Source organism: Pseudomonas cavernae, from assembly GCF_003595175.1.
GTDB lineage: Bacteria > Pseudomonadota > Gammaproteobacteria > Pseudomonadales > Pseudomonadaceae > Aquipseudomonas > Aquipseudomonas cavernae.
In genome coordinates, this window is the sequence record NZ_CP032419.1 from 338,361 (window position 1) to 394,947 (window position 56,587).

Consider the following 56,587-nt stretch of genomic DNA (forward strand, 5'->3'; position numbering starts at 1 on the left):
AGCGGCCGACCCGGTTGGAGCTGCCCAAGGCGCTGGCCGACACGCCGCTGGTGGCCGGTGCGCCGGCGCGTCAGGTGTGGCTGCTGGCCGCCTCCTTGGGCGGGCCGGTAGCGGTCAAGGCGTTTCTCGATGCCTTGCCCGGCGGCCTGCCGCTCGGTTTCATTTACGCCCAGCATATCGACGCCAGCTTCGAGGCGGCGCTGCCGCAGGCGGTGGGGCGGCACAGCCAGTGGCACGTCAACCCGGTACGCCACGGCGATCCGCTGCGCTGCGGCGAGGTGGTGGTGGTGCCGATCCAGCATGAGTTGGGCTTTGCCGACGACGGCGCGATGCAGGTCGGCGAGCGTGGCTGGCCGGAGCCCTACAGCCCGTCGATCGACCAGATGATGCTCAACCTGGCGCAGCATTTCGGTGCCCAGTGCGGGGTGATCGTGTTCAGCGGAATGGGCAGCGACGGCAGCGCCGCAGCCGCCTATGTGCGCCGCCAGGGCGGGGCGATCTGGACCCAGCGGGCCGACAGCTGCGTCTGTGCGAGCATGCCGGACAGCCTGCGCGAGGGCGGCTACAGCGCCTTCAGCGGCGACCCGCGCGAGCTGGCCGAGGCCCTGGTGAACCATCTGGCCGGGCAATGCGCCTGAGCCGCCTTTGACATGCATATTGCGGAGTTTTCATGAGCCAAGCCGTCGCCACCCCGAACAGCGTCACCAGCCTCACCGGGCTGCTGCTACCGCTGGCCGACCGCACCCTGCTGCTGCCCAACGTGGCGGTGGCCGAGCTGATTCCCTATCGCGCGCCGCAAGTCACCCCGGGCATGCCGGCCTGGTTCCTCGGCCAGGTTGCCTGGCGTGATCTGAACCTGCCGCTGCTGTCCTTCGAGGCCGCCTCCGACGGCCAGGCGCAAATCCGTGCGGGCGTGCGGGTGGTGGTGCTCAATGCGCTGGGCGGCCGCCCGCGGGTCAAGTTCCTCGCCCTGCTGGTGCAAGGCATTCCGCGTGCGCTGAAAGTCGACAGCGGCCTGGTGCGCGCCGACGCGCCGTTGGCGCCGCTGGAACTGGATGCGGTCCGCTTCGGTGAGGCGGTGGTGAAGATTCCCGACTTGCTCGGCCTTGAGCAGAAACTGGCCGATGCCGGCCTGATCTGAGGTCATGGCCCAGCTGCGGCATGCCCGGCTCGGCGCCTTAGAGCTGGCCAGCGCTGGCGGTTCGGGGCACCGGTTCGACAAGCACAGCCATGACGAATTCGTAATCAGCGCCAACTTGCGCGGCGACGAACAGATCTGGCTCGACGGCCGCACTTTCGCGGCCGGTCCTGGCGCGATCACCACCTACAATCCGGGGCAGATTCAGGGCGGTGGCGTGGCCGAGGACCGGCCCTGGCACTTCGTCAGTCTCTATGTGACGGCGGAACAGCTGACCCAGACGTTGGGGCTCGGCGCGCTGGAGTTCGCCCGTCCGCTGCGGCACTTGCCGCGCCTTGCCGAAGCGCTGGCCGCGGCGGTAGAGACCGGGCTGCACGCCGATCCTTTCCTGCGCGAGCGTGGCGAGGAGCGCCTGATCCGGCTGCTCGGCGAGGTCGCCCGGACTGCCGACGTGCGTCTGCCCAGCTGCGCGGCCAGCGGCCGCGGGCCGGTGGTGCGGCTGCAGGAGTGGCTGGCCGCGCACCTGCAGGAGGCGCCGAGCCTGGATGACATGGCCGCCCACCTGGGGCTGTCGAAGTTTCACCTGTTACGCAGCTTCCAGCAGCAGACCGGACTCACTCCGCGGCAATGGGCGATGCAACTGCGCACCTGTCGCGCCCAGGCGCTGCTGCGTGCCGGCCGACCGGCCACGGAGACCGCCCATGCCCTCGGCTTCGCCGACCAGAGCCACCTGAACCGGCACTTTCGCGCCGCCTACGGGCTATCGCCTGGGCGCTTCCAGCGCGCGCTGCGCGGCTGACGCGCAATCCTGTACAAGTTCCCACGCCCCGGCGCGGGCGACACTGGCGCGACCACCGTTGCCGGAGTCGCTGTCCATGTCTGCCGTGTTCTTCGCTGCCCTACTGTTTGGTTTCGTGTTCTGCCTGTCGCCCGGGGCGGTGCTGGCCGAGACTCTGCGGCGTGGGCTCAAGGGGGGCTTCCGGCCGGCGTTGCTGGTGCAGTTCGGCTCGCTGATTGGCGATGCGTTGTGGGCGCTGATTGGTCTTACCGGCTTGGCGCTGTTGCTCGCGCAGGAGGGCCTGCGGCTGCCGCTGACGCTGGCCTCGGCGACCTATCTGGTGTGGCTCGGCGTGCAGAGTTTCGGCGATGCCTGGCGTCCAGTGGCGGCACAAGAGGCGGGCGCGCAGGCGCGTGGCGCCTTCGCCGCCGGTGCCGCGCTGTCGTTGTCCAACCCGAAGAACCTGGTGTACTGGGGTGCGCTGGGCAGCGCCCTGGCGGGAATCGTCGACGGTGTGCCGAGCCAGGCGCAGGCGCTGGTGTTCTTCGCCGGCTTCATGCTGGCGTCCTTGCTCAGCTGCTTTCTCTGCGCCGGATTGGTTGACTGGCTGCGTCGCCACGCCTCGCCATGCTGGCAGCGTGTCAGCCACGCCCTGTGCGGCCTGGTGCTGCTGGTTCTGGCGGGTCTGGCGCTGCGCGGGGTGTAGGGCGCGCGGGCAGCCTACAGGAAATCGCCCCACAGCTGCTGCGCCACGCTCAGCGCCACCACCGGCGCGGTTTCGGTGCGCAGCACTCGCGGGCCGAGGCGGGCAGCGTGGTAGCCGGCGGCCTTGGCCTGTTCGACTTCGGCGTCGGACAGACCACCTTCCGGGCCGATCAGAAAGGCCAGGGACGCCGGTCTGGCGTGACTGGCCAGCGGCTCGGCGACCGGGTGCAACACCAGCTTGAGCACGGCCTCGGCCTGCTGCAGCCAATCGGCCAGCGCCACCGGCGGGTGAATCAGCGGCAGCACCGAGCGCCCGCACTGCTCGCAGGCGCTGATCGCTACCTGGCGCCAGTGGGCCAGGCGCTTGTCGGCGCGTTCGTCCTTGAGGCGCACCTCACAGCGCTCGCTGATGATCGGGGTGATCTCGGTCGCCCCGAGTTCGCAGGCCTTCTGGATCGCCCAGTCCATCCGCTCGCCGCGCGACAGGCCCTGGCCAAGGTGGATGCGCAGCGGTGATTCGGCGAGGCCGGCGAACTGTTCGCGCAGTTCGACGCGCACCACCTTCTTGCCGACTTCGATCAGCTCGCCGCGAAACTCCTGGCCGCTGCCATCGAACAGCTGCACGGTGTCGCCGACGGCCAGGCGCAGCACGCGGCCGATGTAGTGGGCCTGGGCCTCGGGCAGCGCGTGCTGGCCGAGGGCGAGGGGCTGATCGATAAAGAAGCGCGACAGTCTCATCCCGGATCTCGGTGGTTGGGGTGGAAATTGCTCACCGCGACGCTGACCGCGCTGCGGGTGGCGAGGTCGATGCCTTCGGTGGCCACCGTGGCGAGGAAGTCGATCTGCTCGGGAGTGATGACGTAGGGCGGCAGGAAGTACACCACGCTGCCCAGCGGCCGCAGCAGCGCGCCGCGACTCAGGGCATGCTGGAAGACCTGCAGGCCGCGGCGCTCCTGCCAGGGGTAGGCGGTCTTGCTGGCCTTGTCCTGGACCATCTCGATGGCCAGGGCCATGCCGGTCTGGCGCACTTCGGCGACGTGCGGGTGCTCGGCCAGGTGCGCGGTGGCGCTGGCCATCTTGGTCGCCAGCGCCTGGTTGGCCGCGATGACGTTGTCCTCGGCGAAGATGTCCAGGGTCGCCAGCGCGGCCACGCAGGCCAGCGGGTTGCCGGTGTAGGTGTGCGAGTGGAGGAAGGCGCGCAGGGTGTCGTAGTCGTCGTAGAACGCCTGGTAGACGGTGTCGGTGGTGAGCACCGCGGCCATCGGCAGGTAGCCGCCGGTCAGCGCCTTGGACAGCACCAGGAAGTCCGGGGTGATGCCGGCCTGTTCGCAGGCGAACATGGTGCCGGTGCGCCCGAAGCCGACGGCGATCTCGTCGTGGATCAGGTGCACGCCGTAGCGGTCGCAGGCCTCGCGCAACAGCTTGAGGTAGACCGGGTGGTACATGCGCATGCCGCCGGCGCCCTGGATCAGCGGCTCAACGATCACCGCGGCGACTTCCCGGTGGTGCGCGGCCAGGCACTGTTCCATGTGGGCGAACATGTTGCGCGAGTGCTCCTCCCAGCCCATGCCTTCCGGGCGGTAGTAGCAGTCCGGGCTCGGCACCTTGAGGGTGTCGAGCAGCAGCGGTTTGTAGGTCTCGGTGAACAGCGCGACGTCGCCCACCGACATCGCCGCCACGGTCTCGCCGTGGTAACTGTTGCTCAGGGTGACGAAGCGCTTCTTGCCGTCCTGGCCGCAGTTGCGCCAGTAGTGGAAGCTCATCTTCAGCGCCACCTCGATGCCCGACGAGCCGTTGTCGGCGTAGAACACCCGGTCCAGGCCGGCCGGGGTGATCTGCACCAAACGCTCGGACAGCTCGATCACCGGCGGGTGGCTGAAGCCGGCGAGCATCACGTGTTCGAGTTGCTCGAGCTGGTCCTTGAGACGCTGGTTGATCCGTGGATTGGCGTGGCCGAAGACGTTGACCCACCAGGAGCTGACCGCGTCGAGGTAGCGCTTGCCCTCGAAGTCTTCCAGCCACACCCCCTCGCCGCGCTTGATCGGGATCAGCGGCAGGCGCTCGTGGTCTTTCATCTGCGTGCAGGGATGCCAGAGCACCGCGAGGTCGCGCTGCATCCACTGATCGTTCAGGCCCATGGTGATTCTCCTCGAAGATTCGCGGCGGCGCGCGAGGGCAGTTTCGGCTGCCCGGCAAACAGATGCGCAAGCCTATGCAATGGGGCGCCGGGCGACAACCGCGGGATGTCCGACGGAGGTGGCTGGCCCGCCCTCTGACGCTGGCGTATCCTCCTGCGCCACAGCGGACGGGGCGTCTGCGATAACGGAATGCCATGCGTGGGGGTGTCGAATGCTGGCCGGATGGATGCGTGCGGGAACATGGGTGCTGCTCGGGCTGTTCAGCCTGACGGTGGTGGCGAAGGACAAGCAGCCGACGGCCATAGTCGTCGGCGCCGGTCTGGCGGGGCTGACCGCCGCCTATGAGCTGCAGCAGAAGGGCTGGCAGGTCACCGTGCTGGAGGCCAAGGCCAGTGTCGGCGGGCGTTCCGGCCTGGCGACCAGCGAATGGATCGGCAACAGCAAGGCGCAGCCGGTGCTCAATCGCTATCTCGAGCAGTTCAAGCTGAAGACCCTGCCGGCGCCGGAGTTCGTGCGTACGCCGAGTTATCTGATCGGTGGCCAGTACTTCAGCGCCGCCGAGCTCAAGGAGAAACAGCCGGCCACCGCCGAGGCGCTGGCGCGGGTCGACAAGAGTCTCGACGACCTGGCGGCCTCGATCGAGGATCCGCTCAATCCGGCGGCCAACAGCACCCTGTTCGCCCTCGACCAGATTACCGTGGCGAAATGGCTGGACAAGCTGCAGCTGCCGACCACCGCCCGCCAGCTGGTGAACCAGCGCATCCGCACCCGCTATGACGAGCCCTCGCGCCTGTCGCTGCTCTATCTGGCGCAGCAGATGCGCGTCTACCGCAAGATCGACGACCGCGACCTGCGCGCCGCCCGTCTGCCCGGTGGCAGCCCAGTGCTGGCCGATGCCTTCGTCAAGCAACTGAAGACCATCAAGACCAACGCGCGGGTGTCCGCCGTCACCCAGGACAAGGACGGCGTGACCGTCAAGGTCGGCACGGTCGGCTATCAGGCCGATTACGTGGTGCTGGCCGTGCCGCTGCGCGCGCTGGCGAAGATCCAGCTGACCCCGGCGCTGGACGCCAAGCACCTGGCGGCGCTGAAAAGTACCAACTACGGCTGGCGCGACCAGATCATGCTGAAGTTCAAGCACCCGGTGTGGGAGAGCAAGGCACGCCTGTCCGGCGAGATCTACAGCGATCAGGGGCTGGGCATGCTGTGGATCGAGCCGGCGCTGAAGGGCGGCGCCAACGTGGTGATCAACCTGTCCGGCGACAACGCCCGCCTGTTGCAGGCCTTCGGCGACCGGCAGATGGTCGATCAGGTGCTGATCCGCCTGCACGAGTACTACCCGAAGGCGCGCGGTGCCTACAGCGGTTACGAAATCCGCCGCTACAGCACCGATCCGGGCACCGGCGGCGCCTACCTGGCCTTCGGTCCGGGGCAGATCAGCCGTCACTGGCGGCTCTGGGAGCAGCCACTGCAACGCCTGGCCTTCGCCGGCGAGCACACCGACGCGCTCTATCCCGGCACCCTGGAAGGCGCCCTGCGCAGTGGCCGGCGCGCCGCCAGCCAGGTCGAGGACCTGTACGCCGGCAAGCCGGTGGTGGCGCCCGAGCCGGCGCTCGCCAAGGCTAGCGCTGCGCCGGCCAAGGCCAAAGACCGAGACGAGAAAGGCTTCTTCTCCAAACTGTTCGACTGATCGCTGTGGGACGCCTGCCCACGCGGGCGTCCCTCTCCCTCGTCGCGCCATCGTCGCGTTGGCAGCCAGTCCTTGGCGCTCTCTGGAATAAATCGTTTTTCTCGATATTTCATAGCGAAATTTTCCGCTTTAACTCGATAGCTTTACGGCTAGTCTTAACCCATCGTTTTTTCGGGATATTTGCATGCAGTGGCGCAATTCTTCCGCCCGCTATGGCCTGGTCAGCATCCTGCTGCACTGGGGCGTGGCCCTGGCGGTGTTCTTTTTGTTCGGCTTGGGCCTCTGGATGGTCGAGCTGGACTACTACAGCGCCTGGTACAACGCCGCGCCGGCCCTGCATAAAGACATCGGCCTGATCCTCCTGGCGGTCATGCTGTTGCGCCTAGTCTGGCGCTTCGTCAGCCCGCCCCCGCCGGTCCTGAGCAGCTACGACAGCCTCACCCGGCTGAGCGCCAAGTTCGGTCATGCCGTGCTCTATCTCGGCCTGTTCGCGGTGCTGATCTCCGGCTACCTGATCTCCACCGCCGAGGGCCGCGGGATCAGCCTGTTCGGACTGATCGAGGTGCCGGCGCTGATCAGCGGCATTCCCGACCAGGAAGACGTGGCCGGCCTGGTGCACGAGTACGTGGCCTGGGGGCTGGTGATCTTCTCCGGATTGCACGCCCTGGCGGCCCTGAAACACCACTTCATCGACCGTGACGTGACCCTGGCGCGTATGCTCGGGCGCGCGCGCTGATTCTCCTCAACCCCCACAAGGAAAAGATGCTTATGTTGAAGCAAACCCTCGCCGCGCTGGCCCTCGGTAGCGCTCTGTTGAGCGCCGGCCAGGCCATGGCCGCCGATTACGCCATCGACAAGGAAGGCCAGCACGCCTTCGTCACCTTCAAGATCAATCACCTGGGCTACAGCTTCATCTATGGCAGCTTCAAGGACTTCGACGGCGCTTTCAGCTTCGATGCCAAGAACCCCGACGCCAGCAAGGTCAAGGTGAGCATCAACACCGCCAGCGTTGACACCAACCACGCCGAGCGCGACAAGCACCTGCGCAGCGGCGACTTCCTGAATGTCGGCAAGTACCCGACCGCGACCTTCGCATCCACTTCGGTCAAGTCCACCGGTAGCGGCACCGCCGATATCACCGGCAACCTGACCCTCAATGGCGTGACCAAGCCGGTGGTGATCGCCGCCAAGTTCAACGGCGAGGGCAAGGACCCGTGGGGTGGCTACCGCGCCGGCTTCGAGGGCAGCACCACGCTGAAACTGAAGGACTTCCAGATCCAGAAGGACCTCGGCCCGACCTCCCAGGAAGTGCAGATGATCATTTCGTTCGAAGGCGTACGCCAGTAAGCGTCGCTAGCGCCTGCCAGAACGCCGGCCCAGAGCCGGCGTTTTGCTGTCGGACAGGCAGAAAAAAGCCGGCGGGTCCGCCGGCTTTTTTCATTGCTACAGGGCTTAGCGGTTGCGCGTCAGCAGGGCCGGCTTCTCGCCGCGCGGGCGATTGCTCTGCTCGAGTTGCTCCAACTGCTCGGGCGTCGGCAGGCGCTCGCCCTTGCGGATGATCAGCGGCTGCTTACCGCTGCTACGCGGGTCCTGAACCGCTGGCTCATGGCGCTCGCTGCGCAGCGAGTCGTCACGACGACCGCCGCCAGTGCCGCGGCCCTGACCGCTACGGCCCTGGCTCTGGCCCTGTGGGCGTTGGCCGGACTTGCCCGGTTTGTTGCCGCCCTGGGCGCCGCCCGGCCGCTGGCCCTGGCTCTGGTTACGCCCTTGCGCGGCCTGGCCCTGCCCTTGACCCTGGCCACCGCGGCGCGGATTGCGGCCCTGGGGTTTGGGCTGCACCGGTACGTAGTCGGCGCGGTTGCCAAAGTTGTCGATTTCGTCGTCGAGGAACTCCTCCGGGTCGCGATCCGGCGGCAGCGCCGGCGCGGCGGCTGGCTGCGCGCGCTGCGGCTGCTTGGCCTGCGTCTGAGGCTGGGCCTGGGCCTGGCCGGTGGGCTTCTGCCGACCCTTGTCCTTGCCCTTGTCCTTGCGTCCGCCCTGATGCTCGCCGGCGTTGCCGCGGGCCTTCTTCTGCTGCTCGCCGCGCGGTTGGCGCGGTTCGCGTGGCGGACGGGCCTCGGGTTTTTCCACCTCGACGGTGCTGGCGTCGAAGCCGAGCAGGTCGCCGTCGGCGATCTTCTGCTTGGTCATCCGCTCGATGCCTTTGAGCAGCTTCTCTTCGTCCGGCGCCACCAGCGAGATCGCCTCGCCGCTGCGCCCGGCACGGCCGGTGCGGCCGATGCGGTGTACGTAGTCTTCCTCGACGTTCGGCAGCTCGAAGTTGACCACATGCGGCAGCTGGTCGATATCCAGGCCGCGGGCGGCGATATCGGTGGCCACCAGGATGCGCACCTGGTTGGCCTTGAAGTCAGCCAGCGCCTTGGTGCGCGCGTTCTGGCTCTTGTTGCCGTGGATCGCCATCGCCGGCAGGCCGTGCTTGTCGAGGTACTCGGCCAGGCGGTTGGCACCGTGCTTGGTGCGGGTGAACACCAGTACCTGCTCCCAGGCACCCTGGGTGACCAGGTGCGCGAGCAGCGCGCGCTTGTGGCTGGATGGCAGACGGTAGACGCGTTGCTCGATGCGCTCGACCGTGGTGTTCGGCGGCGTGACTTCGATGCGCTCGGGGTTGTGCAGCAGCTTGCTGGCCAACTCGGTGATATCGCGGGAGAAGGTCGCCGAGAACAGCAGGTTCTGGCGCTGCGCCGGCAGGCGGGCGAGGACTTTCTTCACGTCGTGGATGAAGCCCATGTCGAGCATGCGGTCGGCTTCGTCGAGGACCAGGATTTCGACATGGGCGAGGTCGACCTTGCCTTGGCCGGCGAGGTCGAGCAGGCGGCCCGGGCAGGCGACGAGGATGTCGACGCCCTTGGCCAGGGCCTGGGCCTGCGGGTTCATGCCGACGCCACCGAAGACGCAGGTGCTGACCAGCGGCAGATCACGGGCGTAGACCTTGAAGCTGTCATGCACCTGGGCGGCCAGCTCGCGGGTCGGGGTCAGCACCAGCACGCGCGGCTGGCGCGGGCCGTGGCGGTGCGGCTTGTCCGGGTGACCGGCGGGGAACAGACGTTCGAGGATCGGCAGCGCGAAGCCGCCGGTTTTACCCGTACCCGTCTGGGCGGCGACCATCAGGTCGCGACCTTGCAACACGGCGGGAATGGCCCGCTGTTGCACCGGCGTGGGTTGGGTGTAGCCGGCTGCGTGCACGGCACCGACCAAAGCCTCGGAGAGACCGAGGGAGGCAAAGGACATGAGTAATCCTGTCTAGTTAGGGCGTGGCCCGGGGATCTTGGCCAGACTTGAAACACGCTTGGGGCGTGGTCCCGTCCGGTCCTGCTGGGCCTCTGCGGGCCGAGTGTCCGGGCGAAAGCCTGGCGGGGAAGCCGGAGTATAACAAAACCTGGCGGTTGTGCGTTTTTTCACCGGCCGACGGTAAATCTCAGCAGGAAGAAGCAGTTGTCTTGTCTTCAGAATCTGTTCAGGAGTGAGCGAGCTAAGGTCAGGCAAGGCGAAAATGGCCGAGGGAGCGGAGTTTACAATTGTAAATGAGCATCCCGAGGCCATTTTCAACGCCGTATGACCGACGCGCAGCCGCTCCTGAGCAGATTCTCAGCGCGGCAGCTTGAGGTTGTTCCAGATTGCCAGGCTGGGTTCGGCCTGGTTTAGGGTATAGAAGTGCAGCCCCGGCGCACCGCCCTGCAACAGGCGTTCGCACATCTCGCTGATCACCTGCTCGCCGTAGGCCTGAATGCTGGCGATGTCGTCGCCATAGGCCTCCAGCTGCTTGCGGATCCAGCGCGGGATTTCCGCGCCGCAGGCGTCGGAGAAGCGCGCCAGCTTGCTGTAGTTGGTGATCGGCATGATCCCCGGCACCACCGGCATGTCCACGCCGAGCTTCTGCACCCGATCGACGAAGTAGAAGTAGCTGTCGGCGTTGAAGAAGTACTGGGTGATCGCGCTGTCGGCGCCGGCCTTGGCCTTACGCACGAAGTTGCTCAAGTCGTCCTCGAAGCTGCGCGCCTGCGGATGCATCTCCGGATAGGCGGCGATCTCGATGTGGAAATGCTCGCCGGTTTCGGCGCGGATGAACTCGACCAGCTCGTTGGCGTAGCGCAGCTCGCCGCTGGCCATGCCCATGCCCGACGGCAAGTCGCCGCGCAGGGCGACGATGCGCTGGATCCCGGCTTCGCGATATTGGTTCAGCAGGTCGCGCAGGTCGTCCTTGCTGTCACCGACGCAGGACAGGTGCGGCGCGGTCGCCACGCCGACGTCGCCGTTCAGCTGCAACACGGTGTGCAGGGTACGGTCGCGGGTCGAGCCGCCGGCACCATAGGTGCAGGAGAAAAAATCGGGGTTGTAGGCAGCCAGCTGGCGCGCGGTGGCCAGCAGTTTTTCGTGCCCGGCTTCGGTCTTGGCGGGGAAGAACTCGAAGCTGTAGCGGCGTTCTTGGCTCATAGCTTGATTCCGTAGGGTGGGTTAGCCGAAGGCGTAACCCACCGTTTGAGTGGTGGCGCGGGTGGGTTACGCCGCTGCGCGGCTAACCCACCCGACGGGCTTACGGTTCGGCGCTTCCTTAGTAGCGGTAGGCGTCCGGCTTGAATGGGCCGGCCACGGTGACGCCGATGTACTCGGCCTGCTTGCCGGTCAGCTGGGTGACCACGCCACCGAAGCCCTTGACCATCTCCAGCGCCACTTCTTCGTCGAGTTTCTTCGGCAGCACTTCCACGGACAGTTTGGCGGCCTTGGCGGCAGCCGGCAGGTCGGCGAACTTAGCACCGTACAGGTGGATCTGCGCCAGTACCTGGTTGGCGAACGAGCCGTCCATGATTCGGCTCGGGTGGCCGGTGGCGTTGCCCAGGTTCACCAGACGGCCTTCGGCGAGCAGGATCAGGTAGTCGTCGTTGTGCGGATCGAAGCCGTCCTTGCCGGTGCGATGGATCTTGTGCACCTGCGGCTTGACCTCTTCCCAGGCCCAGGTCTTGCGCATGAAGGCGGTATCAATTTCATTGTCGAAGTGACCGATGTTGCACACCACGGCGCGCTTCTTCAGTGCCTTGAGCATGCCGGCGTCGCAGACGTTGACGTTACCGGTGGTGGTGACGATCAGGTCGATCTTGCCGAGCAGGGCGGCGTCGACGCTGGCTTCGCTGCCGTCGTTGAGGCCGTTGTTGTACGGCGAGACGACTTCGAAGCCGTCCATGCACGCCTGCATGGCGCAGATCGGGTCGACTTCGGAAACCTTGACGATCATGCCTTCCTGGCGCAGGGACTGGGCCGAGCCCTTGCCCACGTCGCCGTAGCCGATCACCAGCGCCTGCTTGCCGGACAGCAGGTGGTCGGTGCCGCGCTTGATGGCGTCGTTCAGGCTGTGGCGGCAGCCGTATTTGTTGTCGTTCTTGCTCTTGGTCACCGAGTCGTTGACGTTGACCGCCGGGACTTTCAGGGTGCCGGCCTTGAGCATGTCGAGCAGGCGGTGCACGCCGGTGGTGGTTTCTTCGGTGATGCCGTGGATCTTGTCGAGCATCGCCGGGTATTTCTTGTGCAGGATCTCGGTCAGGTCGCCGCCGTCGTCGAGCACCATGTTGGCATCCCACGGCTGGCCGTCCTTGAGGATGGTCTGCTCGATGCACCACTCGTACTCTTGCTCGGTCTCGCCTTTCCAGGCGAATACCGGGATACCGGCGGCGGCGATGGCGGCGGCGGCCTGGTCCTGAGTCGAGAAGATGTTGCAGGACGACCAGCGCACTTCGGCGCCGAGGGCGATCAGGGTTTCGATCAGCACGCCGGTCTGGATGGTCATGTGGATGCAGCCGAGGATCTTCGCGCCGCGCAAAGGCTGTTCGCCGGCATATTTACGGCGCAGGCCCATCAGGGCGGGCATTTCCGACTCGGCGATGATCAGCTCGCGGCGGCCCCAGGCGGCCAGGGAAATGTCGGCGACCTTGTAGTCGGTGAAACCGCCAGGCGTCAGTACAGCGCTCATGAAATGAGTTCTCCATTCGTTGTCTGCGAATGGGCGCCGTTGATGCGTTTGGTTAACGCCCCATCCGAGCCTGACAAGCCGGATCATCACGGCCTGCTGCAGCGCCCCTCGGATGGGTGGCGGGCGCGACCGGAGCGGAGCCGGTCGCGTGAAGCCTGGCGATTATAGCGAGGCCGGGCGCCTTGCCCAAGGCTTTCCGTCGCGTGCCGGGCTGTCTATCGGGGCGATTGATAAGCCTGCGGCGACAGCAGCGCCACGGCTCTGCGATCATCCCGGCGTCCTAGACCAATGGAGCGCGTATGAACTTCCACACTCGCAAGTGGGTCAAGCCCGAAGACCTCAACCCCAACGGCAGCTTATTTGGCGGCAGTCTGCTGAAGTGGATCGACGAGGAGGCGGCGATCTACGCCATCGTCCAGCTCGGCAACCAGAAGGTGGTGACCAAGTTCATCTCCGAGATCAACTTCGTCAGCTCGGCACGCCAGGGCGACATCATCGAGCTGGGCATTACCGCCAGCGAGTTCGGCCGCACCTCGATCACCCTGACCTGCGAAGTGCGCAACAAGATCACCCGCAAGAGCATCCTCACCATCGACCGCATGGTGTTCGTCAACCTCGGCGTGGATGGTCTGCCGGCGCCGCATGGCAAGACCGAGATCACCTATATCAAGGACCAGTTCAAAGAATAGGCCGCGCACTGGCCCGGGTGCCGGTCGTCCGGGCGAGCCGGGCTTCCGGTACCCGCGGCTCAGCGTTGCAGGTCCTGCTCCGTCGCGCGCAGTTCGGCACGGGCCTCGGCCAGCTTGGCCTGGCGCCTGGCGATCTTCTCCGGGTCGCCCTTGGCCTTGGCTTCGCTGAGGTCGGCCTCGCGTTGGCTGACTTCCGCCCGGTACTTGGCCACCTTGGCCTCGCGGTCTCTTTGCAGGCCGGCATCGCTGCAGTGGGCCGTCACTTCGGCCAGTGCCTTTTCCAGACCCGCCTGTTGGGCGCTGTTGCCAGCGGATCTGGCGACTTCGATGCGCTGCTCCAGGGCCTGGCGCTTGGCTGCGCAACCGCCAGGAGCGTCGTCGGCGGCCAGGGCCGGATTGGCCGGCACGATGCCGGCGAGAAGGGTGGCAAGGGGCAAGGTAAACAGTCTGTTCATCGGTTTTTTCCTCCAGTCTCGATGGCCCTATTGTGTCTGGAAGCGCGAGTTGGCGCGCCGCGGATCGCCCTTTCATTGATCTGCGGCAAACTGTCACCAGGCTTGGTATTTGCCGGACAGGTGGGGATACTGTCGCCCGCCGTTTTGCCGTCGACGTTCCGAGGTTGCCCGTGAAGAGCCGTATTGCCGTCCTGCTGACCTGCCTGCTGCTGAGTGCCTGCGGGAAGATCGACCCGAATTCGCCGCTCGGCCAGCGCAAGGCGATCTTCAAGCAGATGCTTAATACCAGCGAGGATCTCGGCGGCATGCTGCGCGGGCGCATTCCCTTCGACGGCCAGCGCTTCGCCACCGGCGCGGCGCAGCTGGATCAACTGGCGCGCCAGCCCTGGCAGCACTTCCCGCAGATCAAGGACGACGAGCGCAGCACCGCCAAGGATGAGGTTTGGCAGCGCCAGGAGCGCTTCCAGCAGCTGGCGCGCCAGTTGGAGGCGGCGACCGCCACGCTGGTCGCCGCCACCACCCAGCAGCCGCTGGCGCCGGCCGCGGTGGAGGCACCGGTGCAGAAGGTGGAAGACAGCTGCGAAGCCTGCCACCAGGAATTCCGCGCCTTCTGATTTGGAGTCGGCGGACCGGCAAGTTTGCCTCTTGCCGAGCCACCCCTAGTGCCTGTTCAAAGTCTCGCGATTCGAAAGTCGGCGCTGGCCGTCGGTGGAAAATGCTTCGCAGTTTTCCACCCTACGCGGACTGGCAGGCTGGGTAGGGTGGATAACGCTTTGCTTATCCACCATCACGCCGATAGCCAATGCTCACGGGCGAGACCTTGAGCAGTTTCTTAGAGCCTGTCTCGGATCTGCTGCGCGTCGGCCAAACGGTGTTAAAAACGGCTTCGGAATGCTCATTTACAACTCGTAAACTCCGCTTCCTCAGCCGTTTTTGCCTTGTTTGACTCTAGCTCGCGAGATCCGAAACAGGCTCTTAGAAACCGGGCACTGCTGCCGCCTGCAATTGCTTGCGTAGAGCGAGCACCTCGGGATGCTGGAAGAATGCCCGCAACTGTTGCGCTCGTGCCGGGCCGACGCCCGACGCGCTCCGCCATTGTTCGGCCGTGTGCTGGGCCAGAGCGTCCCAGTTGGCGGGTAGCGCCGACGCATCGATGGGCGGCATGCCGAGGGCGCGCAGCCAGGTGGTGAAGGAGCGCTGGCGGGCCTGGGCAAAGCTCTGGGTCAGCGCCGCGGCACTCCGCACGCCGAGGCCGGGAGTTTCGCGCAGTTGCGCTTCAGATAGATTCAGCCAGTCGAGCAAGCCATCCAGGCGTTGCGCCTGCAGCAATTTTTCCCAGGTGCCCGGGCCGACCCCAGGTAGCGCCAGACCCTGCTTGCCGCTGAGCCAGGCGAGGCGGGCACGGAACTGGCCGGTGCAGCCCGGCGTCGGCTGCCAGCAGCTCAAGGCATGATAATCCGCGGCGGTCGGTGCTTGCAACTGCGGGCGTTCGGCGGCGCGCCAGACCACGCTGTCCAGCCGCGGAATGGTCAGCCCGGCGAGGGCGATGGCGACCTGGTCGCCGGGGCGGATGTCCAGCGCTTGCCAGCGGCGCAGTGAGCCGAGGCTGACCCGGCGGACGTTGCGGTCGTCGAGGCGCACCGGCACCAGATTCAGCACCGGAGTGATGCGCCCGCTGCGGCCGATGTTGAACTGCACGCTGCGCACCTGCGCGAGGGTCTGGGCGAGCGGGTGTTTCCACGCCACGGCCCAGGCCGGTGGCGCGGCCTGCCAGCGTGCAGCTGCCGGTCGCTGGCTCTGGCGCAGCACCACGCCATCACTGGCGAAGGGCAGGGCGCTGCGATACCAATGCTCGCGCCAACGCTGCGCCTCCTCGACGCTGTGCAGCGGCTGACTGAAGCGCGCCGTATCGGCAAAGCCTAGGGCGCTCAGGCCGGCGAGGCGGGCACTCATGCTCGCCGGGCCATTCGGCCAATCCCAGACGAACAGGCCGATCTGCGTGGCCTCGCTCGGGCTCAGGTGCTGACGGGCGAGCAGCCCGGCGACCTGGCCGCGCGCGCCGCGGCTGCCGGCTTTGGCTTGCACGTGGTCGGGCAGAAGCCAGTACAGCTCGCCTTGCAGGATCAGCGGGTCCGTCGCGCTCAGCCGTTGCGGGATGGCGGCGATCTGCCGGGCCTGGGCCGTCCAGTCCTGGCCGTGGCGGCCGTCGCCGCGGCTGATCGCCTGGCGGACCAGGGTGACCGCCGCGCCATCGACCTTGGGCTGAATCCATAGGTCGCTGCGCGGCGCCATCCAGGCTTGCACGGCGGCGGTATCGGCGAGTTTGCCCAGCCCGGTCTGCGCCACCGGATGGCGTACCGGCCCTCCGGCGCTGGGTAGTGCCGGCGATGCCGTCGGAGCGGCGGCAGGAAAGCAGCGGTTCCATGCTTCCAGGCGGGCGCGGGCCTGGTCATACAGCTCGTCGGCGACCAGCGACTGGCCGAGACGATGGTAGGCATCGTCCCACGCGGCGATTTGCGCGCTGAGGACGGTCAGCTCCTGAGTCGCGCGGGCGGCTGGCCAGGCGGGGCAGGTGTCGGCGTGGCTAACCAGTGGACATAGGGCGAGGCATAACGCGATCCGGCGTTTCATCGGGAGCAATCCTTGCTCGGCGGGGAGGAGGCCGAAGTCTAGCGGCGTGACTGTTGCAGTTGCCGTGCGCGAGCGCTCAGTTAGCCGCGGAGCGGGCCAACGACTGCACGGATGCAGGAGGCAGGGCGAGACAGCTGTAGGGTGGAAAATCGCGAAGCGTTTTCCACCGCTGGCGCATCGGTGGATGTGAAAAACGACATCCACCCTACAACTTGGGGGAGGCTAATCGTTGACCTGACCGCTCCCCCTCTCCCTAACCCTCTCCCCAGCGGGGCGAGGAGATAAAGCAAAAAGCCCCGCACTGGGCGGGGCTTCTTGTTTTCACTGGGGCCTTACAGACCGGCCGCGCTGCGCAGCGCCTCGGCCTTGTCGGTTTTTTCCCAGGTGAAGGTGGTGAAGGTGTCGTTGCCGACGCTCAGCTCGTACGGGGTGCGGCCGAAGTGGCCGTAGGCCGCGGTCGGCTGGTACATCGGGTGGAGCAGGTCGAGCATCTTGGTGATCGCATACGGACGCAAGTCGAAGTGCTCGCGCACCAGCTGGATGATCTTGCTGTCGGCGATCTTGCCGGTGCCGAAGGTGTTCAGCGAGATCGAGGTCGGCTGGGCCACGCCGATGGCGTAGGAGACCTGGATTTCGCAGCGCTCGGCGAGGCCGGCGGCGACGATGTTCTTCGCCACGTAGCGGCCGGCGTAGGCGGCCGAGCGGTCGACCTTGGACGGGTCCTTGCCGGAGAACGCGCCGCCGCCGTGCCGGGCCATGCCGCCGTAGGAGTCGACGATGATCTTGCGCCCGGTCAGGCCGCAGTCGCCCACCGGGCCGCCGATGATGAACTGGCCGGTCGGGTTGATGTGGAACTGGGTGTCCTTGTGCAGCAGTTCGGCCGGCAGCACGTGCTTGACGATCAGCTCCATCACGCCTTCGCGCAGGTCGGCGTACTTCACATCCGGATTGTGCTGGGTGGACAGCACCACGGCGTCGATACCGACCACCTTGCCGTTCTCGTAGCGGCAGGTGACCTGCGACTTGGCGTCCGGGCGCAGCCACGGCAGCAGGCCGGACTTGCGCGCCTCGGCCTGGCGCTCGACCAGGCGGTGGGAGAAGCAGATCGGCGCCGGCATCAGCACGTCGGTCTCGCTGCTGGCGTAGCCGAACATCAGGCCCTGGTCGCCGGCGCCCTGGTCTTCCGGCTTGGCGCGGTCGACGCCCTGATTGATGTCCGGGGACTGCTTGCCGATGATGTTGATGATGCCGCAGGTGGCGCCGTCGAAGCCGACGTCGGAGCTGGTGTAGCCGATGTCGCAGATGACCTTGCGCACCAGCTCTTCGAGGTCGATCCAGGCGCTGGTGGTGACTTCGCCGGCGACGATGGCCACGCCGGTCTTCACCAGGGTTTCGCAGGCCACGCGGGCTTGCTTGTCTTCGGCGATGATGGCGTCGAGCACCGCATCGGAGATCTGGTCGGCGATCTTGTCCGGATGGCCTTCGGACACGGACTCGGAAGTAAACAGGGAGTAGTCGCTCATCAATCGGTTCCTAATTTTTACCGGTGGGTGAGGTTGCTTCGGGAATCCGGTTTGGCGAAGTGCCGCACCTGAATTTGAAAGCCGTTCTTCAAGCCAATATAGAGGCTCTCGCCGGGCGCAAGCCCCGCGGCGGCGGCCCAGCGGGCCAGGTCGTCCTGTTCGAAGCCCAGCCAGAGATCGCCGCAGGCCTCCCTGGCCCAGCTCTGGTTGTGGCTGCACAGCTCGGTGATCAGCAGGCTGCCGCCGCTTTTCACCAGGCCGGCCAGTTGCTGCAGGGCCTCGGCCGGGGTGGCGAAATGGTGCAGGACCATGTTCAGCACCACGCAGTCGGCGGCCTGTTGCGCATCGTTGAGGGCATCGGCGAGGCGCAGCTCGACATTGCCCAGACCTTCCTGTGCGCAGCGCAGGCGCGCCAGTTCGAGCATCGCCGGGCTGTTGTCCAGGGCGATGACCCGCCTGAAGCGGCGTGCCAGCTCGGGGAGGAAACCGCCGTCGCCGGGGCCGACTTCCAGCGCCGTGGCGGCGGCCGGGAAGCTCAGGGCATCGAGCAGGGCCAGCACGCTGTCGCGGTATTGCGCCAGGCCGGCGATCAGATCCTGCTGGGCGCGGAATTTTTCCACCGTCCTGGCGAAGAAATCCTCGCTGGCCGCGGCGCGCTGGCCGTGCACCGCGGCGATGCGTGCCTGCACCTCGGCCGGCAGGTTCAGCTCATCGACCTCCTCCAGCAGCGCGGCATGCAGGCGGCCACCGAACAGCTCGCCCTGCGGCAGGGCGCGGCGATAGAAGATCGCGTTGCCTTCGCGGCGCGTCGCCACCAGCCCGGCCTGGGCCAGGACCTTGAGGTGGTGGCTCATGCCCGACTGGCCGGTGGCGAAGATCTGCGCCAGTTCCAGCACGCCGAAGGAATCGTTGCTCAGCGCACGCAGCACATTGAGGCGCAGCGGATCGCCACCGGCCTTGCACAGGGCGGCCAGCTCGTCGCAGGCGTCGTGGCGGATCAGGGGCGCGCGCAGGTTCATAGGTGGCGCAGTCTAGTCGGCTATTTTTTATCCAGCAATAGCAATATCAAAAAGTTTTGATATTGGCTGCGAGGCTTGCGCGATGGCGGCGGAGCGGGCCGGTGTTTTGCAGCTTTCGTCGTTCCGTGATTGCCCCGGGCAGCTTGGCTGGGCGAAAATAGCCCCCTTTTTTCTGTTCAGCAGTCCCAGGAGATCAGCGATGCCCAGCCGTCGTGAGCGTGCCAACGCCATTCGTGCCCTCAGCATGGATGCCGTGCAAAAAGCCAACAGCGGTCACCCTGGCGCCCCCATGGGCATGGCCGACATCGCCGAAGTCCTCTGGCGTGACTACCTGCAGCACAACCCGAACAACCCGCAATGGCCCAACCGCGACCGCTTCGTGCTGTCCAACGGCCACGGCTCGATGCTCAACTACTCGCTGCTGCACCTGACCGGCTACGACGTCACCATCGACGACCTCAAGCAGTTCCGCCAGCTCGGCTCGCGCACCCCGGGCCACCCGGAATACGGCTACACCGCCGGCATCGAGACCACCACCGGGCCGCTCGGCCAGGGTCTGGCCAACGCCGTCGGCTTCGCCATCGCCGAGAAGGTGCTGGCCGCCCAGTTCAACCGCGCCGGACACCATATCGTCGACCACAACACCTATGTGTTCCTCGGCGATGGCTGCATGATGGAAGGCATTTCCCATGAAGTCTGCGCGCTGGCCGGCACCCTCGGCCTCGGCAAGCTGATCGCCTTCTACGACGACAACGGCATCTCCATCGACGGCGAAGTGCACGGCTGGTTCACCGACGACACGCCGAAGCGCTTCGAGGCCTACGGCTGGCAGGTGATCCGCAACGTCGACGGGCATGACGCCGACGAGCTGAAGATCGCCATCGACACCGCGCGCAAGAGCGCCGATCAGCCGACCCTGATCTGCTGCAAGACGGTGATCGGCTTCGGCTCACCGAACAAGCAGGGCAAGGAAGAGTGCCACGGCGCGCCGTTGGGGGCCGATGAGATCGCCCTGACCCGCGCCGCGCTGGGCTGGAGCCACGGCCCGTTCGAGGTGCCGGCGGACATCTATGCCGAGTGGGACGCCAAGCAAGCCGGCGTCGCCCGTGAGAGCGAGTGGAACCAGCGCTTCGCCGCCTACCAGGCCGCGCACCCCGAGCTGGCCGCCGAGTTCCAGCGCCGCAGCAAGGGTGAGCTGCCGGCCGATTTCGCCGCCAAGGCCGACGCCTATATCGCCGAAGTCGCCGCCAAGGGCGAAACCATCGCCAGCCGCAAGGCCAGCCAGAACGCGCTGAACGCCTTCGGCCCGCTGCTGCCGGAATTCCTCGGCGGCTCGGCCGACCTGGCCGGCTCCAACCTGACCCTGTGGAAGGGCTGCAAGGGCGTCAGCGCCGACGACGCCAGCGGCAACTACCTGTACTACGGCGTGCGCGAGTTCGGCATGAGCGCGATCATGAACGGCCTCGCCCTGCATGGCGGCTTCGTGCCCTACGGCGCGACCTTCCTGGTGTTCATGGAGTACGCCTGCAACGCCGTGCGCCTGGCCGCGCTGATGAAGAAGCGCGTGCTGTTCGTCTACACCCACGACTCCATCGGCCTCGGCGAAGACGGCCCGACCCACCAGCCGGTCGAGCAGCTGGCCAGCCTGCGCTGCACGCCGAACCTGGACACCTGGCGGCCGTGCGACGCGGTGGAATCGGCGGTGGCCTGGAAGTGCGCGATCGAGCGCAATGACGGCCCCTCGGCGCTGATCTTCTCGCGCCAGAACCTGCCGCATCAGGCCCGCGACAACGCTCAACTGGCCAACATCGCCCGCGGCGGTTACGTGCTGCGCGACTGCGCCGGCGAACCGGAGCTGATCCTGATCGCCACCGGTTCGGAAGTCGGTCTGGCCACTCAGGCCTACGACCAGCTCAGCGAGCAGGGCCGCAAGGTGCGCGTGGTGTCGATGCCGTCGACCAACGTGTTCGATGCCCAGGACGCCGGCTACAAGCAGGCCGTGCTGCCGCTGCAAGTCGGTGCGCGCATCGCCATCGAGGCCGCACATACCGACTTCTGGTACAAGTACGTCGGCCTCGAGGGCCGGGTGATCGGCATGACCAGCTTCGGCGAGTCGGCCCCGGCGCCGGCGCTGTTCGAGCACTTCGGCTTCACCGTCGAGAACATCCTGTCGACTGCCGAAGAGCTGCTCGACGCCTGATTCTGGTCGTTTGCGTAGGATGGGTTGAGCGCAGCGATACCCATCGAGCCTGCACGTGATGGGTATCGCAGGCTCAACCCATCCTACGGTCGCTCCCCATCGAGACCACTCATGCCCAACCGCCCCTATAGAGTCGCCCTCAACGGTTACGGCCGCATCGGTCGCTGTGTGCTGCGCGCGCTGTACGAGCGTGGTGCGCGGGCCGGCATCGAGGTGGTTGCACTCAACGACCTGGCCGACCTCGCCAGCCTCGAATACCTGACCCGCTTCGACTCCACCCACGGCCGCTTTCCCGGTGAGGTGCGAGTCGCCGGCGACGGTCTGCATATCAATGGCGACTGCGTGCAGGTGCTGCGCTGCGCCACGCCCGAGGAGATCGACTGGGCCGGGCTGGGCGTCGACCTGGTGCTGGAATGCTCCGGTGCCTATCACACCCGCGCCGACGGCCAGCGCTTCCTCGCCGCCGGTGCGCCGCGGGTGCTGTTCTCGCAACCGATGGCCAGCGAGGCGGACATCGACGCCACGGTGGTCTACGGGGTCAATCAGCAGTGCCTCAGCGGCCGCGAGCTGCTGGTGTCGAACGCCTCCTGTACCACCAACTGCGGGGTGCCGCTGCTCAAGCTGCTCAACGAGGCGATCGGCCTGGAGTACGTGTCGATCACCACCATCCACTCGGCGATGAACGACCAGCCGGTGATCGACGCCTATCACCACGAGGACCTGCGCCGCACGCGTTCGGCCTTCCAGTCGGTGATTCCGGTGTCCACCGGCCTCGCCCGCGGCATCGAACGCCTGTTGCCGGAACTTGTCGGACGGATTCAGGCCAAAGCGGTGCGGGTGCCGACGGTCAACGTCTCGTGCCTGGACATCACCCTGCAGACCGCCCGTGACACCAGCGCCGCGGAGGTCAACCAGGTGCTGCGCGAAGCTGCCGCCAGCGGCCCGCTCGCCGGCCTGCTGGCTTACACCGAGCTGCCGCATGCCAGTTGCGATTTCAACCACGACCCGCATTCGGCCATCGTCGATGGCAGCCAGACCCGCGTTTCCGGCCCCCGGCTGGTGAACTTGCTGGCCTGGTTCGACAACGAATGGGGCTTCGCCAACCGCATGCTCGACGTCGCCGACCACTATCTGCGCGTCTGTGCCCAACCCACTGTTTAACCAGCCCCCGTGAAGGACTGATGCCATGACCCCGCCTTTTGTAAAAGTAGCGAAGATGACCGACCTCGACCTCCAGGGTAAGCGCGTGCTGATTCGCGAAGACCTCAACGTGCCGGTGAAGGATGGCCAGGTGAAGAGCGACGCGCGCATCCTCGCCTCGCTGCCGACCATCAAGCTGGCGCTGGAGAAGGGCGCGGCGGTGATGGTCTGCTCGCACCTGGGCCGTCCGACCGAGGGCGAATACAGCGAAGAGAACAGCCTCAAGCCGGTCGCCGACTACCTGAGCCAGGCCCTCGGCCGTGCCGTGCCGCTGGTCGCCGACTACCTCGGCGGCGTCGAGGTCAAGCCGGGTGAAGTGGTGCTGTTCGAGAACGTGCGCTTCAACCAGGGCGAGAAGAAGAACGCCGACGAACTGGCGCAGCAATACGCCGCGCTGTGCGACGTGTTCGTCATGGACGCCTTCGGCACCGCCCACCGCGCCGAGGGCTCGACCCACGGCGTGGCCAAGTTCGCCAAGCTCGCCTGCGCCGGCCCGCTGCTGGCCGCCGAGCTGGACGCGCTGGGCAAGGCCCTGGGCAATCCGGCCAAGCCGATGGCGGCGATCGTCGCCGGCTCCAAGGTGTCGACCAAGCTCGACGTGCTCAACTCGTTGAGCCAGATCTGCGACCAGCTGATCGTCGGCGGCGGCATTGCCAACACCTTCCTCGCCGCGGCCGGCTTCCCGGTCGGCAAGTCGCTGTACGAGCCGGACCTGCTGGATACCGCCAAGGCCATCGCGGCCAAGGTCAGCGTGCCGCTGCCGATCGACGTGGTGGTGGCCAAGGCGTTCGCCGAAGATGCCGAAGCGACCGTCAAGGCGATCAGCGAGGTGGCGGATGACGACATGATCCTCGACATCGGCCCGCAGACCGCGGCGCAGTTCGCCGAGCTGCTCAAATCCAGCAAGACCATTCTCTGGAACGGCCCGGTCGGCGTGTTTGAATTCGACCAGTTCGGCAACGGCACCAAGGCCCTGGCCCTGGCCATCGCCGAGAGCCCGGCGTTCTCCATCGCCGGCGGCGGCGACACCCTGGCGGCGATCGACAAGTATGGCGTCGGCGCCCAGATCTCCTACATTTCCACCGGCGGTGGCGCGTTCCTCGAGTTCGTCGAGGGCAAGGTGCTGCCGGCCGTGGCGGTCCTGGAACAGCGTGCCAAGGCTTAAGGCAGCCGTGCGTCGCGCCGCGCTGGGGCTGGTCGTGGCGCTGCTGGGCGCCTGCGCCGACACCCCGCCGGCTGACGAGCAAAGCGGCGGCTGGACGCGTTGGGTCTGCGACAGTCAGACCGAGGTGCTGTGGCGCTTCGCCGACGACAGCCGGGAAAACGTCGACCTGCGCCTCGGCGGCAGCGACATCGTCTATCGCCTGCGCCAGGAACCGGCGGGTTCCGGCACCTTCTACAGCGACAACGTCATCGCCTTTCGCAACAAAGGCGAGGAAGGCCTGGTCTACTGGGTTGGCAACGATTATCTGATCGGGCGCGGCTGCCAGGCGCCCTGAGGGGGCGCTCGGGAGCTTTGCAAGGTGTACGGCAGGCGTAAAGCGAGCCGATAGCGCGGATTGGTCCCCTCTCCCGTTCACGGGAGAGGGTTAGGGAGAGGGCATAGCGGTGGCTCCCTCTCCCCCGGCCCCTCTCCCATAAATGGGCGAGGGGCGCTTTAGGTACAACCCAGGGAGCGGAACCGCTCCTCGCGTAGAACTTGAACAGTACCTGCCCCTGCGGCAGGCTTTGCACGATTAACGAACTCCAACCGGGAGACAGGAAAACCATGGCACTCATCAGCATGCGTCAGATGCTCGACCACGCCGCCGAATTCGGCTACGGCGTGCCGGCCTTCAACGTCAACAACCTCGAGCAGATGCGCGCCATCATGGAAGCGGCCGACAAGACCGACTCGCCGGTGATCGTTCAAGCATCCGCCGGTGCACGCAAATATGCGGGTGCGCCGTTCCTGCGCCACCTGATTCTCGCCGCCATCGAAGAGTTTCCGCACATTCCGGTGTGCATGCACCAGGACCACGGCACCAGTCCGGACGTCTGCCAGCGCTCGATCCAACTGGGCTTCAGCTCGGTGATGATGGACGGCTCGCTGAAAGAAGACGGCAAGACCCCAGCCGACTACGACTACAACGTGCGCGTCACCCAGCAGACCGTGGCCTTCGCCCACGCCTGCGGCGTGTCGGTGGAAGGTGAACTGGGCTGCCTGGGCTCGCTGGAAACCGGCATGGCCGGTGAAGAAGATGGCGTCGGCGCGGAAGGCGTGCTGGACCACAGCCAAATGCTCACCGATCCGGAAGAGGCGGCCGACTTCGTCAGAAGGACTCAGGTCGATGCCCTGGCCATCGCCATCGGCACCAGCCACGGCGCCTACAAGTTCACCAAGCCGCCCACCGGTGACATCCTCGCCATCGACCGCATCAAGGAAATCCACAAGCGCATCCCCAACACCCACCTGGTGATGCATGGTTCTTCCTCGGTGCCGCAAGAGTGGCTGAAGGTCATCAACGAGTTTGGCGGCAACATCAAGGAAACCTACGGCGTGCCGGTCGAAGAAATCGTCGAAGGCATCAAGCACGGCGTGCGCAAGGTCAATATCGACACCGACCTGCGTCTGGCTTCGACGGGTGCGATTCGCCGGATGATGGCCGAAGAGCCGAGCGAGTTCGATCCGCGCAAATTCTTCGCCAAGACCATCGTCGCCATGCGTGACATCTGCATCGCCCGCTACGAAGCCTTCGGCACCGCCGGCAACGCCTCGAAGATCAAGCCGATCTCCCTCGAAGGCATGTTCCAGCGTTACGCCAAGGGCGAGCTGAACGCCAAGGTCAACTGAGTCCTGGTGCTGTAAACAAGAGCCCCGCATTGCGGGGCTCTTGTTTATAAGTAGCCTGGATGTGCGCCAAGGAAGTGCCATGCGCCGGCTGATGCTTCTCGGCCCGCCCTGTTGCCCGCCGCGTGTGCGACCGCCCCACCGCCGGCTTCCGCCGGACCGTCCACCCCGGTGCGGCTGACTGACCCGTAGCGATGCGTGGACCGCTCGGATTGCACCACCAAGGTCTCGCGCACCCTGTGTTCGTCTTCGATTACGTCGAAGCCGACGGCGCGCTGGTCGAACACAAGGGGCCCTTGCTCTTCACCCCCGCCGCGCGCGCCCGTGCAACTGGCCGCTCCGGCATTCGGCCCGTTACGGCGGCGGCAAAACCCCCTCAAAGCCCCCGGTGCTCGATCTTCAGGTTGTAGAAGGTCGCCCCACCTGCCTCGGTTTCATAGCCGCTGTTGTCCTGGGTGTAGACGCCGGCCTTGAAATACAGCGACTTGGGCGCCCAGGTGGGGTCCAGTTGCTGGCTCCACAGGTTGCCGTTGACCATCACGCTCAACAAACCCGTGGGTGACAGGTTGATCACGTAGCCGAAGCGCTGGTTGAGCGGTATGCCGCTGAGCAGCGGGATCACCGTACTGGTTTCTGCGGCCGGATTGTTGCGCACCTTGGCGACAATATTGGCCGTGTTGGTCTTGGTCTTGAACTGGTACTCCAGCTTGAGCATCGGGCTGGTGCTGCCGAAGGCATGGATCTGCCCGATCACGATCTTCCCGGTCGAAGGCACCTGGCTGACGCTCAGGTTCGCGCTCAGGTAGTTGTTGGTGCTCGGGTAGGTCCAGTTGCGCAGCTTGCCGTCGGCATAGGTCTCGCGCAACTCGCTGCGCGGGTAGGTGGCGTTGGCCGTCGTGGTGCCGTTGACCGGGGCCCAGAAGAACAGCGTGTCCGCCGTGGCTTGGAAGTAGTTGTCCTGATAGCCGCCCACCAGCGTCGGGGTATCGATGGTAATGGCGGGCACGCCGACGGGGAGGGTGAGGTTCCAGGTCGCAAGGTCGATCATGGCTGAGTTCTCGTCAGGAACTTTCAGTCGGGCGCATCCCGTCCGCGGGTCGATAACCGCTTGCACGGTGATCCGGCCAGTTGCACTCGAACTGAAAGAGCGGGTTGCTGGGTGGCAGGGAGGCGCCGTGTCGTCCGATGGCAGGAAGGGCCGTCTCGCTAGGCGCTTTATCTTTATAGGGCTTGTGCGGGCACTTGCTAAGCAAAACTGTCGCAGCGTTGACGTCAATATTTTGAATTTACCGCCGATGGCCAGTATTGCGCTATCGACAGGGGGCCAAGTGGCGTCCAAGGACCGGCGAGCCGCGCATTGATCGGAAAGAAGTTTCTTGCGCAGGCGGCGTCATTTTTTTGAAGCGTCTGCGCGTTTTGCGCGGAGAACGGCAGGAGTTTATCCGACGGATGGCGTTGGTGTGAGCCCGTCCAGCGTCCTCCGCAGCCGGGAAAGATGCGTGCCAGAGGCGTTCCGCAGGCGATGGGCGTTCGCCCTTGCGCCCGCGGAGGGGCGGCTTTGGGTAAACTGGCGCCTCGCTCTATTGCTGCAGATACCTCCCGCATGACACCACTCAGATACCTCCAGGCCTACCCGGCCAGCCTGCAGGCGCAGGTACAGCTGCTGATCGAGCAGGAGCGCCTGGGCGAGTACCTGGAAAAGCGCTATCCCGGGCGTCATCAGGTGCAGAGCGACAAGGCGCTGTACAGCTACACCCTGGCGCTCAAGCAGCAGTACCTGAAAAGCGCGCCGAACATCGACAAGGTGCTGTTCGACAACCGCCTCGACCTCACCCATCGCGCCCTCGGCCTGCACACCGCCATCTCGCGGGTGCAGGGTGGCAAGCTCAAGGCCAAGAAGGAGATCCGCGTCGCCGCGCTGTTCAAGGAGGCGGCGCCGGAGTTCCTCAATATGATCGTGGTGCATGAGCTGGCGCACCTGCGCGAGGCCGAGCACAACAAGGCCTTCTACCAGCTGTGCGAGCACATGCTGCCGGGCTACCACCAGCTGGAGTTCGACCTGCGCGTCTACCTGACCTGGCGGGAGCTGCCGGGCTAGCGGCCATTCCCGGGCGCCGGGATCGGGGCGCGCCCAGGTTCGGGGGCTTCCGCTGAGCGCCACTCCCCTGCCAGCCCCGCCCCGGGAGCGCGGGTCTGCGCCCAGGCGCCGCGTGGCGCCGGGCCAGGTCTCCGGCAAAATCATCCGTTCGGGTGGCATAAAGCCAGCGAATAACTGGCCGAATTACTGGGGAGTGGCTCTGCCCGCGTGGCAATCCCGCCCAGCCAGTCCCAGAACAAGAAAAACCGGGGTGTTCCATGTCTGCCTATGAGTCTCTTCCGGCGTTCGCGCCCGTCCATGCTGCCCGCCCAGTCCGGCTCGGCGGGCACCTGTCGGCCAGTGCCCTGAGCCTGGCCCTGCTGGTCTGCCAACTGCTCGGTGCCGGCCTGCTGCTGTTCGTCGCCGAGGGTCCGCTGCGCCTCCTCGCCGCGCTGCTCGGGGTGGTCGGGGTGGCGTTGGCTCTGTGGGTGCGCCGGCCGAATGCCGACCTCCAGCAGTTGGTGCACTCATTGGCGGCCGCCAACGGCGAGCGCCTCGACCTTTCCCATGACCTGCAGGTGGCGCCCGGCAGCCCCTGCGCCGAGGTCGCCGAGCACTACAACCGCCTGCTCGCGCGGCTGCGGCAGATGGTCGGGGAAGTCCAGCAGCGCAGCCTGAGCATCAGCCTGGCCTCGGCCCAAGGGCGCTTGATGGCCGAGCAGGCGGCGGCCAATGCCGGGCGCCAGGAGGAGTTCTCCGAGCTGGTGTTCCATTCCAGCGAGCAGTCGGCCACCGCCGTGCAGGAAGTCTCGTTGCGCACCACCAGCATCGCCCAGGTGAACGAGCGCAACCTCGAGGTGGCGCGCAGCTCGCAGCAGGAAATGGCCGAGGTCAGCCGTCAGATTGCCGGGATCAGCGAGACCATGGAGGCGTTCAAGGACGAGGTCGGCCAGCTGCAGAACAGCTCGGCGAGCATCCGCGGCATCCTCGGCACGGTGCTGGATTTCGCCGCGCAGACCAACATGCTGGCGCTCAACGCGGCCATCGAGGCGGCGCGCGCCGGCGAACAGGGGCGCGGCTTCGCAGTGGTCGCCGACGAGGTGCGCAACCTGGCGTCCAAGGTCGGCGCCGCCGCCGACCAGATCCAGGGCCTTCTGCAGCAGATGAGCGAGGCGGTCAGCGGCGCCGGCGAAAGCAGCGCGAGCATGATCGAGCGCTCGGCCCAGGCCGGCGTGTCGGTCAAGGCCGCCGCCGCGCAGTTCGAGCACATGGTCCGCGATTTCGAGAGCGCCAACGACGACCTGCTGATGGTCAGCAGCGCCCTGGAGGAGCTGTCGGTGACCAACCGCGAGAGTCATCAGCACAGCATCGGCATCCGCGAGCTGGGCCTGAAGATCAGCGAGAGCATGCGGCAGTCGTTCAGCCAGGCCGACGTGCTGCGCGTCGACTCCAACCACGCCTCGCAGCTGCTCGGCAGCTTCCGCCTCGGCCACGGCCAGCTGGAAGCCACCTGCGATCAGCTGCGCGACTATGCCGCGCGCATCCGGGCGAGCATGGAGCGCCTGCTCGACCAGGGCGTCGACCTGTTCGACGGCAACTACAAGGCGATCCCCAACAGCTTCCCGGCGAAGCACGAGGTCAGCTGGGCGCGGCCGCTGCGCGAGGCGCTGCAGGAGCTGGTCGACGAGGCCGGACGCATACCTGGGATGGTCTCGCTCATCCCGATCAACTCCCGCGGCTATGTGGCGGTGAACCGCACCGAGGTTTCCCAGGCGCCGACCGGCAACCCGCAGGTCGATGCGCAGAAGAGCCGCTTCATGCTGTTCTCGGTCACCGACAAGCACGACCTGGACAACATCGCCAACTGCCGGCGTCTGGGGCTGGGCTCGATCACCCTGCCCAATGGCATGGTGGCGCTGGCCACCTTTCTGCCGCTGACCCTGCGCGGCCGGCACTGGGGCGCGGTGGGCGCGGTGGTGCTGCCGCAGGCCATGGGGGTGACCCCCGCGGCGCATTGAAGCGGCTGGCCTCCCGCGTCGGCGGGGGGCGACCTGGCCCGTGGGTTCGCATCCTGGCCAACCCGTTGCCGCCCGTCACTTGACCCGCAGTATCTCCAGCGTGCGCGCCTGCCGGCCGCTACCCAGGCTCACTTCATCACCTTCGGCCTTGCCCAATAGGCTGTGCCCGAGCGGCGCGCGCGGGCTGATCACCAGCACCTCGACGTCTCCCATGCGCACCTTCAGGCCGGCGCCGTCCGGGCCGAGGAAGAACTGCTGTTCACCACCCTGTGCATCGCCCAGCACCACCCAGGCGCCGAGCTGGATGCCCGCGTCGGCATCGAACGGACGCAGCTGCAGGTGGCGGTAGGTGTTCAGCGCCTGGCCGATCTCCGCCACCCGCCGCGACTGCCCGGCGGCCAGATAGGCGGCTTCCAGGCCGAGGGTGTCGTACTTGTTCTCGGCGACGTTCTCTTCGTGGGTCGCCGTCTCGTGGGCGGTCTGTGCGGCGCGCTGGGCCATGGCGAGGTCGGCCTGCAGGGTGGCGATGATGAGGTCGAGCAGCTGGGTTTTGCGCATGGTCGGCAGTTCAGCGGGGAAGTCGCGATTGTAACCGTCACGCGGACGAGCGGGGTGACGGGCTGACTCTGAATGAACGGGCGTCCCAATCGATCTTGACCTGCGCGGTTGCCTTTCTAAGAGATTATTTCTCGCCAGACCATGCCGCGGCGGCATCTTTTCCTGTTTTGACCGAAGTTGTCGCGTCCCTGGTTGCGCGATCATCCGCCGCTCTTTAAAACGCCCGGCCACTCAGGAGACCGTGCGGTTCTCCCTGAACGCAGCACCGGCTCGACGCCGCTCGATCAGCAGCCGACAGCGCAACGCCGAACGGGTTACCCCCCGGACCGGTTTCAACCTTTACAACAATAAAAGGTTCAACGATGTCCCAAAAAGATGAACTCCAGCGTGGGCTGGGCGAACGGCACATTCGTCTCATGGCCCTCGGCGCCTGCATCGGCGTCGGTCTGTTCCTCGGTTCCGCCAAGGCCATCCAGATGGCCGGCCCGGCGATCATGCTCTCCTACCTCATCGGCGGCCTGGCGATCCTGGTGATCATGCGCGCCCTCGGCGAGATGGCCGTGCACAACCCGGTGGCCGGTTCCTTCAGCCACTACGCGAAAGAATACCTCGGCCCGCTGGCGGGCTTCCTCACCGGCTGGAACTACTGGTTCCTGTGGCTGGTGACCTGCGTCGCGGAAATCACCGCGGTGGCCATCTACATGCAGATCTGGTTCCCCGAGATCCCGCGCTGGATCTGGGCGCTGGCCGCGCTCGGCAGCATGGGCGCGATCAACCTGGCCACGGTCAAGGCGTTCGGCGAGTTCGAGTTCTGGTTCGCCCTGATCAAGATCGTCACCATCATCGCCATGGTCCTGGCCGGCGCCGGCATGATCGTCTTCGGCTTCGGCAATGACGGCATCGCCACCGGCATCAGCAACCTCTGGGCTCACGGCGGCTTCATGCCCAACGGCATCCAGGGCGTGCTGATGTCGCTGCAGATGGTGATGTTCGCCTACCTCGGCGTGGAAATGATCGGCCTCACCGCCGGCGAGGCGAAGAACCCGCAGAAGAGCCTGCCCGGCGCGATCAACTCGGTGTTCTGGCGCATCCTGCTGTTCTACGTCGGCGCGCTGTTCGTGATCATGTCGATCTATCCCTGGAACGAGATCGGCACCCAGGGCAGCCCGTTCGTGATGACCTTCGAGCGCCTCGGCATCAAGACCGCCGCCGGCATCATCAACTTCGTGGTGATCACCGCCGCGCTGAGTTCCTGCAACGGCGGCATCTTCAGCACCGGGCGCATGCTCTACAGCCTGGCCCAGGACGGTCAGGCGCCCAAGGCCTTCGCCAAGACCTCGAAGAACGGCGTGCCGCGCAACGCGCTGCTGCTGTCGATCTTCGCCCTGCTGCTCGGCGTGGTGCTGAACTACCTGGCACCGGAGAAGGTGTTCGTCTGGGTCACCTCGATCGCCACCTTCGGCGCGATCTGGACCTGGGCGATGATCCTGCTCGCCCAGCTCAAGTTCCGCCGCACCTTGAGCGCCGCGGAAACCGGCAAGCTGCAGTACAAGATGTGGCTGTCGCCGCTGAGCAACTACCTGGCGCTGGCGTTCCTCGCCCTGGTGGTCGGCCTGATGGCGTTCTTCGAGGACACCCGCATCGCCCTGTACGTCGGTCCGGCGTTCCTCGTCGTGCTGGTCGCGCTGTACCGCACCCTCAAGCTGGGGACCAAGGTCCGTCGCGAAGCCGCAGTGGGCGACGCGGCGTATTGAGCGCCTGAGCCGTGAACGAAAAAGCCCCGCCTAGTGCGGGGCTTTTTTGTGACGCGGCGTCGCTCTCGGTCAGCTCGGGTAGGATGGGTTGAGCTAGGCGATACCCATCAGCCATTTGTTGGGTATCGCTGCGCTCAACCCAACCTACGGTCCTGAGCCCAGCCTTGTTGATCGTGCCCACGCCGGAGCGTGGGGAGCCGCGAGCCTCAGCGCTCAGCGCGACTTCTGCACATGCGCCACCAGGCTGCGCAGTGGCGCCAGCTGGCGGCAGATCAGCGCCAGTTCGGTCTGCACCAGGCGGTGGCCGTCGTCGAGTTCGTCGGGCAGCTGCTCCAGTTGCTTGGCCAGCGCTTCTTCCTCGTCGCTCTGCAGCGCCACCGGCTGGCCGCTGGTCAGGCTCTGCGCCAGTTCGTCGAGGGTCGCCGCCAGGCGGGCGCTGGCGCTGCCCTGCAGGGCGTCGCTGGCGTCCGCGGGCAGGCTTTCGCGGTGCGCGCCGAGGGCCGACAGGTAGCTGAGCAGGGTGTGCGACAGCACCAGGAAACGGAAGCCGGTTTCCGCGTCTTTGCGGAAGTGGCCGGGCTCCAGCAGCATGTTGCCGAGGGTGGTCGACAGCGCCGCGTCGGCGTTGTGCGCATTGCGCCGGGCTAGGCGGTAGGCCAGGTCGTCGCGTTTGCCGGTTTCGTACTGCTGCATGATCTGCCGCAGGTAGCGGGCGTTGCAGCTGAGGGTATTGGCGAGCACCGCGTTGAGCCGCCGGCCCTGCCAGTCGGGCAGGATGAGGAACACTGCCAGCGCGGCGATCAGGCTGCCGAGCAAGGTGTCGACCAGGCGCGGCAGGAGCAGGCCGTAACTGTCGCCGACCTGGTTGAAGCAGAACAGCACCATCAGGGTGATCGCCGCCGTCGCCAGGGTGTAGCGGCTGGCGCGGGTGGCGAAGAACACCACCCCGGCGACCACCGCGAACAGCGATTGCAGCAGCGGGTTGGGAAACAGGTCGAACAGCGCCCAGGCGGCGACCAGGCCGAGCCCGGTGCCAGCGATGCGCTGCACCAGCTTGCGCCGCGTGGCGCCGTAGTTGGGCTGGCAGACGAACACCGTGGTCAGCAGGATCCAGTAGCCTTGCTCGGCGTGCAGCCAGTGCAGCACGCCGTAGCCGGCGGCCAGGGCGATGGCCATGCGCAGGGCGTGGCGGAACAGCAGCGAGGTCGGCGTCAGTTGCAGGCGGATGCGCTCGACGGCGTCGCCCAGGCTGCGCGGCGAACGGTCGAGCAGGCTGGCGTCCTGCTCGTCGGCCAGCGCGTCGGGGTTGTCGGCACCGGCCAGCTGCCGCTCGAGGGTGGCGAGGTTGCCGGTCAGCGCACGCAGCGCACGCAGCAGGTCGCGCCAGGCCGGATTGTTCTGCGCGCGCAGGTGCTCGAGCGAGGCCTGCAGGTCGCTCATCGCCTGCGCGCTGTCGGCGCCGTAGTCGAACGGCTGGCGCAACTGGATCGCTTCGCCCAGATCGCGGCAGGCGCGCGCCTGCAGGCTCAGCAGGCGCTGGCAGCGGTACAGCACGTCGCTGTGGAAGAACGTCTCGGCCAGGGCGTGATAGGGCGAGTGCGAGGAACTGGCGCGTTCGTGGATGTCCTGGGCGAGGAAGTACAGCTTCAGGTAGCGGTTCACCTGCGGCCCCGGCCGCGCGTTGCCGACCCGGTGCAGGAGGATTTCCTTGGCGGCGTTCAGCGCCGCCACCAGCTTGCCGTTCTGCCGCGCCAGCTCCAGGCGCCGCGCCTCGATATCCAGGCCGCGCAGCGGTTCCAGCAGCGCCGCCTTGAGGCGCAGGTACAGGCCCAGCTCGCGGTACACCCGGGCCAGGCTGTGCTGCACCGGCTGGTGGGCGAACAGCGCGTTCCACAGCACCGACAGCAGGCCGTACCAGGCCGCGCCGCCGACCAGCAGCAGCGGTTCGCGCCAGAGGTTGTCGAGCACGCCGTCACGCTGATCGACGCCGATCATGCTGTAGATCGACAGGATCAGGGTCGCCGAGGCGATCGCCGCGTAACGCTCGCCGAGGGCGCCGAGCATCACCAGGGCGAAGGCGGCCAGGGCCATGCCGGCGACGAACAGCCCGGGGTAGGGGAACAGCAGCTCGACGGCGAAGGTGGCGACGGCGAAGCACAGCAGGGTCACCAGCAGCGCGTTGAGGCGGCCGAGCCAGCTGTCGTCGGTCTCCGCCAGGGCGCTGGCGACGATGCCGAGAAACAGCGGGATCACCAGCGCCGGTTCGCCCTGCCACCAGCCGAGGGCCATGGCCCCGGCCAGGGCGACGAACACCCGCAGGCTGTAGCTGAACTTGTCCTGCGCCCACAGGCGGCGCAGGGACTGACGCAGAGTGCTGGAACGCATGGCTGGATCGGCCTGCCTTGGCGAAGAGTGGAAGGGCGCGATTATCGCCGTTGGCGCGCACCCGGTTCAGTTTGTTCTAGCAAAAAGTGTGCGATAGACGGTTTGTATGGCACCGGCCTCGGCCCCTCACCCCAGCCCTCTCCCAAGGAGAGAGGGTGCTTGTCCGCTGTCGAGGCCGGACGCCGAGTGGGCAATCCACTCCGTGCAGTGCCCTCTCCCACCGGGAGAGGGTGAGGGAGCGCCCCCGCGTCCAGCGCATGGATTGCGGATTGCCTCCGGGCTACGCCCCTTACACGCCGACCGGCGCCTTCTAGGCTCGGGAAATCATCGCCAACAGGGAGATGCTCATGACCACGCTGAAGGACCGCCGCAAGCACGGCAAGGCCGCCCGGACCAGGGCCAGCGGGTGGTCGAAGGCCAGCGCCTGATGCAGTCGGCCAGCGACCTGTTCCTCGGCTGGACCACCGGCCCCTTCGGCCGGCATTTCTACGTGCGCCAGCTGCGCGACATGAAGGTCTCCGCCGAACTGGAAACCTTCGACGGCGCCACCTTCGCCGCCTACGGGCGGGTCTGCGGCCGCGCCCTGGCCCGTGCCCACGCCAAGGCCTCGGGCCAGGCGGCGGAGATCAGTGGCTACATCGGCAAGAGCGACAGCCTCGCCGAGGCCCTGCTGGCGTATGCGCGAGCCTATGCCGAGCAGAACGAGCGCGATTTCGAGCGCTTCCAGCAGGCTTGCCGCCAGGGCAAGCTGGAGGCGCGTTCGGAAGCCGACTTCAGCGCCGATCATCTGCCATAGGCCTGTTCACGGCGCGGGCGGGGTGAAGTCCTGGCCTGGCGTGCTTCTGTAGGTTGGGTTGAGCAATGCGATACCCAAGGAGCGCTGGTTCGGGCGGTGCCGCCATGGGTATCGCCACGCTCAACCCATCCTACAGACCCCACCGGGCGCCCGCTCGGCCCTACGCCTGAAACCCTTCGAAACCTATCCAACCGCGGGCTGCCAAGCCGTTCGCCTGCTCCGGTCCGGGGGCGCAAAACCAGTCGACTATCCTTGAGGTATCAACCACCGCGGCAGGGAGGCCGGAAGTTCCCTGGTGGCCCAATTGGCTCGGTCAGGAGGGTTCATGAACAAGCATCCGCTGTGGGGTGCGCTTCTGTTGCTGGCCCTCTGCGGCCTGCCGGGCATGGCGTGGTCGGCCGGCGCGCCGGTGACGGTGCTGACGGTGGACGGCGCGATCGGTCCGGCCAGCGCCGACTACCTGGTCCGCGGCATGGCGCGGGCGGAGGAGGAGAAGGCGCAGCTGGTGGTGATCCGCATGGACACCCCCGGCGGCCTGGACACCTCGATGCGCTCGATCATCAAGGCGATCCTCGCCAGCCCGGTGCCGGTGGCCACCTACGTCAATCCTGGCGGCGCGCGGGCCGCCAGCGCCGGCACCTACATCCTCTATGCCAGCCATGTGGCGGCGATGACTCCAGGCACCAACCTCGGCGCCGCCACCCCGGTGCAGATCGGCGGCATGCCCGGCACACCGCCGGACAAGCCGGCCAAGCCTGGGGAGAAGGAGGCGAAAGAGCCGCCGGCGGACGATGCGCTGACCAAGAAACAGGTCAACGATGCCGCCGCCTACATCCGCGGCCTTGCCCAGCTGCGCGGGCGCAACGCGCAGTGGGCCGAGCAGGCGGTGCGCGAGGCGGTCAGTCTGTCCGCCGAGGAGGCGTTGCAGCAGAAGGTGATCGACTACGTGGCCAGCGACTTGCCCGACCTGCTCAAACAGCTGGACGGCAAGACCCTGAAGACCGCCGCCGCCGCCGAGGTCAAGCTGCAGACCGCCGGTGCCACGGTGGTCGAGCACGCCCCGGACTGGCGCACGCAGCTGCTGGCGGTGATCACCAACCCCAGCGTGGCGCTGATCCTGATGATGATTGGCGTGTACGGCCTGCTGTTCGAGTTCTCCAACCCCGGTTCGGCGGTCGGCGGGGTGGTTGGCGGCATCTGCCTGATCCTCGCCCTCTACGCCCTGCAATTGCTGCCGGTGAACTACGCTGGCATCGCCCTGATCCTGCTCGGGATGGCGCTGATGGCGGCGGAGGCGTTCATGCCCAGCTTCGGCGTGATCGGCATCGGCGGGGTGGCGGCCTTCGTGGTCGGCGCGGTGATCCTGATCGATACCGAAGTGCCGGGCTTCGGCATTCCGCTGGTGGTGATCGTCGGCCTGGCGCTGGTCAGCGCCTTGCTGATCTTCGGCATCCTCGGCATGGCCATGAAGGCGCGCCGGCGCGACGTGGTCAGCGGTGACGCCGGGCTGGTCGGCAGCCTGGCGGCGGTGGCGGCGGTGCAGGCCGGCAACCCGCTGGGCGGCTGGGTGCAGCTGCAGGGCGAACAGTGGCAAGTGGTCAGCCGGGCGCCGCTGCGGCCCGGGCAACAAGTACGCGTAGTCGCCCGCGAGGGCCTGCGCTTGGATGTCGAGGCGGCGGACGAATCGTCGCGTGAAGGAGACTAACCATGAGTTTCACCCTGACGTTCGCACCGCTGCTGGTCATCCTGGTGGTGTTGCTGGTTTCGGCCTTTCGCGTGTTGCGCGAGTACGAGCGCGGCGTGGTGTTCCAGCTCGGGCGCTTCTGGAAGGTCAAGGGCCCGGGGCTGGTGATCATCATTCCGGTGATCCAGCAGATGGTGCGCGTCGACCTGCGCACCGTGGTCCTCGATGTGCCGCCGCAGGACGTGATCACCCGCGACAACGTGTCGGTCAAGGTCAACGCGGTGATCTACTTCCGCGTGCTCGACGCGCAGCGGGCGATCATCCAGGTCGAGGACTTCCTGATGGCCACCAGCCAACTGGCGCAGACCACCCTGCGCGCGGTGCTCGGCAAGCACGAACTGGACGAGCTGCTCGCCGAGCGCGAACGCTTGAACGCCGACATCCAGCAGGTGCTCGACGCGCAGACCGACGCCTGGGGCATCAAGGTGTCGAATGTCGAGATCAAGCACGTCGACCTCAACGAGTCGATGATCCGCGCCATCGCCAAGCAGGCCGAGGCCGAGCGCGAACGGCGGGCCAAGGTGATCCACGCCGAGGGCGAGCTGCAGGCCTCGGAGAAACTCATGCAGGCCGCCGAGATGCTCAACCGTCAGGCCGGCGCCATGCAGCTGCGCTACATGCAGACCCTCGGTGCGATCGCCGGCGACAAGAGCTCGACCATCGTCTTCCCGCTGCCGATCGAGTTGCTGCAGGGCATGACGGAGATGAAGGGCAAGGCGTAGGTTGGTGCTGAGCGCAGCGAAGCCCAACAAGGAGCGCGCAGCGCTCCAGGCGTTCCCAGGCACGCCGCAGGGCGGTTCCGGGCACTGGATGTGGGGCTGCGCAGGCTCGGCGCCAACCCACGGCGACCGTGGTTTTCAGGGAAATTCCCTGAAAACCGGGCGATCTTCAGGGCAGCCGGCTGGCGGGGCTTCCTAGACTTTTAGTCACACCCGTTCACGGGAGAGCTGCCATGCGTATCGGTGTCCCCAGGGAAATCAAAGTCCACGAATACCGCGTCGGCCTCACCCCGCAATCGGTGGCTGAACTCACCGCCCTCGGCCATGAACTGTGGGTGCAGAGCCTGGCCGGCGCCGCCATCGGCTTCAGCGATGCCGATTACCAGGCCGCCGGTGCCCGGATCGCCGCCGATGCCGCGGCGGTGTTCGCCGCCGCCGAGCTGATCGTCAAGGTCAAGGAACCGCTGGCCGAGGAGCGCGCCCGGCTGCGTCCGGGGCAGACCCTGTTCACCTACCTGCACCTGGCCCCGGACCGGCCGCAGACCGACGACTTGCTGGCCAGCGGCGCCACCTGCATCGCCTACGAAACCGTCACCGACGCCCAGGGCCGTCTGCCACTGCTGGCGCCGATGTCCGAGGTGGCCGGGCGCATGTCGATCCAGGCCGGCGCGCATTGCCTGGAAAGCGCCCAGGGCGGGCGCGGCGTGCTGCTCGGCGGCGTGCCGGGGGTGGCGCCGGGCAAGGTGGTGATTCTCGGCGGCGGGGTGGTCGGCAGCCACGCGCTGGCGATGGCGGTCGGCCTCGGCGCGGAAGTCACGGTGCTGGACAAGAGCGTCGATGCCCTGCGCCGCCTGGATACCCAGTTCGGCAACCGCATCGCCACCCTCTATTCGACCCGCACGGCGGTCACCGAAGAGGTGCTGAGCGCCGACCTGGTGATCGGCGGCGTGCTGATCCCCGGCGCCGCCGCGCCCAAGCTGATCAGCGCGGAAATGGTGGCACGGATGAAGAGCGGCGCGGTGCTGGTCGACGTGGCCATCGACCAGGGCGGCTGCGCCGAAACCTCGCGGCCGACCACCCATGCCGAGCCGACCTACAAGGTCGACGGCGTGGTGCACTACTGCGTGGCCAACATGCCCGGCGGGGTGGCGCGCACATCGACCCTGGCGCTGAACAATGCCACCCTGCCGTTCGTCATCGCCCTCGCCGAGAAGGGCGTGCGCCGTGCCCTGGAGGACGACCCACACCTGCGCCACGGCCTCAACGTGGCCAGGGGCGCGCTCACCTACGCCGGCGTCGCCGAGGCCCACGGCCTGGCGTGCCGGCCGGCGGAAGAGCTGCTGGCGCTGTTGTAGCTCTTGTAGGGTGGGCGGCGCGCGAGCACTGGCTGTCAGGCAGCGGTAAAGCGTCCGCGCTGCGTAACCCGCCGGCGCTGTTGGGCTCGGCACCGATCGATGGGTATCGCTGCGCTCAACCCATCCTAAGTCCCTGCGTCCCGCTATGGCGTCCGGGTTCCGCCATGAATGGCCCGGAGGAGTTCTGCAATGAGCGCGATCCGCTATGGCCGTCGCCACCTGCTCGGCGGCCTCGGCTGCGCCGCCCTGGCCCTGAGCGTTCCCGGCGCCTGGGCCGGACTGCTGCTGACCCCGCGGCAAACCGCCGGGCCCTTCTACCCCGACCAGTTGCCGCTGGACCGCGACAACGACCTGGTGCAGGTCGACGGCCAGTCGGCGCTGGCGCTGGGCACCCTGGTGCAACTGCGCGGGCGCATCCTCGACGCCCGCGGCGAGCCGCTGAATCACGCGCTGGTGGAGATCTGGCAGGTCGACGCCAACGGCATCTACCTGCACAGCCGGAGTGGCGACCGCCAGCGCCGCGACGCCAGCTTCCAGGGCTACGGCCGCTTCGAGACCGCCAGCAGCGGCGAGTACCGCTTCCGCACCCTCCGCCCGGTGGCCTACGCGGCGCGCACCCCGCATATCCACCTGGCGGTGACCCTGCCCGGCCAGCCGCGCTTCACCACCCAGTGCTATATCCGCGGCGAGCCGCGCAACGCCGACGACTTCGTGCTCAACAGCGTCGTCGATGCGCGGGCGCGGGAGTTGCTGCTGGTGGATTTCCTGCCGGGGGTGGACGGCGGCGAGCAGCTGGCGCGCTTCGACATCGTCCTCGGCCTGACGCCGAGCGATGCGTAGGATGGGTTGAGCGCAGCGATACCCATCAGCCGGCGCCGAGCCCGACAGCGTTGGTGGGTTACGCGGCGCGGACGCTTTGCCGCTGCCTGCAAGCGCCTGCTCTGGCGCCGCTAACCCACCCTTGTATCTCGACTATCGTCCCGTGAGGGGGATAGTCCCCGACTGATCATCGGGGGAGGGCCTGGAAGTCGTACCCACCCTAAGGCCTTGAGCCAGCTTTGTAGATAGAGCTCCAGCCCTCCACACTCACTCGAACAGTCCGAACGGTATCTAGGGCCCACGACAGGTGAGAGCTCGCATTCACAAGGTAGGGCCGGGTGCAGTGATGATCATCCTGAATGGATTAGCTGAGGAGTCTTCATGTCCAGCATCGTCGGCATCGACATCGCCAAGCACAGTTTCGACATCGCCACCCTGCAAACCAACGGTAAGTACCGCACTAAGGCCAAGTTGGCCAACAGCGCCGCCGGTTTCCAGGTACTACAGGAGTGGCTGCAGCAGTACGCCGAGCCGGGTGCCTGGCTTGTGATGGAGGCCACCGGCACCTATCACGAAGCGCTGGCCGAGCACCTGCACGGCCTGGGCTACCGGGTCTGTGTGATGAATCCCGCGCAGCTTGCCAGCTACGCCCGGAGCCAGCTGCAGCGGGTCAAGACGGACCAGGTCGACGCCAAGCTGATGGCCAGCTACGGCCAGCGGCACGTGGATGAGTTACGCGCCTGGCAGCCCGAGCCACCGGCGATACGCCGCCTGCGCGCGTTGGTGCGGCGTCTGCAGGACCTCAAGGAGATCGAGCAGATGGAGCGCAATCGCCTGGATGTCGCCGATGCCAGCGTGCAGGATTCGATCCGTTCGGTGCTGGAGCATGTCGAGCAGCAGATTGCCGAGACCCTGCAGGCCATCCGGGCACACATCGATGACGATCCGGGCCTGCGCGGTAAGCGCGATCTGCTGGTCAGCATCGATGGCATCGGCGAGCAGACGGCCGCCTTGCTCCTGGCGGAGCTGGGCGATCCGCTACAGTTCAAGAATGCCCGGGCGATCACCGCGTTCGCCGGGTTGAACCCGAAGCTGCAGGAGTCGGGCCAGCACAAGGGCCACGTGCGCATCTCCCGCGTGGGCTCGGCTCGTCTGCGCACCGGCCTGTACATGCCGGCGGTCGTCTCGCTGACCCACAATCCGGCCATCAAAGCCCTGGCACAGCGCCTGCGAGCCCGCGGCAAAGCCGGCAAGCAGATCGTCTGCGCGGCGATGCGCAAACTGCTGCACATCGCCTATGGCGTACTCAAGTCGGGCCAACCCTTTGATGCTCGCCTGGCCCTTGCCCACTGAGTGACAAGACGGTATCTACAGAAGGCGCAGAGCGCCGCTAGACGAACTGCGCCGCCGCATAGCCCGAGGCCCAGGCCCACTGGAAGTTGAAGCCGCCGAGGTGGCCGCTGACGTCGAGCACCTCGCCGATGAAATACAGCCCCGGCGCTTTCAGCGACTCGAAGGTCTTCGACGACACCTCGCGGGTGTCGACGCCGCCGAGGGTCACTTCCGCGGTGCGGTAGCCCTCGGTGCCGGCCGGCACCAGGCACCAGGCGGCGAGCTTGTCGGCAATCGCATTTAGCTCCGCCGGGCTGTATTGCTTGAGCGGCTTGGAGTCGAACCACTGCTCGGCGAGCAGGCCGGCCATCTTCTTGGTGAACAGCTCGGCGAGCAAGGTTTTCAGCTCGGTGTTGGGCCGCGCGCGCTGCTGCTCGGCCAGCCAGTCGGGCAGGTCGATATGCGGCAGCAGGTTGATCTCGACGGCGTCGCCCGGCTGCCAGTAGGAGGAAATCTGCAGGATCGCCGGGCCGCTGAGGCCGCGGTGGGTGAACAGGATGTTCTCGCGGAAGCTCTGGCCGTTGCAGCTGACCAGGCAATCCTCCACCGAGGTGCCGGACAGCTCGGTGCATAGGGCCTTCAACTGCGGCTCGGTGATGGTGAAAGGCACCAGCGCGGCGCGGGTCGGTAGCACGGCGTGGCCGAACTGGCGCGCCACCTGATAGCCGAAGCCGCTGGCGCCGAGCGTCGGGATCGACAGCCCGCCGGTGGCGATCACCAGCGACTGGCAGGCCATCGGCCCGGCGCTGGTGGCCAGCAGGTAGCCGCTGGCGGTCTTGTCGATCTGCTCGATCGCGGTGTCCAGGCGCAGCTCGACGCCGGTCTCGGCGCACTCGACCAGCAGCATCTCGAGGATGTCGCTGGACTTGCGGTCGCAGAACAGCTGGCCGAGTTTCTTCTCGTGGTAGGGCACGTCGTGCTTGACCACCAGCTCGACGAAGTCCCACTGGCTGTAGCGCGCCAGCGCCGATTTGCAGAAGTGCGGATTGTGCGAGAGGAAGTTGCCCGGCTCGGTGTACATGTTGGTGAAGTTGCAGCGCCCGCCGCCGGACATGAGGATCTTCTTGCCGGCCTTGTTGGCGTGGTCGAGCAGCAGCACGCGGCGGCCGCGCTTGGCGGCCTGGTGCGCGCACATCAGGCCGGCGGCGCCGGCGCCGAGGATGATGACTTCGGTGGTTTGAACTGCACTCAAAGCGCGCGCACCTTCAGCGAGCGGCCCTTGATCTTGCCGTCGTTGAGGCGCTTGAGCGCCTGCTTGGCGACGCCGCGCTCGACCGCGACATAGGCCTGGAAGTCGAAGATGGCGATCTTGCCGACCTGCGCGCTGGGGATGCCGGCATCGCCGGTGAGGGCGCCGAGGATGTCGCCGGGGCGCACCTTGTCCTTGCGTCCGCCGGCGATGCACAGGGTCGCCATCGGCGGCAGCAACGGCTCGCCGCGGCCGGCGGGCAGGCTGTCGAAATCCTGCCAGTTCAGCGGCTTGCCCTGCAGCTCCTCGATGGCCCGCGCGCGCTGCGCCTCGGCCGGCGCCACCAGGCTCAGGGCCAGGCCCTTCTCGCCGGCGCGGCCGGTGCGGCCGACGCGGTGGATGTGGATTTCCGCATCGCGCGCCAGTTCGACGTTGATCACCGCGTCGAGGGCGGCGATGTCCAGGCCGCGGGCGGCGACGTCGGTGGCCACCAGCACGCTGAGGCTGCGGTTGGCGAACATCGCCAGGACCTGGTCGCGGTCGCGCTGTTCGAGGTCGCCGTGCAGGGCCATGGCGACTATGCCCTTGGCCTGCAGCAGCTCGACCAGCTCCTGGCACTGCTGCTTGGTGAAGCAGAAGGCCACGCAGGACTGCGGGCGGAAGTGCCCGAGCAGGCGCAGCACCGCATCCAGGCGCTGGGCCGGGGCGATCTCGTAGAAACGCTGCTCGATCTGGCTGTCGCTGTGCAGCGCTTCGACTTCGACGCGTTGCGGTTTGCGCATGAAGGCCTTGGCCAGCTGCTCGATGCCGGCCGGGTAGGTGGCGGAGAACAGCAGGGTCTGCCGCTTGCTCGGGGTCTGCTGGATGATCTCGGCGATGCTGTCGTAGAAGCCCATGTCGAGCATGCGGTCGGCTTCGTCGAGGACCAGGCAGTTGAGGCTGTCGAGCTTCAGCGTGCCCTTGCGCAGGTGCTCCTGAATCCGCCCCGGGGTGCCGACGATGATGTGCGCGCCGTGCTCCAGCGAGCCGATCTGCGGACCGAACGGCACGCCGCCGCACAGGGTCAGGACCTTGATGTGGTCGGCGGCGCGCGCCAGGCGGCGGAGTTCCTTGGCCACCTGGTCGGCCAGCTCGCGGGTCGGGCACAGTACCAGCGCCTGGCAGCCGAAGAAGCGCGGATTCAGCGGGTCGAGCAGGGCGATGCCGAAGGCGGCGGTCTTGCCGCTGCCGGTCTTGGCCTGGGCGATCAGGTCCTGGCCCTTGAGCATCAGCGGCAGGCTCTGCGCCTGGATCGGGGTCATCTGCGCGTAGCCGAGGGCCTCGAGGTTGGCGAGCATGGCGGCGGACAGCGGCAGGGTGGAGAAGGCGGTGGTGGTCACGGCGAGGGCCTGGCGGAAGCGGAAATGGCGCGCAGTGTAACAGGCCAGGGCCTAGGGCCTCGTCGCGCGCCGACCGGCACCCGTGCGCAAAACGTAGGATGGGTATCGCTGCGCTCAACCCATCCTACGACGCCTGGGTCATTCCTCCGGCACCGCCTCGACGCTCCGCGTCCGGCGGCCGTCCGTGCGGGCCAGCTGAAGGAAGATCGCCGCCGCCAGCATGGTCAGCACGCCGACGCACAGGAAGGTGGCCTGGAAGGCGCCGAGCACGCTGCTCACCTCCTCGCCGATCGACGCGGTGAGGCCGCCGAGCAGCGCCGCCGCACAGGCCACGCCGAGGCTCAGCGACAGCTGCGCGACCACCGACAGCAGGCTGTTGCCGCTGCTGGCGGCGCGGTCGTCGAGGTCGATCAGGGTGACGGTGTTCATCGCCGTGAACTGCAGTGAGTTGATGCCGCCGAGCACGGCCAGTTGGAGCAGCAGCAGCCAGTAGGGGTGGTTCGGGTCGACCAGCGCCAGGCTGCACAGCATCAGGCCGAGCGCCAGGGTGTTGCCGGTCAGCACCGTGCGGTAGCCGAACCGCTCGATCAGCCGCCGCGCCAGCGACTTGGCCAGCATCGCCGAGAGCGCCAGGGGGATCATGCTCATGCCCGCCTGCGCCGGCGAATAGCCGAGCGCCACCTGCAGCAGCAGCGGCACCAGGAACGGCAGGGCGCCGCTGCCCAGGCGGGCGAACAGGTTGCCGATGATGCCCACGGCGAAGGTGCGGGTCTGGAACAGGCTCGGTGCGAATAGCGGGTAGTCGATGCGCACCGCGCGCAGCCAGTAGGCGGCCAGGCACGCCAGGCCGGCGAACAGCAGGAGCAGTACGCGCAGGTGTGGCAGGTGCAGCTCGCCTAGGCCTTCGAGGGCGATGGTGATCAGCACCATGGCGGCACCGAACAGCAGGAAGCCGGGGATATCGAAGCGGCTGCGCTCCGGGCCGCGCAGGTCGGGCATCAGCGTCAGCGCGGCGATGCAGCCGAGCAGGCCGACCGGCAGGTTGATCAGGAAGATCCAGTGCCAGCTGGCGTACTCGACCAGCCAGCCGCCGAGGGTCGGGCCGATCAGCGGGCCGAGCAGGCCGGGAATGGTGACGAAGCCCATGATCCGCACCAGCTCCGTGCGCGGGTAGGCGCGCAGCACCACCAGCCGCCCGACCGGCATCATCAGCGCGCCGCCAAGGCCCTGCACCACCCGCGCGCAGACCAGTTCGGCGAGGCCGGTGGACAGCGCGCACAGCAGCGAACCGAGGCTGAACAGCAGGATCGCGCCGAAGAAGATCCGCCGCGTGCCGAAGCGGTCGGCGATCCAGCCCGAGGCGGGAATCAGCAGCGCCACGGTGAGCATGTAGGAAATCACTACCGACTGCATGCGCAGCGGGTCTTCGGCCAGGTCGCGGGCCATCGCCGGCAATGCGGTGTTGAGGATGGTGCCGTCGAGGGTCTGCATGAAAAAGGCAATCGCCACGATCCAGGGCAGCAGGCGGCCGGTGCGGGCGTCGAGGGGAAGTGGGCTGGGCATGGCGATCCTTGCGGCGGAAACTGTGTGGACTTTAGGCCGCAGATTCGCGGCTTGCCAACGCCAATACTTGGGTGGACCATCCACCGAACCGCTTTAGGTCTAGTGGTCTGTGCGGTTAATGGGTTACCTCAAGTTCGGATGACTGAGGTTCTGAGATAAGGCGTTGCGACGAGTCATAGCCCGCTATGGCGAGGAGCAGTAACGCAGTATCAGGGCCTCGGGCGCCGAAATTGACTAAGCGAATTAACCAAACAGGCCACTAATGGCCGCTGCCTGCCCGGCGTGCGAAAGTGTCGGGTTCTGTTCCCCGTCAATCCACACAAGGCGCCGTCGATGCGCATGCTCCGCGTGCTTTTGCTGTTGCTCCTGACTACCGCGCCTGGGCACGCGACGCCCTGGTATCCCGTGGCGGTGACTGCCGATGGCCGCCCGCTCAGCTACCAGCCGTTGCCGGCGGCGAGCCAGCCGTGGCGGATCTGCGCCTTGCTGCCGCAGGGCAAGGACCGCTACTGGTGGGGCGTGGCCTGGGGCCTGGCCGAGGAAGCCCGGCGCCAGGGCGTGCAGCTGGGCATCTACGAGGCCGGCGGCTACCAGTACCCCGACATGCAGCGGGCCCAGCTGACCCGCTGCATCCAGCTCGCCGCCGACGCCTATGTGATCGGCGCGATCAACACCAGCGGCCTGTGCTTCGACATCGGCCAGCTGCACAAGGCCGGGGTGCCGGTGATCGATCTGGTCAACCGACTCGACTGTCCCGGGGTGACCGCCCACGCGCGCGGCGATTTCGCCGCGATGGCCAAGGCCGCGCTCGGCTATATCCAGCAGCACAGCGCGGGGCGGCCGATCCGCGTCGGCTGGCTGCCGGGGCCGCAGGATGCCGGCTGGGTGCGCGATGCCGAGCGCGGCTTGGCCGAGGCGCTGGTAGGCAGCCGGGTGACGCTGGTGGCCGGCGGTTATGGTGCGCCGGACCGCGCCACCCAGGCGCGCCTGGTGCGCGAGCTGCTGGCCCGCGAGCCCCAGCTCGATTACCTGCTGGGCAATGCCGAGGCCGCCGACTTCGCCGCCCAGTTGCTGCGCGCGAGCGGCACGCGCTACCGCACGCAGTTGGTGGCGCTGTATGCCAACGAGTCGGTGCTGGCGGACATCGAAGCCGGGCTGATTCTCGCCGCACCCACCGATTCGCCGGTGCTGCAGGCGCGGGTGGCCATCGATCTGGCGGTGCGGGCCCTGGAACAGCGGCAGCTGCCAGGCCTGGTCAGTCCGCCGGTGGAGATGCTCGACCGCCAGAGCCTGCCGCGCTTCGACCGCAGCCGCCTGCTGCCGCCCGACGGGCAGTGGATGATCCGCCAGGAGCTGCCGGAGTAGCGCCGCCAGGGACAGTCGAAAAGCCCTCATCTCCCCTCAGGCGGGGAGCCAGAAGGCCCGCAGTGCTGGGCTCGCACCTAGTGGCCTGTGTGGTTAGTTCAATTAGTCAATTTCGGCGTCTGAGGCCCTGATACTGCGTTGCTGCTCCTCGCCATAGCCCTGCTATGACTCGTCGCAGCGCCTGGTCTCAGAACCTCAGTCATCCGAACTTGAGTTAACCAACTAACCATACAGGCCACTAGGCGGGAGTGCCGGCAAGTGGCTTTTGTAGGGGGGGTTAGCCGCGCAGCGGCGTAACCCACCGGCGGTGCCGGCATGAACTCCGGCGTCCGGCAGGGTTGGTGGGTTACGCCTACGGCTAACCCACCCTACGCCACCGCCGCCGGTGCGCTCGGCCCGCGCGGGGCCGGATGGTTGCCGAGCAGGGCGTGGTACAGCTCGCTGTCGCCGAGCAGGCCGACGATCCGCCCGGATTCCTGCAGCACCAGTTGGTGGCCGGTGTGGTAGCGGATCTGCAGGGCGTCGCGCATGGCGATCTGCACGTCGACCAGGGTCGGTTGCTGGCGCAGGGCGGCAACCGGCTGGCCCGGCGCCCAGCTCTGCAGGCTGAACGCCTGGCTGCCCTGGCGCGCGCCGGCCAGGCACTGGTCGGCGCCCAGATCGAGCCAGCAGTCGGCGCCGGAATCGAGGCAGATCTCCCCGGCTTCGTGGCGGCACTGGCTGAGCGGGCGCATCAGGCTGCGGCCGCTGAGCACGTTGAGCGGGTTGGTGTGGGCGACGAAGCTGCGCACGTAGTCGTCCGCCGGATTCAGCACTATGTCTTCCGGCTGGCCGTACTGGATGATCCGGCCGTCCTTCATGATGGCGATGCGGCTGCCGAGCTTGAGCGCCTCGTCGAGGTCGTGGCTGACGAAGACTATGGTCTTGTTCAGGCTGCGCTGCAGCACCAGCAGCTCGTCCTGCAGCTGCTGGCGGATCAGCGGGTCGAGGGCCGAGAAGGGTTCGTCCATCAGCAGGATGTCGGCGTCCATGGCCAGCGCGCGGGCCAGGCCGACGCGTTGCTGCATGCCGCCGGAGAGTTCGTCCGGGCGCTTGTTGCGCCACTGGCCGAGGCCGACCAGTTCGAGCTTCTCATCCACCCGCCGGCGTCGCTCGGCGGCCGGGCGGCCTTGCAGCTCGAGGCCGAAGCCGATGTTCTCGCGCACCGTCAGCCAGGGCAGCAGGGCGAATTTCTGGAACACCATGGCGATGCGCCGGGTGCGCAGGGCCTTGAGCTGCGCCGCGCTGCAGGCGGCGATGTCCAGGCTGCGGCCGTCGTGCTCGATCAGCAGGTGGCCGCGGCTGATGCGGTTGAGGCCGTTGATGCAGCGCAGCAGGCTGGACTTGCCCGAGCCGGACAGGCCCATCAGCACGCAGGTCTCGCCGCGCTCGACGCTCAGGCTGGCGTTGGCGACCCCGACCACCTGGCCAGTGCGGGCGAAGATCGCGTCGCGCGTCAGGCCCTGGTCGAGCAGCTGCAGGGCGCGGCGCGGCGCTTTGGCGAACACCACGTCGACCCGTTCGCAGCGGATCAGGCTCATGCCTTGGCCTCCTTGACCCGCGGTGGCGGCTGTTTGCACACCCGGTCGAGGATGATCGCCAGCAGCACGATGGCCAGCCCGGACTCGAAACCCAGGCCGATGTCGGCGGTATTCAGGGCGTTGACCACCGGCCGGCCGAGGCCGTCGGCGCCGACCAGGGCGGCGATCACCACCATCGACAGCGACAGCATGATGCACTGGGTCACCCCGGCGGCGATGCTCGGCATCGCGTGCGGCAGTTCGATGCGCGTCAGCAGCTGGTGGCGCGAGCAGCCGAAGGCCTTGCCGGCGTCGAGCAGCTCGTGCGGCACGCCGCGCACGCCCAGGTAGGTGAGGCGGATCGGCGCGGCGATGGCGAACACCACGGTGGAGATCAGCCCCGGCACCACGCCGAGGCCGAACAGGGTCAGGGTCGGGATCAGGTAGACGAAGGTCGGCACCGTCTGCATCAGGTCGAGCACTGGTTGCATCAGGCTGTAGAGCGGCGGCCGGTGGGCGGCAAGGATGCCCAGCGGCACGCCGATGGCGACGCACACCAGGGTGGCGAACAGCACCTGGGCGAGGGTCTCCAGGGTCTCCTGCCAGTAGCCGAGGTTGAGGATCAGCAGCAGCGCCAGGGTGCAGAACAGGGTCAGCCGCCAGCTGCGCTGCAGCAGCTGGGTGAACAGGGCGAACAGGCCGATCAGCGCCAGCGGCGGGAACCACAGCAGCGCCTGGGTGAGGCCGTGGATCAGCTGCTCGAGGCCGGCGGCGAAGGGGTCGAAATAGGCGGCGCCATGGCGGGTCAGCCAGTCGACCCCGGCGGCGATGGTCTGCCCCAGGGGAATCTTCTCGTCAGTCAGCATGGTCATCGGCATTCCACGGCGAAATCAGGAAAAGCCGGCTGCACGCCGGCGGTGGGTGCTTCAGGGCGCCAGCCTGGCCTTGACCGTCGCCAGCGCCGGCTGGCCGTCGCGGCTGCTGACCCCGGCGAGCCAGGCCTCGAGCGCCTGCGGGTTGGCCTGCAGCCAGGCGCGGGCGGCGGCGCGCGGCTTCTGCTTGGCGTTGAGCACGGCGTCCATCAGCTGGTTCTCCATCGCCAGGCTGAACTGCAGATTGCTCAGCAGCTTGCCGACGTTGGCGCATTCGCTGGTGTAGCCCTTGCGCACGTTGGTGTAGACGGTGGCGCGGCCGAGGTCGGGGCCGAAGAACGCGTCGCCGCCGCTCAGGTAGCGCAGCGCCAGGCGGGTGTTCATCGGGTGCGGTTCCCAGCCGAGAAACACTATCCACTGCTGTTTGCCGGTGGCTCTCTTCACCTGGGCGAGCATCGCCGCCTCGCTGGATTCGACCAGCTTGAACTGGCCGAGGCCGAAGGCGTTCTGGTCGATCATGCTCTGGATCAGGCGGTTGCCGTCGTTGCCCGGCTCGATGCCGTAGAGCTTGCCGCCCAGCTGGTCGGCGGAACGGGCGATGTCGGCGAAGCTGCGCAGGCCGGCGTCGTAGGCGTAGGCGGGCACGGCGAGGGTGTACTTGGCGCCTTCCAGGTTGGCGCGCAGGGTTTCCACCGTGCCCTTGTCGCGGTAGGGCTTGATGTCGTTCTCCATGGTCGGCATCCAGTTGCCGAGGAACACGTCGAGGTCGTTGTTCTGCAACGAGCGGTAGGTCACCGGCACCGACAGCTGGGTGGTCTTGGTCCGGTAGCCGAGGGCCTCCAGCAGCTCGCTGGCGAGCGCGGTGGTGACGCTGATGTCGGTCCAGCCGACGTCGGAGAAACGCACGGTGGCGCAGGATTCGGGTTCCTTGGCCGAACTCAGCAGCGGCAGGCCGAGCAGGGTGGCCAACAGCAGGAGGGTGGAACCTTTCATCGGGCGGACTCCTTTGCGAATGGCTAGCAGTTAAGGGTCGAGCAGCGCTCTTTGTAGGGTGGATTAGCCGCACAGCGGCGTAATCCACCGACGCTGCCACCCCGGACACTCACGTCCAGCAGGTTTGCTGGGTTACGCCTCCGGCTAACCCAGCCTACGCATCGGGGCGTGCGCTGCGTTGTGCCCAGTAGCTCTGCTTGTGACCGCGCGCCTGGTAGTCGGCGGCCAGCGCTTCGGCGGCGTGCTGGTCGAGGCCGCTGCGCACGACGAATTCGTTGCCGTTGTCGTCCAGGCGCAGCACGCTCCAGCCACCGGGTGGCGCGGACGTCGCCATGGCCGGCCTCATGCCCCCAGGATCTCGGTGCCGCGCAGGCGCCAGGCCAGCAGGATCAGCAACACGCCGAACACCACCGCGAAGACGCCGATCAGCCACACCAGCGCCAGCGCGCCGGCGCCGGGGAAGACCAGGACCATCAGGCCGAACAGCAGCGCGACCGTCCCGGACAGGCCCAGCCACCATTCGTTGTCGAGCAGCTGGCGCACGCGCAGCGCGGCGACGATCTGCAGCGCACCGATGGCGATGGCCCAGATGGCGATCAGCATCAGCAGGCCGAGGGCGGTCAGTTCCGGCCACAGCAGGGCCGCCAGCCCGGCGACCACGCCGAGCACGCCGACCACCAGCAGCGGCCACAGCGGCTCGCCCTCATGGCGCATGCGCCAGGCGCCGATCAGCGAGAACAGGCCGTCGACCAGGGCGTAGGCGCCCCAGAAGATCACCAGCATGGTCAGCGCCAGACCTGGCCAGAGCAGGGCGAGCACACCGAACAACAGCGCGGCGAAACCGCGCAGGGCGATCCATTTCCAGTGTTGGCCGAGGTCGAGCCAGAGGGGGTGGGTCATGGCGTGCTCCTTGGAAGCGATTGGTGGTTATACAAACCATAGCCGCTTGGCAGCGCGCCGGGATGCGTAGAGGCGCCCGCCGCCACCGGGACCAGGATAAAAAGGGTTATGCCCCAGATACGTGTTGCCTGGCCTCGGGTAGGGTGGGTTAGCCAAAGGCGTAACCCACCGACCGGCCGTCAGGCCGGCAATGGTGATGTCTTGAGGCATCGGTGGTGGGTTACGCCGCGACGCGGCTAACCCACCCTACGGAAACACCGAGCCTCGGCAGTCATCAGCGCCACCAACACGCAACGGGGACATAGCCAGAAAAAAGCCCGCGACCGCAAGGTCGCAGGGCTCAGGGGCAGCCCGGGTGGCCATTCAGCTGTCGCTGCCGTGCCCACCCAGCATCAGGTGATGTCCCAGCGAATCATCATGGCGTGGTCCTCGTGGATCACGTTGTGGCAATGCATCACGTACTTGCCCTGGAAGTCGCGAAAGCGCATGAACAGGCGGATCGTGGAGTCGTGCTGCAGCACGTACACATCCTTGCGGCCCCTCTCATGGACCGGCACCGGCACGCTCGTGCCGTCAACTGTCTTGCTGAGGATGCGGCCCTCCTCGAAGTGGATGTGCACCGGGTGCATCCAGCCGCCGCTGGGGTTGACCAGCTCCCAGATCTCGCCCTGGCCCTGGCGGATCTGCGCGCGCGGATTGTTGACGTCGACCTGCCGGCCGTTGATCGTCCACACCCCGCCCTTGCGGGCGAACTCCCAGCGCCGCACCGGCAGGGCAGCGAGTTCCTTGACGCTGGGCAGCGGTCGCAGTTCGCGCAGCTTGTCCGGCACCTGGCTGTAGTCCGGGCGCGCCGGTTGGCGGTCGACGATGAGTTTCAGCACGCGCTCGCCCGGCGCCTTGATGTCCTTGGGGCCGCGGCTCGAGTCCTGCCGGTAGCGATTGACCAGGTACAGCTCGGTGCCGATCGGGTACTTGGAGAAATCCACCACGATATCGGCGCGCTCGGCCACCCCCAGCACCACGCTGCTCTGGTTCTTCAGCGGCGCCGGCAGCAGGTTGCCGTCGTTGGCGATATAGGTGAAGGTCTGCACCCGGTTGTTGGTGTCGACCAGATACAGGGCATAGAAGCGGGCAGGGCCGCTGTTGAGCAGGCGGAAACGGTACTTGCGCGCGTCCACCCGCAGCACCGGCTCGATCTTGCCGTTGACTATGCACTTGTCGCCGAGCGTGCCCTCCGGGCTGAACTGGTCGAAGGTCAGCAGGCCGCTGGCATCGAAGCGGCGGTCGCCCAAGGCGATGGGATAGTCGTAGTCGCCACTGGGCAGGCGCAGGGCGACGGGATTGGCGTCGTTCTCGTCGCCGGAGTCGAGTTCGTCGTACAGGGTGTAGAAGCCGGCCAGGCCCAGGACCACATTCGGCGCGGTGAAGTCCAGGCAGTGATCGTGGTACCAGAGGGTGCCCAGCGCCTCGCGCGAGTCGCCGATCATTCTGCCCTGCTCGTCGCGGGCGGCGTATTGGGCCAGCGTCGGGTCGCTGTTGACCTCGTCGTAGCCGGCACAGACATTGGGATAGAAGTGATCCTTGAAGGTGCCCGGTGCGCCCTTGCCCTCCGGGTCGCCAAAGGTCGGCCCGACCTTGTGCGCACTCCAGTAGTCGCCGGGGAAGCCATCGCTTTCCGAGGGCGCATGCAGGTTGTGCAGGTGGGTGGAGATTTCCGGGGTACCGAAGCCCTTGTGGTCTTTCGGCAGCTCGTTATAGATGCGGCACAGCACCGGCTGGCCGTAACGGTTGACGAACAGCGGGCCGGGAATCATCGCCGGGCCGTCCTTGCCATCGGCGAAGCCCCAGATCGTCTGCGGCGGGTAGTCCGGGTGGAACAGCCAGTCGTTACGCTCCTTGGCGCGCATGTCGTAATACAGCGGGGGCTTGTCCTGGATCAATTCGACGTAGCGTGGATGGGCCGCGCGCCCGCATTCGCCGCCGCTGGTGTCGGCCGCCTCCGTCGGCTCCGGCGCGAAGCTGTCGGGGGCTACGGGTTTGATCGGCGTCCAGGCCCGCGGCAGTTCCTCTTGCCAGGGGGTGGTCTTCGGGCTGGGGGGAATGATCGCCGCTGCAGCCGCCTCCGCGGCGTCATCACGGCCGCCCTTGGCGGCACTCGGGCGGCTGCCTAGCAGCAAGGGCGCGGCCATGGCGGCGGCGCCGAGCTTGAGGAAGGTGCGGCGGTTATTGGTGGTTTCCGGCGAGCTACTTGGCTCTTCTTGGTTATTGCAGTCCATGGTGATGCTCCTGCGATTGGCGACGTTTTTCTGCGCGCAAGCGGGCTCTGGCGCTGACTGCAAGCGTCAGGCCGGCGCAAGTGGTGCATGGATAGGTGACGGGCCGGGGGAGATGGCCGCTCAGTTGCGCTGTGGCGGGGCGTGGAAGTGCGCCAGGAACCGGCGTGCTGGTGGCGCTTGCCGCATCCGATGGAACCGGTTCGGGAACATGCTCTGCTCCGTTGGCTGTGCGCTTTGGGCTGTCTGCGGGCGAACTACGGGCTTCGCGAGCAGAGCTAGCCAAAAATTTGGCTAATTTGAGTAAAGGCCATTTCCAGGCGTGTAACAAATTGTTTCTTGCCCTGTGTCTAGAATCTTGTGGCGCAATGACATCAGCCATTAGTACGGCGTGCTATAGCCTGCTGCCCGGCCCATGAGCGGCAGTTGGCCGGGCGGCCCGGGGTTTGCCGGCTGGGGCAAAGCCACCTAGGTTCTACCCATGGGGTTGCGGCGTTATTCGCGCGCTTTGGGGGCTCCGATGCATAGACGTTTCACTGGTGCGGCCTTGCTCGCGTTGTGCTCGGCACTGCTGGCGGTGCCGGGCGTCGGCGCGGAAGAGGTCGGCGCCGAGGAGGTGCTCCGGCTGCTGCAGGCCAATTGCGTGATTTGCCATAAGCAGCCCGGTGCGCCGTTGCGCCTGCGCCTCGACAGCCTCGAAGGACTGCTGCGCGGCAGCCTGAACGGCCCGGTGGTGCAGCCGGGGCGGCCGCAGGACAGCGAGCTGATCCGCCGCCTGAAAGGCCTCAGCCAGCCGCGCATGCCGTTGACCGGCCCGCCGTTTCTCGAGGATGAGGAGATCGCCCGCATCGAGCGCTGGATTGCCATCGGCGCGCCGCTCGGCAGTGCGGGCCGCGCCGCGGCGAAAGCCGCAGGCGTGCCCCCCTATAGCGCCGCGGAGGTCGCCAGCCTGCTGCAGGCCAATTGCCTGGAGTGTCATCTGGGCGCGGATGCGCCGGTGCATCTGCGTCTCGACAGCCTCGAGGGACTGCTGCGTGGCAGTGAGAACGGCCCGGTGGTACAGCCCGGGCGGCCGCAGGACAGCGAACTGATCCGCCGCCTGAAAGGCATCAGCCAGCCGCGCATGCCGCTGAACGGGCCGCCGTTCCTGATGGACGAGGAAATCGCTGGGGTCGAGGGCTGGATTGCCGCCGGCGCGCCGCTCGCTGGCGTGGTCGGTGGCGGCGCTGACCCGGCGCCGCCGTCCGCCCGGCCAGCCCCGGGTGCGCCGCTGACCTACCTGCAGGTCGCGCCCATCCTGCAGGCCCGCTGCGTTAAGTGCCATGCCAGTCAGGGCCTGATGGGGCCGGCGCCGGAAGGCTATCGCCTGACTTCCTATGCGGAAGTCCTGGCCAGCGGCGAGCGCGCGCGGGTGGTGCCCGGCTCGGCGCTGGCCAGCGAGCTGGTGCGGCGCATCCGTGGTCAGGCGCGGCCGCGCATGCCGCATGACGGCCCGCCGTTCTTGAGTGACGCGGAAATCGGCCTGATCGCCAGCTGGATCGACCAGGGTGCGCGTGATGCCCACGGCCAGCCGGCAGCCTTGCCGAGCGGGGCGCGCGTGCGCCTGCATGGCACCCTCGCTGACGACTGGCGCCTGGATGGCCTACCGCTGCAGGTGAACGAGCAGACCCGCCTGGACAAGCGCCCGCAGCCTGGCGATTACGTGCAGGTGCGCGGTCGCCTGAACGCCGACGGTGGCGTGACTGCCGAGCGCATCCGCCGCCGCTGAGACGCCCGGCCGCGAACCTCAGGTACGCGCGGGGTCAGCCGCGCTGCCTGTCTGTGCCACCCTATGATCCAGGTGATTGAGGGTGGCGAAGATCTGCCGGGGATCGGCCAGGGCCGGGGCCATCGACCAGCGGTTGAAGTGGTCGTTGCCGATGCGCACCATGCCGGTATGGCTGGCCTTGTTGCCGTCAATCAGCGGGTCGATGTCGTAGAAACCCAGCTTGAAGCGCAGCCGCTCGATGTCCTCGGGGGCACCGGTGAGGAACTGCCAGCCCGGCTTGATCCGGTACTTGTCGGCATATGCCTTGAGCACCTCCGGGGTATCGAGCTCCGGCTGCAGGGTCAGCGAGTACATGAACACGTCGCGGCCGGCGCGTTCGCCGAGCATTCTCTGCACCGCCAGCAGGTTGGCGGTCATGGTCGGACAGCGATCGCCGCAGGCGGTGTACATCATGTTGATGGCCACCACCTTGTTGCGGATCAGGTCGTCATAGAAGCGCACCGCCTTGCCCTCGTGGGTGTAGAGGCGGACGTTGGGGAAATAGCCGGCGTTGTCGGGGCGTGGGGCGGCCGGGGCGGTCTGTTCGAGCCCTTTGCCGGCGTGCCAGGCGGCCAGGCCGAGGGCGGCGGTACCCAGGCCGGCGAGGATGTTTCTGCGTGTGTTCATCAGTGCTTCTCCGCAATAGGTTGGGCGTTGCTCAGGCGCTGCCGTTGCTGTCGTCATCGTCCTCGATGTCCCAGCGGACCATCATGGCGTGGTCCTCGTGGATCAGGTTGTGGCAGTGCATGACGTACTTGCCGTGGAAGTCGCGAAAGCGCAGGAACACCCGGATCGTCATGTCTTCGCCGAGCACGAAAACGTCCTTGCGGCCGCGCTCGTGGACGGGGATGGGCACGTTTTGGCCGAGCACGGTCTTGCTGAGGATGATGCCTTCCTCGAAGTGGATGTGGATCGGGTGGTGCCAGCCGTCTTCCGGGTTGACCAGCTCCCAGATCTCGTGGCTGCCCTTGGGGATCTTCGCCCGTGGGTTCTGCACGTCGACCAGCTTCTCGTTGATCGTCCACAGCCCGCCGCTGCGGTTGAACTCCCAGCGCCGCACCTTGGCACTGGCCTTCTCGGCCTCGGTGACCGGCCGCAGCGGGCGCAGGGTGTTCGGCACCCGGCTGTAGTCGGTGGCGTTGCGGTCGACCACGAACTTGAGGATGCGCGGACCTGTGTCCTTGACGTCCTTGGGCCCGCGGGTGTCCTCCTGGCGCATGCGGTTGACCAGGTACAGCTCGGTGCCCAGCGGGTACTTGGCGAAGTCGACGATGATGTCGGCGCGCTCGGCCACCCCCAGTTCCACGCGGGTCTGGAGTTTCAGCGGCGCCGGCAGCAGGTTGCCGTCGTTGGCGATGTAGGTGAAGACCTGCATCGCATTGTTGGCGTTGACCAGAGACAGCGCGTAGAAGCGGCTCGGCCCGGTGTTGAGCAGGCGGAAGCGGTATTTGCGCCGCGCCACCCTGAGCACCGGCTCGATCTTGCCGTTGATCACCACCTTGTCGCCGAGGATGCCCTCGGGGTTGAGCTGGTCGTAGAAGAGCATGCCGGTCGGGTCGAAGCGGCGGTCGCAGAAGTCCAGCGGGTAGTCGTAGGCGCCGCTGGGCAGGCGCAGGGCCTGGGGATTGGTGTCTTGCTCGTTGCCCGAGTCGATGTCGTCGAACAGCAGATAGAAACCGGCGAGGCCGCGGTACAGGTTGGGGGCGGTGAAGTCGAGGGTGTGGTCGTGATAGAACAGCGTGCCCAGCGCCTCGCGGGGGTCGCCCTTGGTCGCCGGGAACTCGTCGTAGCCGGCCAGGATGTTGGGGTAGAAGTGATCCTTGAAGTGGCCCTGCGCCGTCAGGGTCGGGCCGAACTTGTTCGCGCTGTAATAGTCGCCGGGGAAGCCGTCGCTTTCCGAGCCGCAATGCAGGTTGTGCAGGTGGGTGGAAATTTCCGGCGTGCCGAAGCCCTGGTGGTTCGGCGGCAGGTCGTTGTAGATCCGGCACAGCAGGGGATAGCCATAGCGGGCGAGGATCACCGGGCTGAAGTCGGGCGTATTGGCCTGATAGATCC

The 56,587-nt window shown here is 67.1% G+C and carries 46 protein-coding genes, 2 pseudogenes and 1 riboswitch (2 of these 49 only partly in view); of the genes and pseudogenes, 25 read left to right on the forward strand and 23 right to left on the reverse strand.

Features of this window, described 5'->3' with window-relative positions; translation table 11 throughout:
- The 4 genes from D3880_RS01555 to D3880_RS01570 all read left to right on the forward strand — a co-directional run.
- A protein-coding gene (locus D3880_RS01555; protein WP_119891784.1) for a chemotaxis protein CheB crosses the window boundary here: on the forward strand, positions 1 to 638 show its 3' portion. It extends 382 nt beyond the left edge of the window; the window shows 638 of its 1,020 coding nt (coding positions 383–1,020); its start codon lies off the left edge, out of view; the stop codon is at positions 636 to 638.
- 32 nt (positions 639 to 670) lie between these two features.
- Positions 671 to 1,141 carry a chemotaxis protein CheW gene (locus D3880_RS01560; protein WP_119891785.1) on the forward strand — a complete coding sequence of 157 codons (471 nt, stop codon included), beginning with the start codon at positions 671 to 673 and terminating at the stop codon, positions 1,139 to 1,141.
- A 4-nt stretch (positions 1,142 to 1,145) separates the two neighbouring features.
- Entirely contained in the window at positions 1,146 to 1,937 is a 792-nt protein-coding gene (locus D3880_RS01565; protein WP_119891786.1) for an AraC family transcriptional regulator, read from the forward strand.
- A 76-nt stretch (positions 1,938 to 2,013) separates the two neighbouring features.
- Complete coding sequence (locus D3880_RS01570; RefSeq protein WP_119891787.1) at positions 2,014 to 2,622, forward strand: LysE family transporter; 609 nt, start codon at positions 2,014 to 2,016, stop codon at positions 2,620 to 2,622.
- Positions 2,623 to 2,636: 14 nt separating this feature from the next.
- Here the strand turns inward: D3880_RS01570 and D3880_RS01575 are convergent, their stop codons facing one another.
- Positions 2,637 to 3,359 (reverse strand): 16S rRNA (uracil(1498)-N(3))-methyltransferase, encoded by a 723-nt coding sequence (locus D3880_RS01575; RefSeq protein ID WP_119891788.1) that lies wholly within the window; start codon positions 3,357 to 3,359, stop codon positions 2,637 to 2,639.
- A complete protein-coding gene (locus tag D3880_RS01580) occupies positions 3,356 to 4,759 on the reverse strand; it encodes an adenosylmethionine--8-amino-7-oxononanoate transaminase (RefSeq protein ID WP_119891789.1) in 1,404 nt (467 codons plus the stop codon). The genes D3880_RS01575 and D3880_RS01580 overlap by 4 nt, the downstream gene beginning before the upstream one ends.
- A gap of 211 nt (positions 4,760 to 4,970) precedes the next feature.
- On the opposite strand from D3880_RS01580, the pseudogene D3880_RS01585 reads away from it, so the two are divergent.
- The 3 genes and pseudogenes from D3880_RS01585 to D3880_RS01595 all read left to right on the forward strand — a co-directional run.
- Positions 4,971 to 6,443, forward strand: a pseudogene (locus tag D3880_RS01585) (flavin monoamine oxidase family protein); the annotation flags it as partial.
- Positions 6,444 to 6,633: 190 nt separating this feature from the next.
- Entirely contained in the window at positions 6,634 to 7,185 is a 552-nt protein-coding gene (locus D3880_RS01590) for a cytochrome b (RefSeq protein WP_119891790.1), read from the forward strand.
- Positions 7,186 to 7,217: 32 nt separating this feature from the next.
- Positions 7,218 to 7,796: a YceI family protein gene (locus D3880_RS01595; protein WP_119891791.1), complete on the forward strand. Its 579-nt coding sequence runs from the start codon at positions 7,218 to 7,220 to the stop codon at positions 7,794 to 7,796.
- Positions 7,797 to 7,901: 105 nt separating this feature from the next.
- On the opposite strand, the gene D3880_RS01600 is transcribed toward D3880_RS01595, so the two are convergent.
- The 3 genes from D3880_RS01600 to ahcY form a co-directional block, all read right to left on the reverse strand.
- Entirely contained in the window at positions 7,902 to 9,737 is a 1,836-nt protein-coding gene (locus D3880_RS01600) for an RNA helicase RhlE2 (protein ID WP_177412151.1), read from the reverse strand.
- 357 nt (positions 9,738 to 10,094) lie between these two features.
- Positions 10,095 to 10,940, reverse strand: a complete 846-nt coding sequence (gene metF, locus D3880_RS01605; RefSeq protein ID WP_119891792.1) for a methylenetetrahydrofolate reductase [NAD(P)H] — start codon at positions 10,938 to 10,940, stop codon at positions 10,095 to 10,097.
- Positions 10,941 to 11,058: 118 nt separating this feature from the next.
- Positions 11,059 to 12,468, reverse strand: a complete 1,410-nt coding sequence (gene ahcY, locus D3880_RS01610; RefSeq protein WP_119891793.1) for an adenosylhomocysteinase — start codon at positions 12,466 to 12,468, stop codon at positions 11,059 to 11,061.
- Between the two features lie 24 nt (positions 12,469 to 12,492).
- Positions 12,493 to 12,584: riboswitch (S-adenosyl-L-homocysteine riboswitch) on the reverse strand.
- A 183-nt stretch (positions 12,585 to 12,767) separates the two neighbouring features.
- Here ahcY and D3880_RS01615 point away from each other — a divergent pair.
- Complete coding sequence (locus tag D3880_RS01615; protein ID WP_119891794.1) at positions 12,768 to 13,157, forward strand: acyl-CoA thioesterase; 390 nt, start codon at positions 12,768 to 12,770, stop codon at positions 13,155 to 13,157.
- Positions 13,158 to 13,216: 59 nt separating this feature from the next.
- On the opposite strand, the gene D3880_RS01620 is transcribed toward D3880_RS01615, so the two are convergent.
- Positions 13,217 to 13,612: a DUF1090 domain-containing protein gene (locus D3880_RS01620; protein WP_119891795.1), complete on the reverse strand. Its 396-nt coding sequence runs from the start codon at positions 13,610 to 13,612 to the stop codon at positions 13,217 to 13,219.
- 164 nt (positions 13,613 to 13,776) lie between these two features.
- On the opposite strand from D3880_RS01620, the gene D3880_RS01625 reads away from it, so the two are divergent.
- Positions 13,777 to 14,226 (forward strand): c-type cytochrome, encoded by a 450-nt coding sequence (locus D3880_RS01625; RefSeq protein ID WP_119891796.1) that lies wholly within the window; start codon positions 13,777 to 13,779, stop codon positions 14,224 to 14,226.
- A gap of 361 nt (positions 14,227 to 14,587) precedes the next feature.
- Here the strand turns inward: D3880_RS01625 and ligB are convergent, their stop codons facing one another.
- From ligB to D3880_RS01640, 3 genes are all read right to left on the reverse strand, one after another.
- Positions 14,588 to 16,243, reverse strand: a complete 1,656-nt coding sequence (gene ligB, locus D3880_RS01630; RefSeq protein WP_119891797.1) for an NAD-dependent DNA ligase LigB — start codon at positions 16,241 to 16,243, stop codon at positions 14,588 to 14,590.
- 332 nt (positions 16,244 to 16,575) lie between these two features.
- Positions 16,576 to 17,766: a methionine adenosyltransferase gene (gene metK, locus D3880_RS01635; RefSeq protein WP_119891798.1), complete on the reverse strand. Its 1,191-nt coding sequence runs from the start codon at positions 17,764 to 17,766 to the stop codon at positions 16,576 to 16,578.
- Positions 17,767 to 17,783: 17 nt separating this feature from the next.
- The gene (locus D3880_RS01640; protein ID WP_119891799.1) at positions 17,784 to 18,785 is read right to left on the reverse strand and encodes an ArsR/SmtB family transcription factor; all 1,002 of its coding nucleotides are present in this window, start codon (positions 18,783 to 18,785) and stop codon (positions 17,784 to 17,786) included.
- 199 nt (positions 18,786 to 18,984) lie between these two features.
- Here D3880_RS01640 and tkt point away from each other — a divergent pair, with 199 nt between their 5' ends.
- From tkt to fba, 5 genes are all read left to right on the forward strand, one after another.
- Positions 18,985 to 20,985 (forward strand): transketolase, encoded by a 2,001-nt coding sequence (gene tkt / locus D3880_RS01645; protein WP_119891800.1) that lies wholly within the window; start codon positions 18,985 to 18,987, stop codon positions 20,983 to 20,985.
- A gap of 111 nt (positions 20,986 to 21,096) precedes the next feature.
- Positions 21,097 to 22,146, forward strand: a complete 1,050-nt coding sequence (gene epd / locus D3880_RS01650) for an erythrose-4-phosphate dehydrogenase (RefSeq protein ID WP_119891801.1) — start codon at positions 21,097 to 21,099, stop codon at positions 22,144 to 22,146.
- Positions 22,147 to 22,171: 25 nt separating this feature from the next.
- Entirely contained in the window at positions 22,172 to 23,350 is a 1,179-nt protein-coding gene (locus D3880_RS01655) for a phosphoglycerate kinase (protein WP_119891802.1), read from the forward strand.
- Positions 23,351 to 23,357: 7 nt separating this feature from the next.
- Positions 23,358 to 23,684: an MliC family protein gene (locus D3880_RS01660; RefSeq protein WP_238474393.1), complete on the forward strand. Its 327-nt coding sequence runs from the start codon at positions 23,358 to 23,360 to the stop codon at positions 23,682 to 23,684.
- A gap of 269 nt (positions 23,685 to 23,953) precedes the next feature.
- Positions 23,954 to 25,018 carry a class II fructose-bisphosphate aldolase gene (gene fba / locus D3880_RS01665; protein WP_119891804.1) on the forward strand — a complete coding sequence of 355 codons (1,065 nt, stop codon included), beginning with the start codon at positions 23,954 to 23,956 and terminating at the stop codon, positions 25,016 to 25,018.
- A 373-nt stretch (positions 25,019 to 25,391) separates the two neighbouring features.
- Here fba and D3880_RS01670 read toward each other — a convergent pair whose 3' ends face one another.
- A complete protein-coding gene (locus tag D3880_RS01670; protein ID WP_119891805.1) occupies positions 25,392 to 26,063 on the reverse strand; it encodes a polysaccharide lyase family 7 protein in 672 nt (223 codons plus the stop codon).
- 555 nt (positions 26,064 to 26,618) lie between these two features.
- Between D3880_RS01670 and D3880_RS01675 the strand changes: the two genes are divergently transcribed.
- Both D3880_RS01675 and D3880_RS23285 read left to right on the forward strand, forming a co-directional pair.
- On the forward strand, positions 26,619 to 27,113 hold the full coding sequence (locus D3880_RS01675) for a YgjP-like metallopeptidase domain-containing protein (protein ID WP_119891806.1): 495 nt from the start codon (positions 26,619 to 26,621) through the stop codon (positions 27,111 to 27,113).
- A gap of 902 nt (positions 27,114 to 28,015) precedes the next feature.
- A complete protein-coding gene (locus D3880_RS23285; protein WP_420800856.1) occupies positions 28,016 to 29,110 on the forward strand; it encodes a methyl-accepting chemotaxis protein in 1,095 nt (364 codons plus the stop codon).
- Positions 29,111 to 29,185: 75 nt separating this feature from the next.
- Here D3880_RS23285 and D3880_RS01685 read toward each other — a convergent pair whose 3' ends face one another.
- A complete protein-coding gene (locus tag D3880_RS01685; protein WP_119891808.1) occupies positions 29,186 to 29,668 on the reverse strand; it encodes a GreA/GreB family elongation factor in 483 nt (160 codons plus the stop codon).
- Positions 29,669 to 30,030: 362 nt separating this feature from the next.
- Between D3880_RS01685 and D3880_RS01690 the strand changes: the two genes are divergently transcribed.
- Positions 30,031 to 31,422 carry an amino acid permease gene (locus tag D3880_RS01690; protein ID WP_119891809.1) on the forward strand — a complete coding sequence of 464 codons (1,392 nt, stop codon included), beginning with the start codon at positions 30,031 to 30,033 and terminating at the stop codon, positions 31,420 to 31,422.
- A 213-nt stretch (positions 31,423 to 31,635) separates the two neighbouring features.
- On the opposite strand, the gene yccS is transcribed toward D3880_RS01690, so the two are convergent.
- Positions 31,636 to 33,807, reverse strand: a complete 2,172-nt coding sequence (gene yccS / locus D3880_RS01695; protein ID WP_119891810.1) for a YccS family putative transporter — start codon at positions 33,805 to 33,807, stop codon at positions 31,636 to 31,638.
- Positions 33,808 to 34,201: 394 nt separating this feature from the next.
- Here yccS and D3880_RS01700 point away from each other — a divergent pair.
- The 6 genes and pseudogenes from D3880_RS01700 to D3880_RS01725 form a co-directional block, all read left to right on the forward strand.
- Positions 34,202 to 34,603, forward strand: a pseudogene (locus D3880_RS01700) (DUF2252 family protein); the annotation flags it as partial.
- A gap of 325 nt (positions 34,604 to 34,928) precedes the next feature.
- Positions 34,929 to 36,308 carry an NfeD family protein gene (locus tag D3880_RS01705; protein WP_119891811.1) on the forward strand — a complete coding sequence of 460 codons (1,380 nt, stop codon included), beginning with the start codon at positions 34,929 to 34,931 and terminating at the stop codon, positions 36,306 to 36,308.
- Between the two features lie 2 nt (positions 36,309 to 36,310).
- Positions 36,311 to 37,069: a slipin family protein gene (locus D3880_RS01710; RefSeq protein WP_119891812.1), complete on the forward strand. Its 759-nt coding sequence runs from the start codon at positions 36,311 to 36,313 to the stop codon at positions 37,067 to 37,069.
- 230 nt (positions 37,070 to 37,299) lie between these two features.
- The gene (ald, locus tag D3880_RS01715) at positions 37,300 to 38,421 is read left to right on the forward strand and encodes an alanine dehydrogenase (protein ID WP_119891813.1); all 1,122 of its coding nucleotides are present in this window, start codon (positions 37,300 to 37,302) and stop codon (positions 38,419 to 38,421) included.
- Positions 38,422 to 38,610: 189 nt separating this feature from the next.
- Positions 38,611 to 39,261 carry a dioxygenase family protein gene (locus D3880_RS01720; RefSeq protein WP_119891814.1) on the forward strand — a complete coding sequence of 217 codons (651 nt, stop codon included), beginning with the start codon at positions 38,611 to 38,613 and terminating at the stop codon, positions 39,259 to 39,261.
- Between the two features lie 360 nt (positions 39,262 to 39,621).
- Entirely contained in the window at positions 39,622 to 40,593 is a 972-nt protein-coding gene (locus tag D3880_RS01725; RefSeq protein WP_119891558.1) for an IS110 family RNA-guided transposase, read from the forward strand.
- A 37-nt stretch (positions 40,594 to 40,630) separates the two neighbouring features.
- Here D3880_RS01725 and D3880_RS01730 read toward each other — a convergent pair whose 3' ends face one another.
- From D3880_RS01730 to mdtD, 3 genes are all read right to left on the reverse strand, one after another.
- A complete protein-coding gene (locus tag D3880_RS01730) occupies positions 40,631 to 41,767 on the reverse strand; it encodes a BaiN/RdsA family NAD(P)/FAD-dependent oxidoreductase (protein WP_119895648.1) in 1,137 nt (378 codons plus the stop codon).
- Between the two features lie 53 nt (positions 41,768 to 41,820).
- Positions 41,821 to 43,200, reverse strand: a complete 1,380-nt coding sequence (gene dbpA / locus D3880_RS01735; protein ID WP_119891815.1) for an ATP-dependent RNA helicase DbpA — start codon at positions 43,198 to 43,200, stop codon at positions 41,821 to 41,823.
- Positions 43,201 to 43,338: 138 nt separating this feature from the next.
- Complete coding sequence (gene mdtD / locus D3880_RS01740; RefSeq protein WP_119891816.1) at positions 43,339 to 44,763, reverse strand: multidrug transporter subunit MdtD; 1,425 nt, start codon at positions 44,761 to 44,763, stop codon at positions 43,339 to 43,341.
- A gap of 333 nt (positions 44,764 to 45,096) precedes the next feature.
- Here mdtD and torT point away from each other — a divergent pair, with 333 nt between their 5' ends.
- On the forward strand, positions 45,097 to 46,128 hold the full coding sequence (gene torT / locus D3880_RS01745; protein WP_119891817.1) for a TMAO reductase system periplasmic protein TorT: 1,032 nt from the start codon (positions 45,097 to 45,099) through the stop codon (positions 46,126 to 46,128).
- Positions 46,129 to 46,496: 368 nt separating this feature from the next.
- Here the strand turns inward: torT and choV are convergent, their stop codons facing one another.
- The 6 genes from choV to D3880_RS01775 all read right to left on the reverse strand — a co-directional run bounded on the left by choV (position 46,497) and on the right by D3880_RS01775 (position 52,728).
- Positions 46,497 to 47,708, reverse strand: coding sequence for a choline ABC transporter ATP-binding protein (choV, locus tag D3880_RS01750; protein ID WP_119891818.1), 1,212 nt, complete (start codon positions 47,706 to 47,708; stop codon positions 46,497 to 46,499).
- On the reverse strand, positions 47,705 to 48,553 hold the full coding sequence (gene choW, locus D3880_RS01755) for a choline ABC transporter permease subunit (protein WP_119895649.1): 849 nt from the start codon (positions 48,551 to 48,553) through the stop codon (positions 47,705 to 47,707). Before choW ends, choV begins: the two co-directional genes overlap by 4 nt.
- A gap of 60 nt (positions 48,554 to 48,613) precedes the next feature.
- Positions 48,614 to 49,552: a choline ABC transporter substrate-binding protein gene (locus D3880_RS01760; protein ID WP_119891819.1), complete on the reverse strand. Its 939-nt coding sequence runs from the start codon at positions 49,550 to 49,552 to the stop codon at positions 48,614 to 48,616.
- A 154-nt stretch (positions 49,553 to 49,706) separates the two neighbouring features.
- Positions 49,707 to 49,886: a hypothetical protein gene (locus tag D3880_RS01765; RefSeq protein ID WP_119891820.1), complete on the reverse strand. Its 180-nt coding sequence runs from the start codon at positions 49,884 to 49,886 to the stop codon at positions 49,707 to 49,709.
- An 8-nt stretch (positions 49,887 to 49,894) separates the two neighbouring features.
- A complete protein-coding gene (locus tag D3880_RS01770) occupies positions 49,895 to 50,452 on the reverse strand; it encodes an HdeD family acid-resistance protein (protein ID WP_119891821.1) in 558 nt (185 codons plus the stop codon).
- Positions 50,453 to 50,844: 392 nt separating this feature from the next.
- Positions 50,845 to 52,728, reverse strand: coding sequence for a multicopper oxidase family protein (locus D3880_RS01775; RefSeq protein ID WP_119891822.1), 1,884 nt, complete (start codon positions 52,726 to 52,728; stop codon positions 50,845 to 50,847).
- Positions 52,729 to 53,245: 517 nt separating this feature from the next.
- Here D3880_RS01775 and D3880_RS01780 point away from each other — a divergent pair.
- Complete coding sequence (locus tag D3880_RS01780; protein WP_162934918.1) at positions 53,246 to 54,493, forward strand: c-type cytochrome domain-containing protein; 1,248 nt, start codon at positions 53,246 to 53,248, stop codon at positions 54,491 to 54,493.
- Between the two features lie 18 nt (positions 54,494 to 54,511).
- On the opposite strand, the gene D3880_RS01785 is transcribed toward D3880_RS01780, so the two are convergent.
- Together D3880_RS01785 and D3880_RS01790 are read right to left on the reverse strand one after the other, a co-directional pair.
- The gene (locus tag D3880_RS01785) at positions 54,512 to 55,159 is read right to left on the reverse strand and encodes an SCO family protein (protein WP_119891824.1); all 648 of its coding nucleotides are present in this window, start codon (positions 55,157 to 55,159) and stop codon (positions 54,512 to 54,514) included.
- A 31-nt stretch (positions 55,160 to 55,190) separates the two neighbouring features.
- Positions 55,191 to 56,587, reverse strand: partial view of a multicopper oxidase family protein gene (locus tag D3880_RS01790; protein ID WP_119891825.1) — the 3' portion only. 424 nt of this gene lie beyond the right edge of the window; 1,397 of the gene's 1,821 nt are visible here — the last part of the coding sequence; its start codon lies off the right edge, out of view — the gene reads right to left on this strand; its stop codon occupies positions 55,191 to 55,193.

Excerpts from the sequence above, each read along its gene's own strand:
- epd (WP_119891801.1), top strand. The coding sequence starts at position 21,097 with ATGCCCAACCGCCCCTATAGAGTCGCCCTCAACGGTTACGGCCGCATC.
- choW (WP_119895649.1), bottom strand. The coding sequence starts at position 48,553 with ATGCTGACTGACGAGAAGATTCCCCTGGGGCAGACCATCGCCGCCGGG.
- D3880_RS01785 (WP_119891824.1), bottom strand. The coding sequence starts at position 55,159 with ATGAACACACGCAGAAACATCCTCGCCGGCCTGGGTACCGCCGCCCTC.
- choV (WP_119891818.1), bottom strand. The coding sequence starts at position 47,708 with ATGAGCCTGATCCGCTGCGAACGGGTCGACGTGGTGTTCGCCAAAGCG.
- D3880_RS01615 (WP_119891794.1), top strand. The coding sequence starts at position 12,768 with ATGAACTTCCACACTCGCAAGTGGGTCAAGCCCGAAGACCTCAACCCC.
- metF (WP_119891792.1), bottom strand. The coding sequence starts at position 10,940 with ATGAGCCAAGAACGCCGCTACAGCTTCGAGTTCTTCCCCGCCAAGACC.
- D3880_RS01705 (WP_119891811.1), top strand. The coding sequence starts at position 34,929 with ATGAACAAGCATCCGCTGTGGGGTGCGCTTCTGTTGCTGGCCCTCTGC.
- D3880_RS01780 (WP_162934918.1), top strand. The coding sequence starts at position 53,246 with ATGCATAGACGTTTCACTGGTGCGGCCTTGCTCGCGTTGTGCTCGGCA.
- D3880_RS01670 (WP_119891805.1), bottom strand. The coding sequence starts at position 26,063 with ATGATCGACCTTGCGACCTGGAACCTCACCCTCCCCGTCGGCGTGCCC.
- yccS (WP_119891810.1), bottom strand. The coding sequence starts at position 33,807 with ATGCGTTCCAGCACTCTGCGTCAGTCCCTGCGCCGCCTGTGGGCGCAG.
- D3880_RS01560 (WP_119891785.1), top strand. The coding sequence starts at position 671 with ATGAGCCAAGCCGTCGCCACCCCGAACAGCGTCACCAGCCTCACCGGG.
- D3880_RS01675 (WP_119891806.1), top strand. The coding sequence starts at position 26,619 with ATGACACCACTCAGATACCTCCAGGCCTACCCGGCCAGCCTGCAGGCG.
- D3880_RS01655 (WP_119891802.1), top strand. The coding sequence starts at position 22,172 with ATGACCCCGCCTTTTGTAAAAGTAGCGAAGATGACCGACCTCGACCTC.
- mdtD (WP_119891816.1), bottom strand. The coding sequence starts at position 44,763 with ATGCCCAGCCCACTTCCCCTCGACGCCCGCACCGGCCGCCTGCTGCCC.
- ahcY (WP_119891793.1), bottom strand. The coding sequence starts at position 12,468 with ATGAGCGCTGTACTGACGCCTGGCGGTTTCACCGACTACAAGGTCGCC.
- torT (WP_119891817.1), top strand. The coding sequence starts at position 45,097 with ATGCGCATGCTCCGCGTGCTTTTGCTGTTGCTCCTGACTACCGCGCCT.
- D3880_RS01580 (WP_119891789.1), bottom strand. The coding sequence starts at position 4,759 with ATGGGCCTGAACGATCAGTGGATGCAGCGCGACCTCGCGGTGCTCTGG.
- D3880_RS01595 (WP_119891791.1), top strand. The coding sequence starts at position 7,218 with ATGTTGAAGCAAACCCTCGCCGCGCTGGCCCTCGGTAGCGCTCTGTTG.
- D3880_RS01760 (WP_119891819.1), bottom strand. The coding sequence starts at position 49,552 with ATGAAAGGTTCCACCCTCCTGCTGTTGGCCACCCTGCTCGGCCTGCCG.
- tkt (WP_119891800.1), top strand. The coding sequence starts at position 18,985 with ATGCCCAGCCGTCGTGAGCGTGCCAACGCCATTCGTGCCCTCAGCATG.
- D3880_RS01620 (WP_119891795.1), bottom strand. The coding sequence starts at position 13,612 with ATGAACAGACTGTTTACCTTGCCCCTTGCCACCCTTCTCGCCGGCATC.
- D3880_RS01640 (WP_119891799.1), bottom strand. The coding sequence starts at position 18,785 with ATGAACCTGCGCGCGCCCCTGATCCGCCACGACGCCTGCGACGAGCTG.
- D3880_RS01770 (WP_119891821.1), bottom strand. The coding sequence starts at position 50,452 with ATGACCCACCCCCTCTGGCTCGACCTCGGCCAACACTGGAAATGGATC.
- D3880_RS01775 (WP_119891822.1), bottom strand. The coding sequence starts at position 52,728 with ATGGACTGCAATAACCAAGAAGAGCCAAGTAGCTCGCCGGAAACCACC.
- D3880_RS01710 (WP_119891812.1), top strand. The coding sequence starts at position 36,311 with ATGAGTTTCACCCTGACGTTCGCACCGCTGCTGGTCATCCTGGTGGTG.
- fba (WP_119891804.1), top strand. The coding sequence starts at position 23,954 with ATGGCACTCATCAGCATGCGTCAGATGCTCGACCACGCCGCCGAATTC.
- ald (WP_119891813.1), top strand. The coding sequence starts at position 37,300 with ATGCGTATCGGTGTCCCCAGGGAAATCAAAGTCCACGAATACCGCGTC.
- D3880_RS01720 (WP_119891814.1), top strand. The coding sequence starts at position 38,611 with ATGAGCGCGATCCGCTATGGCCGTCGCCACCTGCTCGGCGGCCTCGGC.
- metK (WP_119891798.1), bottom strand. The coding sequence starts at position 17,766 with ATGAGCGACTACTCCCTGTTTACTTCCGAGTCCGTGTCCGAAGGCCAT.
- D3880_RS01725 (WP_119891558.1), top strand. The coding sequence starts at position 39,622 with ATGTCCAGCATCGTCGGCATCGACATCGCCAAGCACAGTTTCGACATC.
- D3880_RS01565 (WP_119891786.1), top strand. The coding sequence starts at position 1,146 with ATGGCCCAGCTGCGGCATGCCCGGCTCGGCGCCTTAGAGCTGGCCAGC.
- D3880_RS01730 (WP_119895648.1), bottom strand. The coding sequence starts at position 41,767 with ATGTGCGCGCACCAGGCCGCCAAGCGCGGCCGCCGCGTGCTGCTGCTC.
- ligB (WP_119891797.1), bottom strand. The coding sequence starts at position 16,243 with ATGAAACGCCGGATCGCGTTATGCCTCGCCCTATGTCCACTGGTTAGC.
- D3880_RS01765 (WP_119891820.1), bottom strand. The coding sequence starts at position 49,886 with ATGGCGACGTCCGCGCCACCCGGTGGCTGGAGCGTGCTGCGCCTGGAC.
- D3880_RS01685 (WP_119891808.1), bottom strand. The coding sequence starts at position 29,668 with ATGCGCAAAACCCAGCTGCTCGACCTCATCATCGCCACCCTGCAGGCC.
- D3880_RS01575 (WP_119891788.1), bottom strand. The coding sequence starts at position 3,359 with ATGAGACTGTCGCGCTTCTTTATCGATCAGCCCCTCGCCCTCGGCCAG.
- D3880_RS01590 (WP_119891790.1), top strand. The coding sequence starts at position 6,634 with ATGCAGTGGCGCAATTCTTCCGCCCGCTATGGCCTGGTCAGCATCCTG.
- D3880_RS01690 (WP_119891809.1), top strand. The coding sequence starts at position 30,031 with ATGTCCCAAAAAGATGAACTCCAGCGTGGGCTGGGCGAACGGCACATT.
- D3880_RS01600 (WP_177412151.1), bottom strand. The coding sequence starts at position 9,737 with ATGTCCTTTGCCTCCCTCGGTCTCTCCGAGGCTTTGGTCGGTGCCGTG.
- D3880_RS23285 (WP_420800856.1), top strand. The coding sequence starts at position 28,016 with ATGGAGGCGTTCAAGGACGAGGTCGGCCAGCTGCAGAACAGCTCGGCG.
- D3880_RS01570 (WP_119891787.1), top strand. The coding sequence starts at position 2,014 with ATGTCTGCCGTGTTCTTCGCTGCCCTACTGTTTGGTTTCGTGTTCTGC.